Annotated in this window: 53 protein-coding genes (2 of these 53 cut by a window edge); 23 read left to right on the top strand and 30 right to left on the bottom strand. The window is 72.0% G+C overall.

Going from position 1 to position 55640, the window contains the following annotated elements; genetic code table 11:
* Positions 1-589: the 5' portion of a ThuA domain-containing protein gene (locus Cco03nite_RS13015; RefSeq protein WP_203692302.1), read on the bottom strand. It extends 2972 nt beyond the left edge of the window; the window shows 589 of its 3561 coding nt (coding positions 1-589); its start codon is at positions 587-589; its stop codon lies off the left edge, out of view.
* Positions 590-1020: 431 nt separating this feature from the next.
* Here Cco03nite_RS13015 and Cco03nite_RS13020 point away from each other — a divergent pair, with 431 nt between their 5' ends.
* The 5 genes from Cco03nite_RS13020 to Cco03nite_RS13040 all read left to right on the top strand — a co-directional run bounded on the left by Cco03nite_RS13020 (position 1021) and on the right by Cco03nite_RS13040 (position 6769).
* Entirely contained in the window at positions 1021-2538 is a 1518-nt protein-coding gene (locus Cco03nite_RS13020; protein ID WP_239167337.1) for a sugar ABC transporter ATP-binding protein, read from the top strand.
* A gap of 55 nt (positions 2539-2593) precedes the next feature.
* Positions 2594-3598 carry an ABC transporter permease gene (locus Cco03nite_RS13025; protein WP_203692304.1) on the top strand — a complete coding sequence of 335 codons (1005 nt, stop codon included), beginning with the start codon at positions 2594-2596 and terminating at the stop codon, positions 3596-3598.
* A gap of 92 nt (positions 3599-3690) precedes the next feature.
* A complete protein-coding gene (locus Cco03nite_RS13030) occupies positions 3691-4602 on the top strand; it encodes an ABC transporter permease (RefSeq protein ID WP_239167338.1) in 912 nt (303 codons plus the stop codon).
* A gap of 49 nt (positions 4603-4651) precedes the next feature.
* On the top strand, positions 4652-5836 hold the full coding sequence (locus Cco03nite_RS13035) for a substrate-binding domain-containing protein (protein WP_203692306.1): 1185 nt from the start codon (positions 4652-4654) through the stop codon (positions 5834-5836).
* 69 nt (positions 5837-5905) lie between these two features.
* Complete coding sequence (locus Cco03nite_RS13040) at positions 5906-6769, top strand: sugar phosphate isomerase/epimerase family protein (protein ID WP_203692307.1); 864 nt, start codon at positions 5906-5908, stop codon at positions 6767-6769.
* 23 nt (positions 6770-6792) lie between these two features.
* Here Cco03nite_RS13040 and Cco03nite_RS13045 read toward each other — a convergent pair whose 3' ends face one another.
* Positions 6793-7491, bottom strand: a complete 699-nt coding sequence (locus Cco03nite_RS13045) for a DUF6348 family protein (protein WP_203692308.1) — start codon at positions 7489-7491, stop codon at positions 6793-6795.
* 155 nt (positions 7492-7646) lie between these two features.
* Positions 7647-8108, bottom strand: coding sequence for a hypothetical protein (locus Cco03nite_RS13050; protein ID WP_203692309.1), 462 nt, complete (start codon positions 8106-8108; stop codon positions 7647-7649).
* 64 nt (positions 8109-8172) lie between these two features.
* On the opposite strand from Cco03nite_RS13050, the gene Cco03nite_RS13055 reads away from it, so the two are divergent.
* Genes Cco03nite_RS13055 through Cco03nite_RS13065 form a run of 3 tightly spaced genes read left to right on the top strand, consistent with a single transcriptional unit; the run spans position 8173 to position 10158 of the window.
* Positions 8173-9141: a helix-turn-helix transcriptional regulator gene (locus Cco03nite_RS13055; protein ID WP_203692310.1), complete on the top strand. Its 969-nt coding sequence runs from the start codon at positions 8173-8175 to the stop codon at positions 9139-9141.
* A gap of 31 nt (positions 9142-9172) precedes the next feature.
* Complete coding sequence (locus Cco03nite_RS13060; protein WP_203692311.1) at positions 9173-9538, top strand: VOC family protein; 366 nt, start codon at positions 9173-9175, stop codon at positions 9536-9538.
* Between the two features lie 2 nt (positions 9539-9540).
* Positions 9541-10158 carry an MBL fold metallo-hydrolase gene (locus Cco03nite_RS13065; RefSeq protein WP_203692312.1) on the top strand — a complete coding sequence of 206 codons (618 nt, stop codon included), beginning with the start codon at positions 9541-9543 and terminating at the stop codon, positions 10156-10158.
* A gap of 6 nt (positions 10159-10164) precedes the next feature.
* On the opposite strand, the gene dinB is transcribed toward Cco03nite_RS13065, so the two are convergent.
* The 4 genes from dinB to sigJ form a co-directional block, all read right to left on the bottom strand.
* A complete protein-coding gene (gene dinB / locus Cco03nite_RS13070) occupies positions 10165-11355 on the bottom strand; it encodes a DNA polymerase IV (protein WP_203692313.1) in 1191 nt (396 codons plus the stop codon).
* A 56-nt stretch (positions 11356-11411) separates the two neighbouring features.
* The gene (locus tag Cco03nite_RS13075) at positions 11412-11966 is read right to left on the bottom strand and encodes a TIGR03086 family metal-binding protein (RefSeq protein ID WP_203692371.1); all 555 of its coding nucleotides are present in this window, start codon (positions 11964-11966) and stop codon (positions 11412-11414) included.
* Between the two features lie 158 nt (positions 11967-12124).
* Positions 12125-12823, bottom strand: a complete 699-nt coding sequence (locus tag Cco03nite_RS13080; protein ID WP_203692314.1) for a DUF6193 family natural product biosynthesis protein — start codon at positions 12821-12823, stop codon at positions 12125-12127.
* Positions 12824-12842: 19 nt separating this feature from the next.
* Positions 12843-13781 (bottom strand): RNA polymerase sigma factor SigJ, encoded by a 939-nt coding sequence (sigJ, locus tag Cco03nite_RS13085; protein WP_239167339.1) that lies wholly within the window; start codon positions 13779-13781, stop codon positions 12843-12845.
* 193 nt (positions 13782-13974) lie between these two features.
* On the opposite strand from sigJ, the gene Cco03nite_RS13090 reads away from it, so the two are divergent.
* From Cco03nite_RS13090 to Cco03nite_RS13105, 4 genes are all read left to right on the top strand, one after another.
* On the top strand, positions 13975-14376 hold the full coding sequence (locus tag Cco03nite_RS13090; RefSeq protein ID WP_203692315.1) for a DUF6220 domain-containing protein: 402 nt from the start codon (positions 13975-13977) through the stop codon (positions 14374-14376).
* Between the two features lie 24 nt (positions 14377-14400).
* Positions 14401-15444, top strand: coding sequence for a serine hydrolase domain-containing protein (locus Cco03nite_RS13095; protein ID WP_203692316.1), 1044 nt, complete (start codon positions 14401-14403; stop codon positions 15442-15444).
* A 65-nt stretch (positions 15445-15509) separates the two neighbouring features.
* Positions 15510-16325 (top strand): ATP-grasp domain-containing protein, encoded by an 816-nt coding sequence (locus Cco03nite_RS13100; RefSeq protein ID WP_203692317.1) that lies wholly within the window; start codon positions 15510-15512, stop codon positions 16323-16325.
* A gap of 48 nt (positions 16326-16373) precedes the next feature.
* Positions 16374-17420, top strand: a complete 1047-nt coding sequence (locus Cco03nite_RS13105) for a hypothetical protein (protein ID WP_203692318.1) — start codon at positions 16374-16376, stop codon at positions 17418-17420.
* A gap of 6 nt (positions 17421-17426) precedes the next feature.
* Here the strand turns inward: Cco03nite_RS13105 and Cco03nite_RS13110 are convergent, their stop codons facing one another.
* From Cco03nite_RS13110 to Cco03nite_RS13120, 3 genes are all read right to left on the bottom strand, one after another.
* Positions 17427-18914, bottom strand: coding sequence for an apurinic/apyrimidinic endonuclease family protein (locus Cco03nite_RS13110; protein ID WP_203692319.1), 1488 nt, complete (start codon positions 18912-18914; stop codon positions 17427-17429).
* A 65-nt stretch (positions 18915-18979) separates the two neighbouring features.
* Positions 18980-19876 (bottom strand): TIR domain-containing protein, encoded by an 897-nt coding sequence (locus Cco03nite_RS13115; protein ID WP_203692320.1) that lies wholly within the window; start codon positions 19874-19876, stop codon positions 18980-18982.
* Positions 19873-21078, bottom strand: coding sequence for a helix-turn-helix domain-containing protein (locus tag Cco03nite_RS13120; RefSeq protein ID WP_203692321.1), 1206 nt, complete (start codon positions 21076-21078; stop codon positions 19873-19875). Before Cco03nite_RS13120 ends, Cco03nite_RS13115 begins: the two co-directional genes overlap by 4 nt.
* Positions 21079-21292: 214 nt before the next feature.
* Between Cco03nite_RS13120 and Cco03nite_RS13125 the strand changes: the two genes are divergently transcribed.
* Positions 21293-21499 (top strand): hypothetical protein, encoded by a 207-nt coding sequence (locus Cco03nite_RS13125; RefSeq protein WP_203692322.1) that lies wholly within the window; start codon positions 21293-21295, stop codon positions 21497-21499.
* Here Cco03nite_RS13125 and Cco03nite_RS13130 read toward each other — a convergent pair.
* The gene (locus tag Cco03nite_RS13130) at positions 21493-21762 is read right to left on the bottom strand and encodes a hypothetical protein (RefSeq protein WP_203692323.1); all 270 of its coding nucleotides are present in this window, start codon (positions 21760-21762) and stop codon (positions 21493-21495) included. The two genes, Cco03nite_RS13125 and Cco03nite_RS13130, sit on opposite strands and share 7 nt — an antisense overlap.
* Positions 21763-22039: 277 nt before the next feature.
* Between Cco03nite_RS13130 and Cco03nite_RS13135 the strand changes: the two genes are divergently transcribed.
* On the top strand, positions 22040-23338 hold the full coding sequence (locus tag Cco03nite_RS13135; RefSeq protein ID WP_203692324.1) for a serine hydrolase domain-containing protein: 1299 nt from the start codon (positions 22040-22042) through the stop codon (positions 23336-23338).
* 70 nt (positions 23339-23408) lie between these two features.
* On the opposite strand, the gene Cco03nite_RS13140 is transcribed toward Cco03nite_RS13135, so the two are convergent.
* From Cco03nite_RS13140 to Cco03nite_RS13160, 5 genes are all read right to left on the bottom strand, one after another.
* Positions 23409-26714, bottom strand: coding sequence for a discoidin domain-containing protein (locus Cco03nite_RS13140; protein ID WP_239167340.1), 3306 nt, complete (start codon positions 26712-26714; stop codon positions 23409-23411).
* Positions 26715-26840: 126 nt separating this feature from the next.
* Positions 26841-27650 carry a carbohydrate ABC transporter permease gene (locus Cco03nite_RS13145; RefSeq protein WP_203692325.1) on the bottom strand — a complete coding sequence of 270 codons (810 nt, stop codon included), beginning with the start codon at positions 27648-27650 and terminating at the stop codon, positions 26841-26843.
* Between the two features lie 11 nt (positions 27651-27661).
* Positions 27662-28621: a carbohydrate ABC transporter permease gene (locus Cco03nite_RS13150; protein WP_203692326.1), complete on the bottom strand. Its 960-nt coding sequence runs from the start codon at positions 28619-28621 to the stop codon at positions 27662-27664.
* Between the two features lie 71 nt (positions 28622-28692).
* Positions 28693-29982, bottom strand: a complete 1290-nt coding sequence (locus tag Cco03nite_RS13155; protein ID WP_239167341.1) for an ABC transporter substrate-binding protein — start codon at positions 29980-29982, stop codon at positions 28693-28695.
* 66 nt (positions 29983-30048) lie between these two features.
* The gene (locus tag Cco03nite_RS13160; RefSeq protein WP_239167342.1) at positions 30049-31944 is read right to left on the bottom strand and encodes a glycoside hydrolase family 127 protein; all 1896 of its coding nucleotides are present in this window, start codon (positions 31942-31944) and stop codon (positions 30049-30051) included.
* Positions 31945-32134: 190 nt separating this feature from the next.
* Here Cco03nite_RS13160 and Cco03nite_RS13165 point away from each other — a divergent pair, with 190 nt between their 5' ends.
* Complete coding sequence (locus tag Cco03nite_RS13165) at positions 32135-33163, top strand: LacI family DNA-binding transcriptional regulator (RefSeq protein ID WP_144119331.1); 1029 nt, start codon at positions 32135-32137, stop codon at positions 33161-33163.
* A gap of 14 nt (positions 33164-33177) precedes the next feature.
* Here Cco03nite_RS13165 and Cco03nite_RS13170 read toward each other — a convergent pair whose 3' ends face one another.
* Positions 33178-33468, bottom strand: coding sequence for a hypothetical protein (locus tag Cco03nite_RS13170; RefSeq protein WP_203692329.1), 291 nt, complete (start codon positions 33466-33468; stop codon positions 33178-33180).
* Between the two features lie 142 nt (positions 33469-33610).
* Between Cco03nite_RS13170 and Cco03nite_RS13175 the strand changes: the two genes are divergently transcribed.
* Positions 33611-33982, top strand: a complete 372-nt coding sequence (locus Cco03nite_RS13175) for a hypothetical protein (protein ID WP_203692330.1) — start codon at positions 33611-33613, stop codon at positions 33980-33982.
* 22 nt (positions 33983-34004) lie between these two features.
* Here Cco03nite_RS13175 and Cco03nite_RS13180 read toward each other — a convergent pair whose 3' ends face one another.
* The 3 genes from Cco03nite_RS13180 to Cco03nite_RS13190 form a co-directional block, all read right to left on the bottom strand.
* Complete coding sequence (locus Cco03nite_RS13180) at positions 34005-34991, bottom strand: SMI1/KNR4 family protein (protein WP_203692331.1); 987 nt, start codon at positions 34989-34991, stop codon at positions 34005-34007.
* 40 nt (positions 34992-35031) lie between these two features.
* On the bottom strand, positions 35032-35850 hold the full coding sequence (locus Cco03nite_RS13185; protein WP_239167343.1) for a DUF3152 domain-containing protein: 819 nt from the start codon (positions 35848-35850) through the stop codon (positions 35032-35034).
* Between the two features lie 97 nt (positions 35851-35947).
* Positions 35948-36730: a hypothetical protein gene (locus tag Cco03nite_RS13190; RefSeq protein ID WP_239167344.1), complete on the bottom strand. Its 783-nt coding sequence runs from the start codon at positions 36728-36730 to the stop codon at positions 35948-35950.
* Positions 36731-36831: 101 nt separating this feature from the next.
* Between Cco03nite_RS13190 and Cco03nite_RS13195 the strand changes: the two genes are divergently transcribed.
* Complete coding sequence (locus tag Cco03nite_RS13195) at positions 36832-37338, top strand: NUDIX domain-containing protein (RefSeq protein ID WP_203692333.1); 507 nt, start codon at positions 36832-36834, stop codon at positions 37336-37338.
* A gap of 4 nt (positions 37339-37342) precedes the next feature.
* Here Cco03nite_RS13195 and Cco03nite_RS13200 read toward each other — a convergent pair whose 3' ends face one another.
* Both Cco03nite_RS13200 and Cco03nite_RS13205 read right to left on the bottom strand, forming a co-directional pair.
* On the bottom strand, positions 37343-38983 hold the full coding sequence (locus Cco03nite_RS13200) for a sensor histidine kinase (RefSeq protein WP_203692334.1): 1641 nt from the start codon (positions 38981-38983) through the stop codon (positions 37343-37345).
* 55 nt (positions 38984-39038) lie between these two features.
* Positions 39039-39725, bottom strand: coding sequence for a response regulator transcription factor (locus Cco03nite_RS13205; protein WP_203692335.1), 687 nt, complete (start codon positions 39723-39725; stop codon positions 39039-39041).
* A 179-nt stretch (positions 39726-39904) separates the two neighbouring features.
* Between Cco03nite_RS13205 and Cco03nite_RS13210 the strand changes: the two genes are divergently transcribed.
* Positions 39905-41968, top strand: a complete 2064-nt coding sequence (locus Cco03nite_RS13210; RefSeq protein WP_203692336.1) for an NPCBM/NEW2 domain-containing protein — start codon at positions 39905-39907, stop codon at positions 41966-41968.
* Between the two features lie 74 nt (positions 41969-42042).
* On the opposite strand, the gene Cco03nite_RS13215 is transcribed toward Cco03nite_RS13210, so the two are convergent.
* Positions 42043-42618: a TIGR03086 family metal-binding protein gene (locus Cco03nite_RS13215; RefSeq protein WP_203692337.1), complete on the bottom strand. Its 576-nt coding sequence runs from the start codon at positions 42616-42618 to the stop codon at positions 42043-42045.
* 41 nt (positions 42619-42659) lie between these two features.
* Here Cco03nite_RS13215 and Cco03nite_RS13220 point away from each other — a divergent pair, with 41 nt between their 5' ends.
* The 3 genes from Cco03nite_RS13220 to Cco03nite_RS13230 all read left to right on the top strand — a co-directional run bounded on the left by Cco03nite_RS13220 (position 42660) and on the right by Cco03nite_RS13230 (position 44796).
* Complete coding sequence (locus tag Cco03nite_RS13220; protein ID WP_203692338.1) at positions 42660-43460, top strand: helix-turn-helix domain-containing protein; 801 nt, start codon at positions 42660-42662, stop codon at positions 43458-43460.
* Between the two features lie 95 nt (positions 43461-43555).
* Positions 43556-44119 carry an SRPBCC family protein gene (locus Cco03nite_RS13225; protein WP_203692339.1) on the top strand — a complete coding sequence of 188 codons (564 nt, stop codon included), beginning with the start codon at positions 43556-43558 and terminating at the stop codon, positions 44117-44119.
* Complete coding sequence (locus Cco03nite_RS13230) at positions 44116-44796, top strand: DUF4166 domain-containing protein (protein ID WP_203692340.1); 681 nt, start codon at positions 44116-44118, stop codon at positions 44794-44796. Before Cco03nite_RS13225 ends, Cco03nite_RS13230 begins: the two co-directional genes overlap by 4 nt.
* 224 nt (positions 44797-45020) lie before the next feature.
* Here the strand turns inward: Cco03nite_RS13230 and Cco03nite_RS13235 are convergent, their stop codons facing one another.
* Both Cco03nite_RS13235 and Cco03nite_RS13240 read right to left on the bottom strand, forming a co-directional pair.
* Positions 45021-46631 carry an ABC transporter permease gene (locus tag Cco03nite_RS13235; RefSeq protein WP_203692341.1) on the bottom strand — a complete coding sequence of 537 codons (1611 nt, stop codon included), beginning with the start codon at positions 46629-46631 and terminating at the stop codon, positions 45021-45023.
* Positions 46628-47521, bottom strand: coding sequence for an ABC transporter ATP-binding protein (locus Cco03nite_RS13240; RefSeq protein WP_203692342.1), 894 nt, complete (start codon positions 47519-47521; stop codon positions 46628-46630). The genes Cco03nite_RS13235 and Cco03nite_RS13240 overlap by 4 nt, the downstream gene beginning before the upstream one ends.
* A gap of 79 nt (positions 47522-47600) precedes the next feature.
* Here Cco03nite_RS13240 and Cco03nite_RS13245 point away from each other — a divergent pair, with 79 nt between their 5' ends.
* Complete coding sequence (locus Cco03nite_RS13245; protein ID WP_239167345.1) at positions 47601-48101, top strand: GbsR/MarR family transcriptional regulator; 501 nt, start codon at positions 47601-47603, stop codon at positions 48099-48101.
* A gap of 52 nt (positions 48102-48153) precedes the next feature.
* Positions 48154-48759 (top strand): class I SAM-dependent methyltransferase, encoded by a 606-nt coding sequence (locus Cco03nite_RS13250; RefSeq protein ID WP_203692343.1) that lies wholly within the window; start codon positions 48154-48156, stop codon positions 48757-48759.
* A gap of 84 nt (positions 48760-48843) precedes the next feature.
* Here Cco03nite_RS13250 and Cco03nite_RS13255 read toward each other — a convergent pair whose 3' ends face one another.
* The 5 genes from Cco03nite_RS13255 to kdpA form a co-directional block, all read right to left on the bottom strand.
* The gene (locus tag Cco03nite_RS13255) at positions 48844-51519 is read right to left on the bottom strand and encodes a DUF4118 domain-containing protein (RefSeq protein WP_203692376.1); all 2676 of its coding nucleotides are present in this window, start codon (positions 51517-51519) and stop codon (positions 48844-48846) included.
* 7 nt (positions 51520-51526) lie between these two features.
* On the bottom strand, positions 51527-52234 hold the full coding sequence (locus tag Cco03nite_RS13260) for a response regulator (RefSeq protein WP_203692344.1): 708 nt from the start codon (positions 52232-52234) through the stop codon (positions 51527-51529).
* 95 nt (positions 52235-52329) lie between these two features.
* A complete protein-coding gene (locus Cco03nite_RS13265) occupies positions 52330-53211 on the bottom strand; it encodes a potassium-transporting ATPase subunit C (RefSeq protein ID WP_203692345.1) in 882 nt (293 codons plus the stop codon).
* Positions 53211-55370, bottom strand: coding sequence for a potassium-transporting ATPase subunit KdpB (gene kdpB / locus Cco03nite_RS13270; RefSeq protein ID WP_203692346.1), 2160 nt, complete (start codon positions 55368-55370; stop codon positions 53211-53213). The genes Cco03nite_RS13265 and kdpB overlap by 1 nt, the downstream gene beginning before the upstream one ends.
* Positions 55371-55401: 31 nt before the next feature.
* Positions 55402-55640 carry the 3' end of a potassium-transporting ATPase subunit KdpA gene (kdpA, locus tag Cco03nite_RS13275; RefSeq protein WP_203692347.1) on the bottom strand. Its footprint extends 1432 nt past the window's final position, so only the last 239 of its 1671 coding nucleotides appear in the window; its start codon lies off the right edge, out of view; the stop codon is at positions 55402-55404.

The following is a 55640-nucleotide window of genomic DNA, read 5'->3' on the forward strand; positions in this document are numbered from 1 at the left end:
CCGTCACCAGCACGTGCACCTGGCCGCGCGCGTTGACGTCGAAGTTGTACCACTCCTCGGTGCGCTGCCAGTTGTCCGGCAGGCCCGTGGTGGACGGGTGCGCCTTGTCGGCGACCCGGGCCCAGCCCTGCAGCGAGCCGGGCGAGTGCTCCGGCATGTGCGCGCCGCCGTTGATGGTGGCGTCCCACCACGGGAAGGCCGACTCGATGCCCATGTCGGTGGCGTTGTGGATGGCCACGATGCCCTTGCCGCTGCGCAGGAAGTTCTGCGTCGCGGTGCGCTGGGCGTCGTTGTCGAAGACCATGCCGGAGGTCTGGAACATGACCAGCACGTCGAACGTGTTGAGGTTGGCGGTGTTCAGGACGGTCGAGTCCTCGCTGAACACGACCTCGAAGTTGTTGGCGGCGGCCAGCTGGCTGAACATGGTGGTGCCGGCGGCGATGGATCCGTGCCGGTAGCCGGCGGTCTCGCTGAAGACCAGCGCGCGGAACGCCGGTGCGGCCGAGGCGGTGCCCGTGGGCAGCACGCTGACGGCTATTGCGGTGGCCAGCGCGAGGAACGCGCCAAGGACAGGTCTGCGGCGGCTCATGCCGTCTCCTTCTCGTACCCCTCAAAGGACGGTCGGGTCCGTCATGCGTCCGCCGCGACGCACGACCGTGCAGCGCTCCGATGCCCGAACAGGGATTCGGCATCGACATGTGTCAGTTCCGTTAACGGAGAGCGCGATGCCGAGCATGGCCTGAGCCAACGCGGCCCGTCAATATTCTGCCGATGCCAGTTTTAACGGAATCACTGAAAGTTTGTTGTCTGCCAGGCAAAACTACGGTCCACTCCAGAGAAAGCACAAAATCGTTTTACATCACGCCTGCTAGATGCATCAATGCCGAACCGTGACCATTTCTGGCTCGTTACAGGCTTGCTAGATCGACCATCAGCGTTTAACGTCCGACGCCAAGACTTCCGATCAGGACAGCAAAAGTTTCCGCTATGCCAACGAAAGTAGCTGATCGAGGAGGTGCGGTGCAGCAAGCCAGCGAACCGCCGCTGCTGCGGATGCGCGGCGTCGGCAAGGCGTTCTTCGGGGTACGCGTGCTCGACGACGTCGACCTCGACCTCCACCCCGGACAGGTGCACGCGCTGGTCGGCGAGAACGGCGCCGGCAAGTCCACCCTGATGAAGATCGCCAGCGGGGTGTACCAGCCTGACGCCGGCACGCTGGAGCTGTCGGGGCGGGCGGTGACGCTGCCCGACCCCCGCGCCGCGCAGGCCGCCGGGATCGGCATCATCCATCAGGAGTTCAACCTGCTCCCGGAGCGCACCGTCGCGGAGAACGTCTTCCTCGGCCGCGAACCGATGCGCCGCGGCCTGGTCGACCGCCGCGCCATGCACGACCGCACCGCCGAGCTGCTCGCCGGCATCGGCGAGACCGCGATCGCGCCGCAGACCCGGGTCGGCCGGCTCGGCGTCGCCCAGCAGCAGGTCGTCGAGATCGTCAAGGCGCTCGCGCTGGACGCGCGGGTGCTCATCATGGACGAACCGACCGCCGCGCTGGCCGAACACGAGGTCGAGCTGCTCTACGCGCTGGTCCGGCGGCTGCAGCAGCGCGGCATCGGCATCCTGTACGTCTCGCACCGGCTCACCGAGGTCTTCGACCTGTCCGGCCGCATCACCGTGCTCAAGGACGGCCGCCGCGTGACCACCCTCGACACCGCCGAGGCCACCGCGGACACCCTGGTCCGGCACATGGTCGGCCGCGAGCTGTCGCACTACTACCCCGAGCGCGCCGCCCCCGGCGGCGCCGGCGCGGCCCGGTTGCGGCTGTCCGCCGCGGGCAACGGCCGGCTGCGCCCGGTCGACCTCGAACTGCGCTCCGGCGAGGTGCTCGGCGTCGGCGGGCTGCAGGGCTCCGGCCGCTCCGCGCTGGCCCGTGCCGTCTTCGGGGTGGACGGCTTCCGCACCGGGCAGCTGCTGCTCGACGGGGTGCCGGTGCGGGTGCGCTCGCCGCGCCAGGCGGTGCGGGCCGGGATCGCGTACGTCACCGAGGACCGCAAGGGCGAAGGGCTCGCGCTCAGCCAGTCGGTGCTCGACAACGCGCTGCTCGCCCAGCACGCCGTGCGGCCGCGCTGGTTCGCCCGCACCGCCCGCGCCACCACCGTGCGCGAGCTGCTCGACGCGGTCGAGGTGCACGCCGCCGGGACCGGCCAGGAGATCCGCTACCTGTCCGGCGGCAACCAGCAGAAGGTGATCCTGGCCCGCTGGCTGGCGATGAAACCGCGGGTGCTGCTGTTCGACGAGCCCACCCGCGGCATCGACGTCGGCGCGAAGGCCGCTATCCATGACCTGATCCGCAAGCTCGCCGACGACGGCGCGGCGGTGCTGATGATCTCGTCGGAGCTGCCCGAGCTGATCGGCATGAGCGACCGCATCGTCGTCATGCGCGACGGCGCGATCGCCGGCGAGCTGCCCGCCGGGTCGAGCGAGGAGGCCGTGATGGGCCTGGCCACAGGTGCCGCCACGAGCACGGAGGTGCCCGCATGAGCGAGCGGACCAGCAGCCCCGGTGCTGCCGACGATGACCGCGGCAAGGAGAAGGCATGAGCACGGGGACGGCACGCAGCCGCCTGCGGCTGCCGCAACTCGACGCGACCAACGGGGTATGGGCGGCCCTCGCCGTGGCGCTGATCGTCGGCGGCACGCTGGTCGCCCTCGACGGGGGTTCGCTGTTCAGCGAGTCGAGCACGATCAGCCTGCTGCAGCGGGCCGCCGGGCTGGGCATCGTCGCGGTCGGGCAGACCATCGCCATCCTCGCCGGCTCGCTCGACCTGTCCGTGGCGTACGTGATCAGCCTGACCTCGCTGGTCGCCGCCGAGACGATGGCCGGCTCGGACGGCATGGTGCTGCCCGCGATCCTCGCCGTGCTCGCCGTGTCGGCCGCGATCGGGCTGGTCAACGGGCTGCTGATCACCAAGCTGCGGATCAACGCGTTCATCGCGACACTCGGCGTCGGGCTGCTCATCAAGGGCTACCTGGAGCAGGGGTACGCCGGACCGGCCGGCAGCGTGCCGACCTCGTTCCAGCACCTGGGCTACGACCGGCTCGGCCCGGTGCCGCTGTCGTTCCTGCTGTTCGCCGCGGTCGCCGCCGCGGTCTGGTTCACCCTGCGCGGCACCCGCTACGGCCACCACCTCATCGCGACCGGCGGTGACCTGGACGTGGCCCGGCTGTCCGGGGTACGCACCGACCGGGTCCTGATCCGCACCCACGTCATCTGTTCGCTGTGCGCCGGGATCGCCGGGCTCTACCTGGCCAGCCGGCTGGGCGCGGGCGCGCCGCGGGTCGGCGCGGAGGGCGGCTACGACCTGGAGTCGATCGCCGCGGTCGTGCTCGGCGGCACCGTGCTCGCCGGGGGCAAGGGCGGGGTCACCGGCACCGTCGGCGGTGTGCTGCTGCTGGCCGTCATCGACGGCGTGTTCAACCAGCTCGAAGTCGACTCCTTCTTCAAGCAGATGGTGCGCGGCGTGGTCATCGTCGCCGCGGTCGCGGTGTACGCCCTGCGCCTGCGCCGCACCTCCGACCGGCGGAAGGCGGCTGTGGCATGAGTACTGAACTGGCAACATCCACGACCCCAGCCGTGAAGGCCGGGCTGGGCGGGGGCGGGCGTAGCGGTTGGGGGGCGGGCAGCATCCGGCCCGTGCTGATCATCCTGGTGCTGCTGCTGGTCGCGGTCGGCATCCGGCAGCCCGACTTCTACGACCCGCCCGTGCTGCTGGCGTTCCTCAAGCGCGCCGCACCGCTGATCATTCTGGCCGCCGGGCAGTACTTCGTCATCGTCGCCGGCGACTTCGACCTGTCCGTCGGCTCGCTGGTCACCGCCGAGGTGGTGATCGCCGCCCGGCTCATCGACGGCGATCCGGCCGCGACCTGGCCGGTCATCGCGCTGCTGCTCGGCTTCGGCCTGCTCATCGGCCTCGTCAACGGCGTGGTCACCACGCTGCTGCAGGTGCCGTCGTTCATCACCACGCTGGGCATGTACCTGGTGCTCGTCGGCGCGGTCTACACCTGGACCGGCGGCTCGCCCCGGGGCGCGCTGTCGGAGGAGTTCCGGATGTTCGGCCGCCGCGGCATCGACGGCGTGCCGGTGCTGGGCCAGCTGCCGTACGCGGTGCTGGTCCTGGCCGGGGTCGCGGTGCTGGCCGTGCTGGCGATGCGCTCGGACTTCGGCAAGGTGCTGCTCGCCGTCGGCGACAACCCGCGCGCGGCCCGGCTCGCCGGCGCCCGCACGGCCCGGATACGCACCATCGCGTTCCTGGCCAGCGGGCTGGCCGCGGCCGTCGCGGCGATCCTGCTCGGCGGCTTCGGCGGGGTGTCCTTCCAGGTAGGGCAGGGACTGGAGTTCACCGCGATCACCGCGGTCGTGCTCGGCGGGGTGGTGCTCGGCGGCGGGCGCGGCTCGGTCGCCGGAGCCATGCTCGGCGCGCTCACCCTGCAGACCCTGCTCACCCTGCTCAACCTGCTCGGCGTCTCGGGCGCGCTCAGCTCCGCCGTGCAGGGCCTGATCATCCTCGCCGCCGTCGCCGTCGGCACGCTGCGCCGCCGCACCTGAACCGCCCCACCGCACCGCCCCACCGAACCGCCGATCGAGAGGAACACCCATGAGGAGACGCACCCCCGTCCTGCTGGCCGTGTGCACCGCCGTGGCGGTGGGCGTGGTCGGCTGCACCAGCGACCTGCCCGGCGAGCCGCCCAAACCCACGGCCACCGGGGCCGGCACCGGCGAGACGTCGAAGTTCTTCGTCCAGGCCGACCACGACAACGAGCTGGCGCTGCGCACCAAGTCCGCCACCGGGCCCGCGGACAAGCCGTGGGAGCAGGCGCTGGACCCGAAGACCGTGGACACCGCCAAGTACAAGAAGGCCGGGCCGTACCACCTGTGCTTCTCCAACGCGGGCGTGGGCAACCCGTGGCGGCAGGTCGGCTTCAAGAACATGCAGGCCGAGGTGAAGCTGCACCCGGAGATCAAGACGTTCACCGTGGCCGACGCGGAGAGCAAGGACGACAAGCAGATCTCCGACATGACCGACCTGCTCGGCAAGGGCTGCGACGCGCTCATCGTCTCCCCGAACACCACCGCGACACTGACCCCGGCTGTCGAGCAGGCCTGCGCGAAGGTGCCGGTCATCGTGTTCGACCGCGGCGTCAACACCAAGTGCCCGGTCACCTTCATCAACCCCATCGGCGGGTACGCGTTCGGCGCGACCGGCGCGGAGTTCCTCGTCGAGAAGGTCAAGCCGAAGGGCAAGATCCTCGCGCTGCGCATCCTGCCCGGCGTCGACGTGCTCGAAGCCCGCTGGGGCGCGGCGAAGGTCGTCTTCGACAAGTCCGACCTGGACGTCGTCGGCGTCGAGTTCACCGACGGCGACGCGGCCAAGACCAAGACCATCGTGACGAACTACCTGCAGCGCTTCGGCGACATCGACGGCATCTGGATGGACGCCGGAGCCACCGCCGTCGCCGCGGCCGAGGCGTTCGAGGACGCGGGCAAGCCGTTCCCGGCCATCGTCGGCGAGGACCAGCAGGACTTCCTCAAGATGTGGCAGGACAAGAAGCTCACCGCGATCGCCCCGACCTACCCGACGTACCAGTGGCGCACGCCGGTCATCGCGGCCCTGAAGATCCTCAACGGCGAGGCCGTGGCCAGCCCCTGGAAGCTGCCCCAGCCGACCATCACCCAGGACAACCTGAGCCAGTACGTGCAGGCCGACATGCCGCCGCTGCACTACGCCATGTGCGGTTGCGCGACCCTGCCCGGCTACCCCAAGGACTGGGGCGGCAAGTAACTCCCCGCACCACCACGGCGGCCGCCCTCCTCCCGGGGCGGCCGCCTTCACCCGTGAAAGAGGTGTCTCGTGTTCGCCATCGGCGCCAACCCGTGGATCTGGACCTCCCCCGTGGACGACGACGCCCTGCGCGAACTCGTCCCCCGCATCGCCGCCTGGGGCTTCGACGCGGTCGAGATCCCCGTCGAGAACCCGGGCGACTGGTCCCCCGATCTGGTTCGTGACCTGCTCGCCGAACACGGCCTGGCCGCCGCGTCGGTGCTCGCGGTCACCCCGCCGGGACGGGACCTGGTCTGCACCGACGCGGCCACGGTACGCAGCTCGCAGGACTACCTGCGCGGGCTGGTCGACGCGGCTGCCGTCCTGGGCGCGCCGAGCGTCTGCGGCCCGGTGTACGCGGCCGTCGGGCGGCTGTGGCGGATGTCGGCCGGCGAGCGCCTCGACTGCTACCGGCAGCTCCGGTCCGCTTTGGAGCCGGTCGCGGAGTATGCGGGCGAGCGCGGTGTCGCGATCGGGATCGAGGCGCTGAACCGGTACGAGACCTCGGTCGTCAACACGATGGCGCAGACCCTGGACGCGATCGACGGGCTGCCCGGCAACGTCGGGATCATGCTCGACAGCTACCACATGAACATCGAGGAGTCCGACCCGTACGCCGCGGTCACCCTGGCCGGGCCGCGCATCGTGCACGTGCAGGTGTCCGGCAGCCATCGGGGCGCGCCCGGCGCCGACCATCTCGACTGGCCGCGCTGGCTCGGCGCGCTGGTCGGCACCGGATACCGCGGCCCGATCTGCATCGAGTCGTTCACCGGCGAGAACGAGGCCATCGCGGTTGCCGCCGCGATCTGGCGGCCACTCGCCCCGAGCCAGGACGAGCTGGCCATCAGCGGCCTGGCCTACCTGCGTGAGGTCACGGCCACGCTGCGGCCCTGACCCGTGGGGCGCACGGCCCGCGGCTAATCGCCGCAGGCCGTGGTCTCGCGGTGGACGAGCAGCAGGTAGGTTTTGGCGAACACGGGCGTCTGCGGGCGCGGCCAGGGCAGCGCCCGCAGCGCCGCGGAAGCCCGCTCATGCGCCTGGCCGTTGATGCGCACCTCGGCGATCTCCTGCCCCTCGGTCCCGCCGAAGATGATCTTAACGCCGTTGAGAAACACGCGGTCGACCGCCGCGTCGAGGACCTCGGCCAGCAACGGCGCGAGAGGTGCCTCGAACGCCCACTGGGCCAGCTGCGAGACATCACCGCGGCCGAAACCCAGAAACCCCGGGTGGATCACGTGCCAGCCCGGAACGCCCGTCGCGGCGTCGCCGTGGATGTGGTCGGCCCACTTGCCGGCGGGCTGCATCATCTCGATCGCCGTCGCCACCGTCAGCTGGGCCCAGGAGTCCACCGCCTGCCGCCACTGCGCCGGCAGGTCCGGGCCCATGCCGGTCGTGCAGTCGCTGAGGGTCGTCTCGGCCGGCCGGTCGACGTTGAGCATCAGATCGAGGTCGAGGTGGTTGTCGTGGCTGGTGTGGTTGTCCCGCAGCAGCACCCCGACGGTGCCCGGCCCCCGCAGTAGCGGCCCCTCGATGCGATCCGCCGACCACGCGGGGCCGAACTCGCTGAGCCGCTCGGCGACTATGGTCAGCACCTCACGGGTGCGGTCTGCGGACATGGCCTGGCTCCTCGGTGGGCGCGATGATCCGCGCACGCTACCAGCACGAGGCCGCACCGTGGGGCCGGTGGAGTGGTCGCCGTTTCCGGTCGGATGCTGAGGCCAGGCCCCGGATTCCCACTGAACACGGCGATCACCGCCCGGAACCGCCGAGCTCAGCCCCGACGGGTGAAGTCGGCTGTCCAGTTGACTTCCCAGGTCGTGCCGTTGTCGGTGGAGAAGGACTGCTCCCAGTGGGGGTGCGCGGCGTCGGCCTTCGACCAGTGGTAGCGGACCCGGATCGGGGTGCCCTCCCAGACGTCGTCGCACTCGAACGTGCCGACGGGGCCGTCGAAGCGGCCGACCACCGGCTCGTCGAGCAGGCCACCGCTGTTCCTCGACGCCCACCAGATGCGCCACACCTGCTCGTCGGGGTTGAACAGGCGCAGCGTGAGGCCCTCGAAGCCGCGTTCCGGGGCGCGCAGCACGTCGAAGACGCCGGTGCCGTCGAGCAGCACCTGGCAGTCGAGGGTCGCGTCGAACTCGTACCACTCGTCGCAGCCCGCCAGCACCTTGACCAGGCGGCGCTGGACGCTGTCCCAGGAGCCGGCGAGGAAGTCGAAATCAGTGTTCGTCATGCCGGGGACGCTATGCGCGTACCCCTGACATGTTCTGTCAGTGCCCGGCGGCAGAATTCCGGGCATGCGCGCCGACCGGCTGCTCTCCATCGTCCTGCTGCTGCAGAGCCGCGGCCGGCAGACCGCACACCAGCTCGCCGCCGAGCTGGAGGTGTCGGCCCGCACCATCTACCGCGACATGCAGGCGCTGGGCACGGCCGGCATCCCCGTCTACGGCGACGCGACCGGCTACGGTCTGGTCGACGGCTACCGCACCCAGCTGACCGGGCTCACCCCCGCCGAAGCCCGCGGCCTCGTGTTCGCCGAGCTGCCCGGGGTCGCCGCGGACCTGGGCCTGGCCGAGGCGGTCGCCGCCGCGCAGCTCAAGCTCGCCGCCGCGCTCCCCGACGCGCTGCGCGAGCGCACCGCCCGCATGCGGCAGCGCTTCCACCTCGACACCCCCGGCTGGTACTCCGACGGCGACAGCTCCGAACACCTCGCCGCGCTCGCCGACGCGGTATGGCACCAGCGCGTCCTGACCGTCCACTACGAGAACTGGACCGGCCCCGCCGAGCACCGGCTGGAGCCGTACGGCCTGGTCCTGAAGGCGGGCAAGTGGTATCTGGTGGCCCGCGCCGCGCGGGGCCTGCGCACCTTCCGGGTCAGCCAGATCCGCGAGCTGACCGTGCTGCCCGAGGAGTTCGCCTGGCCGGACGGGTTCGACCTGGTGGCGCACTGGCACGAGCACGTCACCGACTTCCGGGCCCGCCTGGTGCGGGGCGAGGCGCTGGTGCGCCTGTCCCCCGCGGCGGTGGAGCTGCTGCCGCACCTGATGGGCCGGGCCGTCGCCGACGCCGCCGCGGCCGGTGAGCGCCAACCCGACGGCTGGATCCTGGCCCGCGTGCCGATCGAGACCGACCGCCACGCCGAGATGCAGTTCCTGCGCCTGGGCGCGCAGGTCGAGGTGCTGGAACCGGTGTCGCTGCGCCGGCGCGTGGCCGCCACCGTCGAAGAACTGGCCCGCACGTACGCGGCCGCGACCGAACCGGTTTGACGGCGCCGACTTCGCACAACAGAGTTGGCGGATGACGACGATTATCCGCAACGTCACGTTCGACGCCGCCGACCCCGGCACCCTCGCCCGGTGGTGGGCGCGGGTCTTCGACGGCGAGGTCGGGTTCGACGACGGCGACGAGGCCGCGTTCGACCTGCCGTCGGGCCAGACCGTCTACTTCCAGCGCGTCCCCGAGCCCAAGGCGGTCAAGAACCGCCTGCACCTCTGCCTGCAGTCCGACACGCCCCGCGACGTCGAGGTCGAGCGGGTGCTCGGGCTCGGCGCGACGATGTTCGCCGACCACCGCAACGCCGACGGCACCGGCTGGGCGGTGCTCGCCGACCCGGAGGGCAACGAGTTCTGCGTACTGCGCTCGCTGAAGGAACGGGGGTTCTGACGATGCGCCTGACCAAGTACGGCCACGCCTGCGTACGCCTCGACGACGGCGACCGGGCGCTGGTCATCGACCCGGGCGTCTACTCGGCGCCGGTGTCGTTCGACGGCGTGGCGGCGGTGCTCGTCACGCACGAGCACGCCGACCACGTCGACCTCGACCTGCTCCGGGCGGCCCGCGAGCGTAACCCGGAGCTGACCGTGCACACCCATCCCCAGCTGGCGGCGGAGCTGGGAGAGGGCGTGCACGCGGTCTCCCCCGGCGAGGTCTTCACCGCGGCCGGGTTCACCGTACGAGCCGTCGGCGGCGAGCACGCCGAGATCATCGACGGCCTGCCCGGCTGCGCCAACGTCGGCTTCGTCGTCGACGGCGTCTACCACCCCGGGGACTCGCTGTTCGTGCCGTCCGAGCCGGTCGAGACGCTGCTCATCCCGGCGGCCGGGCCATGGCTGAAGATCGGCGACGCGATCCGGTTCGCCCGCGCGGTGCGGCCGCGCCGCGCGTTCCCGATCCACGACGGCGTGCTCAACGAGCTCGGGCTGCGGCAGTTCGACGCCTGGCTGGGCGGCGAGGAGGGCATCGGCTACACCCGCGTCCCGCTGGGCGAAACCGCCGTCGTGTAGGTCGGCTCAGTCGGGCAGCATCGGCATGACCAGGCCGGTGTCGGCGCCCAGCAGCGTGCCGCGCTGCAGGGAGGTCGTGCCGAACCGGCGGCGCACCGCGTCGACGGCGGCGTCCAGCGCGTCTCGCGGCAGGTCGTCGAAGGGCAGCTCCGGCTGGACGTCGCCGGTGCGGTCCAGGTTGCCCACCGACACGCCGATCAGCGTCAGGCCGCGCTCGGCCACCAGCGGCGACGCGGTCGCGAGCAGGGCCCGGGCGGTGTCCAGCACCGCCTGGGTCTGCGACGTCGCCTTGGGCATGGTCGACGACCGGGTCGCCCGCGTGTAATCGGCGAAGCGCAGCCGCAGCACCACGGTGCGGCCGGGACGTTGCGCGCCGCGCATGCGGCGGGTGACCCGCTCGACCAGCCCGGCGAGCGCGGCCTCCAGAAACTCGACGCTGTGCGGGCCGCGGCCCAGCGCGCGCTGGGCGCCCATCGACGCGCGGCGGCGGCCGGTGACGACCGGTCGCGGGTCGCGGTTGTGGGCCAGGGCGTGCAGGTGACGGCCCGCGCCCTGGCCGAGCATCGACACCAGCGCGGCCTCGCCGAGCCGGGCGACCTGCCCGACGGTGCGGATGCCGCGCCGGTGCAGCTTCTCGGAGGTCACCGCGCCGACGCCCCACAGCACCTCGACCGGCAGCCGGTGCAGGAAGGCCAGCTCGTCGGCGGGTTCGACGGCGAGCAGCCCGTCCGGCTTCGCGACCCGGCTGGCGACCTTGGCCAGGAACTTGGTGCGGGCCACGCCCACGGTGATCGGCAGGCCGACCCGGTCGAGCACGTCGCGGCGCAGCCGGGCCGCGATCGCCACGGGGGTGCCGGCGATCCGGTGCAGCCCGGCGACGTCGAGGAACGCCTCGTCGATGGAGAGCGGCTCGACGATGGGGGTGGTGTCGTCGAAGACCTCGAACACCGCCCGGCTGGCCTCGGTGTACGCGGCCATGCGGGGTGGGACCACGATCGCCTTGGGGCACCGGGCGAGGGCGGCCCGCACACTCATCGCGGTGCGCACGCCGTACGCCTTGGCCTCGTAACTGGCGGCCAACACCACACCCGCGCCGACGATCACGGCACGGCCCCGCAACCGCGGCTCGTCCCGCTGCTCCACCGAGGCGTAGAACGAGTCGAGATCCGCGTGCAGGATCGTCGCCGAGCTGGTCACACCGACATCTTAGTACACCCGTTCGAAGAACGTCGGGAACGCCGGGCGGACCGGGGTCAGGGGGTGCGGCCGATGAAGGCGAGCAGGCGGGTCTGCGGGTCGGCGTCGTCGGGGACCTCGATTTTCGGGCCGTAGTGCCCGCTGGAGCGCAGCGCCGCGTCCATCGGCAGCATCCCCTCCAGCAGCACGGCGCACCGCTCGGCGTCCAGGCGCTCGTCCTGCCCGGTGGCGCGGGCCAGGTCCCAGGTGTGCAGGAAGACGTCGGTGGTGTAGAACATGGCGACCGCCTGGTCCAGGGGCATCGTGCCGATGTTCGGATTGGCGAGGACCTTGTCCGCCGTGGCGGGGTCGTCGAGCAGGGCCTGCACGCCGTCGCTGTGGACCGTCCAGGCGGCGACCGGGTCCTGCGCGACCGGCGGGCCCTGCGGCAGCTCGACCCCCGCGCCCGCCCGCAGGAAGCCCGGGAACCACTCGACCAGGTGACCCACGACGTCACGGGCGACCCAGCCCGGGCACGGTGCCGGACGGTCCCAGTCGCCGGGGGCGACTCCGCGCACCCGCGCGGTGAAGACCTCTGCGGTGCGGCGGTGTTCCTCGGCGGGACCGGTCATCACGTCAGCTCCTTCGGTCAGGCCCGGAGTGGGGATCTCGCCCGCCCGTACGGCCAGGTGAGACAGCGAGCAGGTCAGACCGTCGGGATGTTACCCGCCGGGGGTGACATCCGCGGGCTGCTCGACCGGGTGAGCAGGGTGGACAGCGGTGGCCGCCGTCATTCCGGCACCTCGGCGAGCACGAGCCGCAGCGCCCCGGCCGCGTCGGTCTCCGCGTGGACCCGGCCGTCGGCGGTGAGCACCACGTACCGGTCGGGGGTCGCCACCGGATCGACCGCGGGCAGGTCCCGGCAGTAGGGCCACTTCTCCGTCCGGCTGAAACGCAGAGTCCAATGACTGGTGTACGGCCGCAGGACGCGCAGCCGCGGCTCGTGGAACGCCAGCGCGACGAAGGCGCGCAGCCGCACGCCGATCGGATCGCCACGGTGGTTCTCGTACAGCGAGAGCCAGGTCGCCTCGCGACGGTCGTCCCGTTCCCGGGCCTCGGCGAGGGCCACGGAACCCAGGAACGGCCACGCCGCCGCGACCTCGCCGGGCCGGGTCCCGGCCAGCCACAGCCGCGCCGCGCCCGCCGCCTCCGCGAGATCCGCGGCGTGCCCCGACAGCAGGACGTTCCGGCCGCTGCGCAGCATCAGCCAGAACCTCCGCTGCCACGGGCTCAGCAACAGGTCCGCACGCGACTCACCAGCTGAGACGGTCGCGGTGCGATGCGGGTCTCCACCCTCGCGCGGCTCCGCTCGCAGCGCCAGGCCCTGCCGGTCGAACTCGGCCTGCCACGCGCGGCACGTGTCGCCCACCGCGACGATGTCCGGATACCAGCCGGCCGCCTCGCCCCAGGACTCCCCCGTGTCAGTCACCGCACCATGATGCACGGCGTCATGGAGGCGGTGTCGCCGTCCACGAGCGGAGCTTGTCGGGGTTGCGCACTCCCCAGATCCGCGTGATCCGGCCGCCGGCGACGTGGAAGGCCATCACGGTCACCGTGACGCCGTCACTCTGGGCCACCAGGCCGGGCAGGCCGTTGACCGTACGCTCCAGGATCGTCAGGCCGGGGATCCAGCCCGCGATCTCGACCGCGTAGCGGGCGACCTGCTCGGCCCCCTCGACCGGCCGCACCACCGTGCTGACCCGGCCGCCGCCGTCGGCGATCGCCGTGACGGCGGGGTCGAGCAGGACGATCAGGGCCTGGATGTCCTTGGTCTCCCAGGCCCGCTTGAACTCTCGGACCAGGGCGGCGTGCTCGGTGGCCGGAGCCGCCGCGGCCCGCGCCGCGCGGACCCGGGCGCGGGCGGAGGACGCCAGCTTGCGGCAGGCGGCTGGGGTGCGGCCGACGATCTCGGCGACTTCGGCGAAGGAGTGGCAGAACACGTCGTGCAGGATGAACGCGACCCGCTCCGCCGGGGTCATCGCTTCGAGCACGACGAGGAAGGCCATGCTGACCGACTCGTCGAGGGTGACCCGGTCGGCCGGGTCGCCGCCGGCCGAGCGACCGTCGGCCCACTCGCCGCGGCCGGGCAGCGGCTCGGGGATCCACTCGCCGACGTAACGTTCCCGCCGGGCCCGCGCCGAACCGAGCACGTCCAGGCAGACGCGGCCGGCGACCCTGGTCAGCCACGCCCCGGGCGACTCGACGGCCTGCCGCTGCTCGGCGGGCAGGGCATACCAGCGGGCGTACGTCTCCTGCACCGCGTCCTCGGCTTCGGCCAGCGAGCCGAGCAGCCGGTACGCCAGGTTGATCAGCTGACGCCGCTCGGCCATGACCGCGTCCAGGCCCGCGTCGGTCCCGCCGCCTGCCGGCTCCGGCTGATCGCCCATGTCCCGCCGCCTCCCTTGATCACATCCACTCTGGCCGGTACGCCGCCCGCAGCGCATCCGATGGTGAGGTCCGACACGTCACCTCACATCTGCCGGGGCTGCGTCGTCGGGTCGGTGAGACGGCATCCAGCATCCGCGAGAGGCCCGGCAGCCGGGCCGCGTCGCGATGCGACCGAGTTCGAGGAGAGATCCCATGCGAAAGGCTTTCGCCGCACTGGCGGCCCTGCTCCTGCTGGTCGTCGTGGCGGAGTTCTACTTCGCCGCGAGCGGCGCGGCCGGCCCCGACGGCGCGGCCTACCGGCCCCACCACGTGCTGGGCTATGTGATCTTCCTGCTGCCGCTGGTGATGGCGGCCGCCGCCGCGCTGGGCCGGCTGCCGGGACGGCTCATCGGCCTGGCCGCCTCGGTCGCCGGGCTGACCGCGGTGCAGGTGGTGATCGCGAAGCTCGCCCGAGCGCTGGGCGACACGGCCGGTCCCCTGGTCTTCGGACTGCACGCCGTGAACGGCCTGGTCATGGTCGCCGTGGTCGGGACGGTCCTCCGGCAGGCGTGGCGGCTGTCGACGCCCACGGCACCCGCCGGGCCGACCACCTAGCGATCAGCGCCGTAGGGTCCTCCCATGTGGATCTCCCAGGCAATGCTGCAGGACGCCCTGGACGCGCTGGTGGCTGAAGGAGCGGTGGGCGCGCTCGCCGAGGTGCGCACCGGCACCGGCTCGTACGCGATGGCAAGCGGTGTTCGCGATCGGGGAACCGGCGCACCGGTCGACCCGTCCGGCCACTTCCGGATCGGCAGCGTCACGAAGACGTTCACGGCCACCGCGGTGCTCCAGCTGGTGGGAGACGGCCGGTTGCGCCTCGACGACACCGTCGAGCGGTGGCTGCCCGGCATGCTCGCCGACGGCGCGGCGATCACCGTCCGGCAGCTGCTCATGCACACGGCGGGGCTGTACAACTACACGGACGCCTGGGCCGTGGACGGCAGGCTGGACGTCGAGGTGGTCCTGTCGCGGCGGAGTCTGCGGGTCCGGCCCGAGGACACGGTCGCCCTCGCCGAGCAGCGCGGCGCGCGGTTCCCACCGGGCTCCGCCGTCGCGTACGACAACACCGGCTACGTGCTGGCGGGCATGGTCGTCGAGCGGGCCGGCGGCGGCACGTACGCCGAACACGTCGAGCGCCGCATCCTGAAGCCGCTGCGGCTGGCCGGCACGGTCGTCCGCGACGACGACCCGGGCCTGCCCCGGCCGCACGCGCACGGCTACCTGCCCGGCCCGGACGGGCCGGTCGACGTCAGCGTCTTCGACCGCTCCACCGCGTGGGCCTCCGGCGGCATCGTCTCGACGGCGCACGACGTCAACCGGTTCTTCGCCGCCCTGCTGCGCGGCGAGCTGCTCGGCCCCGCCGAGCTGGAGCAGATGCTCACACCGACACGGTGGGTGACGCCCGGAACGGACAGCGGCCTCGGTCTCGTCCGGGTCCACCTGCCGGGCGGCCCGACCGTCTGGGGCAAGCACGGCGGCTTCTTCGGCTTCGACACCTTCTCGTTCCACGCGCCGGACGCGTCACGGCAGCTGACGGTCTCGATCACGACAGACACCGGCCGGTCGCCGAGCACCGAGGACGTGCTGCGCCTTTTCGGGTTCGTCTTCGGCGGCCAAGGCTGACGGGCCGCGCGGACCGGCGGATAACGGGACGACGGCTGCCCGGCGAGTCGCCATAATCGTCGGTCATGACCACCACCGACTTCCTGGTGCTGCCCCCACGCCCCGACAGCACCGCCGAGCTGCTCGCCGCGGCGGCCCGGCGGCGTGGCCTGGCCGTCGAGCAGCTGCCCGGACCGGTGGTGCCGGACCGGCTGCGCCACACCGCAGGCGGGCGCGGGCACCTGTACGGCGGGCCCGTCCTCGCCGGCGCGGTCGCGGCCGACCTCGGCCTTGGCCTGCTCGAACCGGATGACGACTGGCTGACCCGGCTGCCCTACGCATACACCCGGCGCGACATCACGCTGACCACCCTCGGCGAGGCGCGCTGGTCGCGTACGCCGATGTTCGTCAAGCCGCCGCGGGAGAAGCACCTACCGGCGGCGGTGTACGCCGACGGCTCCCGCCTGCCCGGCGACGAGCGCCTGCCCGCCGACACCCCGGTGCTGGTCAGCGACATCGTGACGTTCCTGGCCGAGTACCGGCTGTTCGTCCTCGACGGCGTGGTGCACACCGCCAGCCGGTACGCGGTCGGCGGCCGGCTCGACCCGGCCCCGCTCGACGCCTGCCGGCATCGCGAGGCCGTGCTCGGCTTCGCGTCGGGCCTGCTCGACGCCTGTGCCGACGGCCTGCCCAGCGCCGTCGTCGTGGACGTCGGCCTGGCCGCTGACGCCGACCGCGGCGAGGAGCACTGGGCGGTGGTCGAGGCGAACATGGCCTGGTTCAGCACGAGCTACGCCGCCGACCCCGACCGTGTCCTGGACGTGGTGCTCCGCGCGGCCGGACCGGGTACCCGCGTCGCTGCACGCGACCGGCCCTTCCTCCGGCCGGCCGCCACCATGTGAACGAGGCGGCGGCCGGATGGCGTCAGGGCCGTCGGATACAGTCCGCGGATGCCGATCGAGACCAGCCGTGGCGGCGCTTCGTTCCCCGCCGGCACGGCCGCCGACGTCGCCGCCCTGGTCGAGCTGCTCGGCCCCGCGGCCGCCGACGGCCGCCTGCGCGAGGGCCTGGGCGAGGAACTCGCGTACGTGGCGGGCGTGTGCCCGCAGCTGTTCCGCCCGCACCAGGAAGAGGTCGTCACCCGGCTGTTCGACGGGTTCGAGGTCGGCTTCGACGACATGTGCGTCCTGCTCGACGGGGCACCCGACGCCTGCGTCGAGCACCTGGTGCGGCGGCTGCGGGAACGCTGGTCGTACCGGGAGGCGTGGGCGCTGGCCGCGATCGGCACCGACGCGGCGCACGCCGCGATCGCCGAGCTCGTCCGCGGCGGCGCGGACCCGCAGGAGTTCGAGGACTGTGGCGTCTGGACTCCGCCGACCGGTCCCGCTCAGCGCCGATTCTCCCCGCACCGGCGGGCCGTCCACCGACGCCCGGCGTCCGGCCCTGTGGAACTGCTCACCGCGGACCATCCGGTCGGGCTGCCGCTCGCGCAGGTCGTCCGCGATCCGGATGCGACCGCGGTGGCCTGGCACTACCTGTCCCTGCGCATCGCCGAGATCCCCGGGATGCCGCGCTGGCCGACCGAACGGGTTCATCTGGCGAGTCCGTGCGGCTCCATGGGCTGGACGCTGTCCGCGGCTGTCGGTGACGACGGCCGCTGGCACGACGAGGTCCTCACGTCCGACGAGGCGGGCGGCGAGGACGATGCCGTCGACAACGACGGCGGGGGCGGCCTCGGCACGGTCCTGCTCCGGCCGTACGACGCCGACCTGGTCTATGCCAACTGGCACATCCTGTCGACGCCGGGTGTCTTCGGCACGGCGGGCGGGCCCGCGATAGGCCTCTACCCGAACCCGCACTGCCGCTCGTGCGACCGCCTGATGTTCCATGTGGTCACGGTGCAGAACTACCTCCGCGAGTACGGGCACGGCTGGCGCACCCTGTACCTCTGCGAGGACTGCCGGATCACGACCTGCACCGCGACCAACTGGAACTGACCGTCCCTACTGGTACGAGACGAAGACCGGGGACGGCTCGACCGCGATGGTCTCCTTCGGCGAGAACGTCGGCTTGTCCTCGTCGTAGAAGTTCTTCCAGCCCCACCAGACCTGCTTCGGCGCCTCGGCGCGTACGTTGTCCCAGGTCGCCATCTTCTCGCTGGCCGAACCGAAGCCGTCGGCGTGGATCACCACGGCCAGCTCGTCGAGGCCGGTGTCGATGCCCGTCCGGCCGGTGATCATGTCGGTGCGGAACTGGTGCAGCATCAGGATCTTCTGCGGGAGCTGCCGGCTGCGGGTCAGCTCGGCGAGCCAGGACGCCGTCTTGTTGATCTCGCCGGCGCCGACCGAGCCGATCTGCACCATGTGCCGCTGGTGCGGGGCGAGCCGCCACTCGGGGTCGAGGGCGAGGCCGACGTGCGGCTGCACCAGCAGTTCCTCGTACCGCTTGGCCTGGGTGAGGAAGTCGGTCCGGCCAGGCTGCAGGTCGAGCAGCACGTAGATGCCGGCGGCACGGGCCGCCTCCACCCAGGGGCGCAGGTGCTCGACCGTGGACTCGTTGGAGAAGTCGCCATCGGGGCCGGGGTCGCTGGACGCGACCGTGGTGATGATCTCGAAGGCGGGTACGACCAGGCCCTTGTCGATGGCGGCGTACTGGTCGGCGACCTTGCGGGCGCGCTTGACGGCGGCCTCGACGCCCTGCTCGCCGAGCGAGCCGAGGCCGGAGTCACCGGGGTGGCCGTAGAGGGCGATCAGGCGGCGGTTCGGGAACACGACCTGGCGTCCGCCGGGCAGCAGCGTGCCGGTGGCGGCCGTGGCGATCCGGTTGCGCAGCCGCTCGGCGGACCCGAACGCGCTGCCCAGCGCCATCACGCGGGCGGTCGGCCGACCGGTGAGCGCCTTGATGACCTCGTCGTCGGCGCGCGGGTCGGGGTCCTTGAGCACCAGCACCTGGGCCCGGCTCGCCTTGGCGGTGGCCGTCGCGGCCGCGGCGTCGGCCCGGTCGAGGGTCAGCACCACGAGCTGGTCGAGCGGGGCCACCGCGCCCAGCCGGGGCAGGCCACCGCCCTGGTACGGCTTGACCTCCTGACCCTTGGCCGCGTTGTCCTTGGCCCAGCCGGTGGCCGCGTCGCCGATCGGGATCAGGGTCTCGGGCGCGAGCCGGCCCAGTTCCTCCCGCACCGCCGCCGCCGTGGTGTCGGCCGCGGCGGTGAGCAGCACCGGCACCCCGAGCTCGACCGCGACGGAGTCGGCCTGCGCCAGGCTCGGCGCGTCCTGCTCGCCGACCAGCACGACCGCCGGGGCCTTGCCGAACAGTGATCGGCTGGCATGGACCGCGAGTTCCGCGCCGGTCGCGCCCGCCACGACGGTGGTCAGCTCGCTCGGCATGACCGTGCGGGACGTGGCTCGCGAGTCGGCGTTGAAGGCCGCGGTGCACCCGCCGGCCAGCAGGACGCAGGTGAGCAGCAGGGGACGAAGCCGGGTTACGTGCATGGTGCGCCTCACAGAGAACAGCAACCGCCAAAGTGGGACATTATGCCCAAACGGTAACGGTCCGCTCACTCTCTGTCCGGCAGATAGTCATTTCGGCACGTGTCGTCCTGCCGCGCCTCCAGGGCCTGCACCCGCTCCCGCATCCGCTGCACACCCTCGCTCGTGACGAGGTAACCCGCCTCGTGCAACATCGCCCGGGTGGCCCCGCCAGGTTCCACCTCCTGCGAGGTGTTCGCCAGCACTGCCGTCACCACGTCGGCGCCGTTCAGGCACATCACGCGTCGCGACTCGACGCTGCCGGCGGGAGCCGCGACCGTCGCGTCGAGCACCCAGGAGGCCGCGCCGGAACCCGAGGTCCACCGCACGCGCGCCCCGAGCAGCCGCTCACCGCGCGGCGACAGGGCACTCCACCAGGTCTGGAACGCGGGCGTACGCCACACCAGCAGCGGCACGTCCCGGGTGCCCGCCTCCCGCCACGCCCCGCGCCCCACCAGCCCGAGCGTGGCGGCGACGGTCTGCGGCAGCGTGTCCGCCACCGGGGCCTCGTGCTGGTCGGCGAAGTGCCGCAGGTAGCGGACGCTGTGCGCGTGCGGTGGCATGCCCAGCGCCACCCGGCCGCTGCCCTCGTACCGGCCGAACTCGACGTTGGTGGTCAGGCCGGGCGTGCCGGGCATCTCGCGCGGGACCCAGAACAGGATCGCGTCGACTACCGACATCCACCGGTCCTCCCAGAGCTGGTGCACGTAGCCGGCCGGCGGGTCGTGGCGGTCGCGCGGCTCCGGCACGAACACCACCAGCGGACCGTCGGCCGACCACTGCCGCTCGATCAGCCGCAGGGCCTCCGGCCGCCAGGACGGCAGGTCGGGATCGCGGGGCATCGGGCCCGCGACGAACACCGACGCCGACCAGCCGGCGGGCGGCTGCTCGCTCGCGTACACGATGGTGATCTTCGGGGTTGTCACAGGCCGACGCCGACCCGCTCGCAGAAGCCCCGCAGCTCCACCCAGCCGGTGCCGCGGCGGGCCCGCTCCAGCATGCCGCGCGCGGTCTCCTGCACGATCGGCGACATGCGCACCCGCTGCGGCGCGATGCGTTCGGCGATCAGGAACTGGCGGATGGCGGCCTGGTCCTGCCCGATGTTGGCCAGTGCGCGGGCCACGTCGATGTGGAATCCGGCCTGCCGGGACACGACCGGCACGTCGTTCGGGTTCACGTTCCGAGCGATCTCCACGGCGCGGCCCGGGTCGGCGCCGTCGGCGTCCATGTTGACCTGCCAGAACCTGATGTTCGTCGGCCCGAAGTTCAGGCCCAGCGCCGCGCTCTGCCCGGTCAGCTCGGCGAGCCGCTCGGCCTCGGCGACGGCACTGACGGACCCGCCGACGTCGCCCTGCGCATACCGGGTGAACGCGGCGACCATCAGCAGCTGGCCGAGCATCTCCCGCGCGTCCGGCAGCCCGGCGGCCTGCTCCAGGTCGGCCACGGCCCGGTCGGCGATGCGCTGGGCGCGCGGGTAGAGGCCGCAGCCGGCGGCGGCGTGCGCCTGCGTCCACGCGGACAGGCCCATGATCACGGGATCGCCGAGCGCGGTCGCGGCCTGGCGGCTCCGGTCGGCGATCATGACCGCCCCGGCCGGGTCGCCGAGGTATCGCACCACGAACGACGCCGTCTCCTGCGCCAGCACCAGGCCGCGCAGCGCGCCCGGCCGGTCCGGCCCGAACGACGCGGCGTGCAGGCCCTTGAGCAGCTCGGGCAGGACGGACGAGGCCCCGGTGTAGTCGCACTTGAAGCGCAGGCTCTGCGCCAGTTCGAGCCGCTGGATGAGCAGGTCGAGCGGCACCGGCTCGGCCAGCGGCGGATCCTCGAGATCGGCCTCGATGACGGCCTGCATGGTCTGTGCCACGGCGGTGCGGGTGTGCGCGTAGTCCCCCGCCACCAGCCCGGCCGCGCCGGTCAGATCCGAGAGCGAGACCTTGAGCGCCTGCGCGATGTCCGCGAGCTGGAACCGGTTGTCGGCGCTGCGCTGCCCTTTCTCGATCCGCCCCCACTGGGTGTGCGAGATCCCGGCCAGCGCGGCCGCGTGCCGTACGGAGTAGCCGCGGATCTCGCGCAGCCGCCTGATCTTGTCGCCGATCGGTTCGGGGGACGGGCGTTCGGGTGACTTCATCGCGTGTCCTACGAGGTAGGCGAGGGGCCGCTGACTCCAGATTAGAGCCCGTGGTGCCAAATGGTGCCACCCACAACGGTGAACCTCAATACCGTCGAGGTAAGGGCCGGAGTAGCTGCCCGCGGGGCGCGCACCGGCACGAAGCCGGTGCCGGGACGCCCATGGTTCGCACCCCATCCGTCCCGGCACCACGACCGCGAACGGAGGCCGGATCATGTCGGCGCTGGACACGCTTGCCGGAGCGATCGCGGGCCTGGCCCTCGGCGTTCTCGCCGGCCTGTGGTCGGCGCGCCGGCGCCGCAGGGCCGCCCCGCCCGCCGACGAGGTGCCCCTCACCTGGTGCGGCAACTGCGGCCAGCCGACCGCCGCGCTGTGCCACGAGCACAAACGGCAGGCCGCGGGCCACCGCCCGGACTACTGAGCCTCGGACGCCGGTCGTACGGCGCGGGGACGCCGACCCGTCACCCGCCGGGGCCAGCCGACGAGCGGGTGATGGGTGATCCCGCCGTCGAGGCGCTCGACGACCACGCCGTACTCGTCGGTCCACATCGACTCGCCCTGCCACAGGAACAGCGGCTTCTCCAGCTGCTGCGGGCTGCAGCTGTTCACCTCGTACCCGAACTCGCTGATCATGAGATTTCGCGGTGCGACCACGCGCCCGCGCGCATCGAAGTCGATCTGCATCGGGTCATGGTCCCACCGGCCGGCGGCAGGCTCGACAGGGTTTTCGGGCCGGGTGCGGGTCACGAATGTCATGACCAGGCAAAACGAACCGACGTCCGGAATTACGATGGACGGGTTCGGGTGCCGTCGACGGTCAGGCGCAACGGGCGTTTCCGGCACGGAGTCCACGACGAGAGCCGTGATGGCGATGTTGAGGCGTACTCGGGCGGTCGGTCGCAGCGGCAGGCCGTGGTCACCGGCCCCGGGCGCGCGCCTGGCGTGCGCGGCGGCGCTGGTCGTGAGCTGGTCCGTGGCGGCCGTGTCGCCCGATGCGGCCCGGTCGGCCGGCCCGTCGGCCGTCGCCCCCGGCACGCAGGCCTGTGCCCCGCCGGTCGCGGGAGCCGCACCGTCACCGGGGGGATCCGTGCTGAAGCAGCTCGACCAGGCGTCCCTGCAGGCCGCCGTCGACACCGCCGCCAAGCAGATGCTGGTCCCCGGGGCCGTGGTGCTGGTATGCACGCCGCAGGGCGCCACCACGGTGCTGTCGGGCACCCTGCAGCGGGGCGCTCAGACGCCGCCTGCCACGGGCACGCACTTCCGGATCGGCTCGAACACAAAGACCATGACCGCGGCGACGGTGCTGCTGCTGGCCCAGGAGGGCAGACTCAAGCTCAGCGACCCGATCTCGAGGTACGTCCCGGACGTGCCCGACGGTGACGACATCACCATCGAGCAGCTGCTGAAGATGCGCAGCGGGCTGTACAACTACACGGACGCGCCGGAGTTCTCGGCGATGCTGGACGCGGACCTGGCGAAGGTGTGGACGCCGCAGGAGACGCTGGCCATCGCGTTCCGGCACCCGCCGAACTTCGCGCCGGGCGCGGAGTACGAATACTGCAACACCAACTACACCCTGCTCGGGCTGGTCGCGGAGAAGGTCGGCGGCGGCCCGCTGGGCGGGCAGTTCCAGCAGCGGCTGTACGGCCCGCTGGGGCTGGACCAGACCTCGCTGCCCGCGCCCGAGGACGCCGCCATCCCGGACCCCGGCTCGCGCGGTTACCTCTACGGCGGCTCGTCCCACGCGATGACCGACGAGCCGTACCCGGCGGACATGCAGGCCGCCATGCGGGACGGCACGCTCGCGCCGATCGACTACACGAACCAGAACCCGTCGTACGCGACCGCCGCGGGAGGGGCGATCTCCACGGCCGAGAACCTCGCCACCTGGATCAAGTCACTGGTCACCGGCAGGGTCTTCGACGCCGGTATGCAGCAGCGGTGGCTGGACAGCCTCCAGGCCCAGAACCCGGACGCGGGGCCCGACGGGCAGCAGTACGGGTACGGCATCGTGTACCAGCAGGTCGCGCCGAACGTCGGCCTGCACTTCCACGGCGGCGAGATGCCGGGCTTCAACTCGTTCATGGCCCATGACCTGGCCAACGACGTGACGATGGTGATCTGGACGAACCTGACGGTCGACCCGGACAGCCGCCCCACGGCGAACGCCCTGGTGCCGACGGTCCTCAACCAGGTCTATGCCGGCCTCGATCTGCCGACCACGCCCGCCCCGACCCCGGCACCCAGCCCGACCAGCTGAAACACAGCCCGGATGATGAGAAGGGCACCTTCTACAACGCGGAGCGTTGTAGAAGGTGCCCTTCCTTGCCCTAGGCGAAGGCCTTTACCTCGAGGAGGCCGAGGGAGGCCGTGCCGGTGGCGGTGAGGGAGACGCGGAGTCTCGTGGTGCTGACCGCGGTGAAGTTGACCGTGTTGTAGCCGTTCTTGGTGAGCGTGTACGAGCTCGCGCCCGGCACGTCCACATACGCGCTGCCGTTCCAGTACTGGAGTTTCCAGGACGACGGCATGTCGATGCCCTGCTCGTCGTCGAAGAAGTAGACCTGGGCCTGCTTCACCGACTGGGCGGAGGACCACTGGATCTCGGCGGTCTGGGTGCCCGTCTCGGGCCAGGTGCCCCAGCGGTTGCCCTGGTTGGTGCCGCCGTAGTTGGAGCTGGTCGGCTCGTCACCGTTGTTGATCGCCGCGCAGCTCTCCCACGAGGAGGTGTAGGAGCAGACCGCGCTGCCCGACAGGGCGAGGTTGGTCGACACCGGCGGGTCCGGCGGCTGGACACCGCCCCGGTTGAAGATCTTGATCTCGGTGAGACCGGTCTTCGCCCCGGAGGCGTTGGTCGCCAGCACGCGTACCCGCTGCGCGTTGACCGCCGTGAAGGTGGCCACGTTGTAGTTGGCACGCGGTGCGGACGGGCTCTTGACCTGGCTGGACACGTTCACCCAGGCGCTGCCGTTGTAGTACTGGATGTCGTACGCCGACGGAGCCCGGTAGGTGCTGGACGCCGGCCGGCTGTCCTTGAAGTACAGCCGGACCTCGTTGAAGGTCTGCGGCGAACCGAAGTTGACCTCGTACCAGTCCTGGCTGTTGGACGAGCCGCCCGCGCCCCAGTAGGGCTCGTTGATCGGGAAGCCGTCCCGGGCCCCGGCCAGGTTGGTGCCCGAGCCGGTGAAGGACGCGCTGGCCGTGCCCATGGCCGCCAGGTTGGTGAGGTTGGCGGTCAGGTCGACACCGGCCTTGGCCATGATGTCGGTCATCCGGGCCTCGGAGTGCACCACCTGGGTCGGGGCCTGCAGGCCCGAGACCGCGGTGTTGAAGGCGACGGTGCCGCTGGTGGTGACCGCGCCCGTGGCCGGGTCCCAGGTGAACGGGACCAGGCTGTTGACGGTGGCGACGCGGTTGCCGTTGATGAAGATGGAGTAGCCCTGCGGGATGCCGGTGTAGCGGACCACGCCGTCGGCCGGGTCGTCCCAGACGATCGACAGGTCGGCGTTGCGGTAGCGCAGGTTGTTGATCGCGAAGTGGGTCCAGCCGATGTTGATCGGCGACAGCTCCACCTTGTTGTCGTTGCGCGGCCGCAGGCCGGCCACGTCCTCGATCACGGTCCAGTTGCTGGACCCGAGGATGTTGTGGTGGATCCAGGACCGGTACGTGATCGAGCTGCCGTTCCAGTCGGCCCAGAACTCGTTGGCGTCCGGGTACTGGGTGTTGCCGTTGGGGTACTGCGCCCAGGCGTTCCAGTACAGCAGCTTCTTGTAGTCCTGCGCGGTCATCCACGAGTTCGGGTAGTTGCGCAGCACCGAGGAGTAGAGCCGGAACTGCACCGTGGAGTTGATGGTGGAGAAGTTGTTCGAGCCGGGCTGGCCCTGCGCGGCCGCGGCCGCCTTGTCCACCTGGTTGGCCGTGTAGAACGGGAAGATGGGGTACTGCTGCGGGCTGTCGTACAGCCGCAGCGCCTCACGGTAGGTGGCGGTGTTCGGGATGGCGCCGACCGCGAACGGGTAGTAGTTGTTGATCTCCTTCCACGGGTTGAAGGTCCCGTCCGGGTACCGGTGCTCGAACAGCTGCCGGCTGGAGTTCCACAGCACGCTGGTGATCGCGTTCTGGATCCGGGTGGCCAGCGTGCGCATCTCGGCGGCCTTGGTGGTGTTGCCGATCGCGTCGTACGCCTGCGCCGCCGCGAGCGCGCCCGAGTACTGGTAGGCCGACTCGGCCCGGTCCATCCGGCCCGAGCGGTAGTGGAACGACACCGCGTCGGCGTCGTTACCGGTCAGCGCGCCCCAGTCGTACTCGATGAGCCCGTTGTTGTTGGTGTCGTAGAAGGCCAGCTGGCCCTTGACGTCACCCTCGGAGTACTTGGCGATGTTGCCCGCGATCGCCGGCTGGCCGCCGTAGATCTGGTAGGCCTTCCACGCCGCCTCGCCGATGTACTGCGTGTAGCTGTTGGACCAGTTCTCCGGGTCGCCCGGGTTGTCCAGGAAGCGCCCGCCCTTGGAGACCTGCCCGGTCGACAGCACGTTGCCGAACGCGTAGATCGGGTTGCGCAGGTACTTCAGGTCGTCGATGTGCATCGGCTGGGTCAGCACGATGGCGTTGTTGTAGCCCAGCACACCCTCGGTCGACGTCGGGAACTGGAACGTCTGCCCCGGGATGTCGGCGTCGAGGTTGTTGAAGCGCATCAGCCACCAGCGGTAGTAGATGTTCTTCTTGATCGCCGGCTCGGCGACGTCGATGTAGGGCAGGTTCTGCGCCCACCACAGGTTGTACGCCCGCACGTGGGTCGCGAACGCGGTCGCGTTGCTGTAGCCCGCGTACGCGTTGTACTCCGTCAGCGACGCCGGGATCTCGTTGGTGACGAAGCCCATGACGACCTTGGCGGTCACGGTCGCGCCCGCGGCCACGGTCACCGAGCGGTTGAGCCCGCCGCTGGACACGCTGAAGCCGTCACCGGACAGTCTCGGGTACAGCGTGGTCAGGTTGTTGTACGCGTTGACCTGGCCGGTCAGCTCGCTGCCGCTGCCCGAGGTGGCGAACGGCGAGGTGGCCCGCAGCTGCAGCGTGCTGGAGCTGGTGCCGTTGTTGGTGATGGAGAAGTTCGCCACGGCGACGTTGTTGTCGGTGATGAACTTCGTCTGGTTGATGGTCAGCGAGCCGCTGGTGTGCACGCTCTTCCAGTGGCTTGGCGCCTGCCAGCGGGAGTTGACCTGCTCGGTCCAGGTGCCCGGCGTCACCGCGACGGTGAACGCGTTGCCGTTGTTGATGCTCTCCCAGTAGGCGGCCTGGCCGGCGAAGCCGAGCGTGCCCGGGGTGTGCGTCTTCATGTACAGCGCACGCCCGCGGGTCATCAGCCAGGTGCCGGCCGGGTCGTTGCCGGGACGGGCCAGCAGCCGGTCCATCCAGAAGTCGGTGCCGCCCGACTCCGCGTTGTAGATGGCCTGCATCATGTTGCCGCTGGTGTAGGCCACCGGCGGGGTGGGGATGCTCGGGCCGCTGAACGTGGGGAAGCCGATGGTCTGCGCCGCCATCGCCGGGTTGCTCGCCTGTACGGCGACCACTCCGGCGGCCAGTACTGCGGACAGGCCGAGTGCCAGGCTTCTGCGCCGGTGGCGCGAAAGCAGTGGCATGTTGTTCACCTCCACTTGGGGGACGGTTGGGGGGAACGCGGTGAGTGTTCGGCGGTGAGAGGTCTGGTGACCCGGCCGCGCCCGCCGGGTAGGCGGGGCGGGCACGGCCGGGGGCTGTCGGGCTGCTCAGCCCTTCAGCGCACCCGAGGTGAACCCCCGGACGTAGCTGCGCTGCATGAAGGCGAACAGCAGGAGGCAGGGCACGGCCATGAAGACCACCCCGGCCTCCAGCGCTGCGTAGTCGATGGAGCCGTGGCTGGCGGTGCGCATGTTGACCACGGCCAGGGTGGTCGTGAACCGGTCGGTCGAGTTCAGCAGGATCAGCGGGGCGAAGAACTCGCTCCACGAGGTCAGGAACGCGAACAGGCCGACGGTGATCAGGCCCGGCTTCACCGCGGGCAGCATGATCCGGATCAGCGTGGAGACGCTGTTGCAGCCGTCGACCTGGGCCGACTCCTCCAGCTCGCGGGGCACGGCCTCGAACGAGTTGCGCATCATGAAGATGGAGAACGGTAGCTGGAACATGATCAGCACCAGGCTCAGGCCGATCAGGCTGTCCTCCAGGCCGATCCAGCCGAGCAGGACGTAGAGCGCGATGAGGATGGTCGCGTACGGCACCATCAGGATCGCCAGGGTGAGCAGGAACAGCAGGTCCCGGCCGGGGAAGCGGAACCGGCCGAAGGCGTACCCGCCGAGGGTGGCGACCAGCAGCGTGCCGGCCACGGTCAGCGCGCTGACCGTGATGCTGTTGACGATGTGGTGCACCCGGATGCCGTTGTCCGAGGTGAACAGGCGGTCGTAGTTCTCCAGCCCGAAGCCGGTGCCGGTGCGCAGCGACGCCCAGCCGCTCCACAGCAGGGGCGACAGGAACAGGATCGCCAGCGCCGTGCCGGTGACGTAATAGCCCCACCGGCTCGTCAAGGATGACCTGGTCATGGATGCCTCTCCTAGGAGCGCCGGCGCAGCACGCCGAGCTGGATGACGTTGAAGACGACGAGCACGGCCAGCAGCGCGACCGAGATGCCGGCGGCGGAGCCGAGGTCGAGGCGGATGAACGCCTCCCGGTAGATCACCATGACCAGCGACGTGGTGCTGTTGTCCGGGCCGCCGCGGGTGAGGATCCAGAACTGGTCGAACGCCAGCAGCGAACCGGTGATCATCATGGTGAGCACCAGGGCGATGGTCGGGCGCATCAGCGGGATGGTGACCCGGCGGAAGGTCTGCCAGCGGCTCGCGCCGTCGATGCGGGCCGCCTCGTACACCTCCAGCGGGATCGCCTGCAGGCCGGTGAGCAGGATCAGCATGTTGAACCCGGCGAAGCGCCACAGCACCAGCACCATCGCCGAACCCAGCGCGGACTCCGAGCTGCCGCTGGTCCAGGAGACGTAGCCGTCGATCAGGCCGATCTTGCGGAGCAGGTCGCTGATCGGGCCGATCTCGTCCGACAGCAGGCCCAGGAACAGCAGCGAGGCGCTGGCGAAGCCGACGGCCATGGGCAGCAGGAACGCCGTACGCAGGAAGCCGACCCCGCGCCGGCGCTGCTGCACCAGCAGGGCCAGCCCGAACGCGACCACGAACAGCAGCACCGTCATCAGCACCGTGTACTTGACGGTGAACCAGACCGCCGAGGCGACCAGCTCGTTGTCGGCGATGCGGGTGTAGTTGTCGGGCACGTTCATCGTCGGCGCGCCGAGCAGCGGCCACTTGTGCAGCGACATCCAGCCGACCAGCAGCAGCGGCACGAGGAAGAACAGGCCGACCATGACCGCGGTGGGGGTCGCGTAGAGCGCCCCGAGCAGGGCGCGGCTGCGGGCGGCGCCGCGCCGGAACCGCCGCGGCGGCCGGGGCGCCTCCGGGGCGGGCAGCGGCCGTGCCGTGCCGCTGCGGGGCGGGGTGAGCGTGGACATCGCGTCTCCGGGTCGGTGGTCGAGGGTGGCCCGGCCGCCGAGTGGGGGGTCGGCGGCCGGGCCGGGTCGGGTCAGCCTTGCTGGAGTGACTTGGTGATCGCGGTGTTGCCGTCGGCCAGGGACTTGGCGGCGTCACCGAACAGCGCCCCGCGGACCGTCTGCAGCCAGGGGCTTTGCGGGTCGTTGAAGGAGGCGTTGAAGTTCTTCGCGTACGGCGTCTTGCCCTTGGCGACCAGGCTGTTGATGAGCACGATGCGCGGGTCGGCCGAGGAGTACTTGTTCGACGCCAGGTCGGTGCGGATCGGCACGCCCTTGTTCTTGGCGATGACCTCGACCTGGGCCTCGTCGGACATGGTCCAGAGCAGGAAGTCCCAGGCCTGGGCGGCCTTGGTGCTGGTGGCGCCGACGCCCATCGCGTCACCGCCGATGAAGGTGGAGTCGCCGCCGTCGGGCCCGCTGATCGGAGCGACGCCCATCTTCACGCCCTTCTCCTCGATGAGGCCCAGCCACACCGACGGCCCGGGGGCGATGCCGATCTTGCCACTCTGCAGCGCGCCGAGCCAGGTCGGACCGGCCTCGTCCTTGGACGCCGGAGCCGCCACGCCCTCGTCGTACAGCGCCCGGTAGAGCGCGAACACGTCGGCCATCTCCTTGGAGTCGACCTTGGCGTTCTCGCCCTTGGCGTCGAGCACGTCGCCGCCGGCTCCCCAGACCGAGGGCCAGAAGGTGAACTCGACGCAGCCGCCGCAGTTGCCGCCGAAGTAGGTGCCGTTCACGTCGCCGCCCAGCTTGTCGATCTTGCGGGCGTGCTCGGCGAACTCCTTCAGCGACGTCGGGCCCTTCTCCGGGTCCAGGCCGGCCTTGGTGTAGAGGTCCTTGTTGTACAACATCACCGACATGTCGACGGTGTGCGGCACGGCGAAGTTCTTGCCCTCCCAGGTGCCGGCGTTCAGGTGTCCGGGCGACACCTTGTCCTTCAGGCCGCTGGCCGCCAGGCGCTCGGTCAGGTCGGTCCACAGACCCTGCGAGGCGTACTGCGCCGCGAACACCACGTCCGCGCCGAACAGGTCGGGCAGCGCCTTCGCGCCGGCCGCGCTGGCCAGCTTCGCCGGGTACTCCTCGTTCGGGTACGAGGTGACGGTCACCTTGTTCTTGTGCGTGGCGTTGTACGCGTCGGCGTACGCCTTGGACACCGACTCGGTGGCCGCACGGGTCCACAGCGTGAGCTGCGCACCGTCGTCGACACCGGCGGTGCCCGACGCGCCGGGAGCCTCCGGGTCGTCGCCGCCGCACGCGGCGACAGCGGTCACCAGCAGGGCCGCCGCCGTGACGGCGAGCGCCCGAAGTCCTCTAGATCTCACAATCTCTCCTTCCATCGGTATGTAGTGGAGCAGTGGAGCGAGGTGCGGTGGTGCGTTCGCGGTGAATCAGGTGGTGGGCAGCCAGACCCGCATGGTGGAGGGTCCGCTGCGCGCCCAGCGGTGGTACGGGACCAGCGGCACGTCCAGCGCGGTACGCCGCCCGACCGGTCCCGCGTCGGCATACGGCCACGGCCGCTCGGGCAGCTCCTCGGCCACCCCGCGGACCGTCACCCCGCCGTCGGCAGCCGGATCGGTGCCCGCGTCGACCCGCAGGCTGTCCAGGTCGAGCTCGCCGCCGACCGACTCGGCGCACAGCACGACCGGCCCCTGCTCCACCGCCACGCAGCCTCGGACCGCGTCGATGCGCGGATCGGGGCGGGTGAACCGGGGCCGCATCGGCAGCGCGAGCACGATCCGGTCGCCGACGGCGAAGTCCCGCCGCAGCACGACCCGGTCACCCGTGGCCGGAGCCGGCTCGCCGTTGACCGTGACCGTCGCCCCGGCCGCCCACGCGGGCAGCCGCAGCGCCAGCGTCCACGGGCCGGGCTCGGCCGCGGTCACCTCGATGCCGACCGTGCCGTCGTCGGGGTAGCCGGTGCGCATCCGCAGCCCGACCCGCCGCCCGTCGGCCAGCGCCGTGTCGATGTCGGCGTCGGCGTACTGGTGCACCCGCAGCCCCTCGTCGTCGACCGACGCCACGTACGTGGACAGGCTGGCCAGCATCCGGGCCGTGTTGGCCAGGCAGCAGGACACCTCGAACCACGGCGCGCGCGGGCCGCCGCCGAAGCCGAGCTGCTCGACATCGCCGGGCAGCACCGCGGTCAGCGAACGCTGGTGCAGCGTGTGCGCGTAGAAGAAGGACCGGCCGTCGTCGCCGATCGCGGTGGCCACGACGTTGTACAGGATGCGCTCGATGACGTCGGCGTAGCGCTCGCGGCCGGTGGCCAGCATCAGCCGCCAGGCCACCATGATCGCCGCGATGCCCGCGCAGGTCTCCGAGTACGCCCGGTCGGCCGGCAGCACGAAGTCGTCGCTGAACGCCTCGTCGAGGTGCCGCGAGCCCATGCCGCCGGTCAGGTAGGTGCGCCGGGCCAGGGTCCGGTCGAACTGCGCCGCGACCGTCTCCAGCAGCTCGTCGTCTCCCGTCTCCACGGCCAGGTCGACGACGCCCGCGGCCAGGTACAGGGCCCGCACGGCGTGACCGCGCAGCACCTTCGCCTCGCGCACCGGGATGTCGTCGCTGAAGTAGCTCCAGCCGAACTCGTGCCGCGGCAGCGTACGCCGGCCGCGCCGGGCCACGAACAGCGCCGCCTGATCCAGGTAGCGCTGCTCCCCCGTCACCCGGAACAGCTCGACCAGCCCCGGCTCGATCTCCGGGTGCCCGCAGACCGCGTCGCGACCGGCCGGCCCGAACTCCTCGCACACGTGGTCGGCCACCCGCCGGGCCACGTTCAGCAGCGCGTCGTCGCCGCTGGTGCGGGCCCGCGCCACCGACGCCTGCAGCAGGTGCCCGGCGCAGTACAGCTCGTGCCCCCAGGCCAGATCGCCGTAGCGGGCCCGCTGGCCCGGCCGGCCGTACGCGGTGTGCAGGTAGCCGTCCTCGGCCTGCGCCCCGGCGATCATCGCGGTCAGCTCGGCGATCTCGTTGTCGCGGGTCGGATCGGCCAGCCGACCGGTCTCCCACGACATCGCCTCGACCAGCTTGTACACCTCGGAGTCGGAGAACTCGCGACCGCGCCGCTCCGCGCTGCCCTGGCCTACTTCAGCGGTGAAGTTGCCGGTCCAGCCGAGCTTGTCCATCCATTCGCGACCGTGGTCGAGCGTCGCCCGACTGTTGGTCGCCTGCCGCTGCGCCCAGAAGCCCCCCGTGATCCGAACCTCGCTCAGGCCCAGCGGTCGCAGGACTCCTCGCGACGGCACCACGGGCCGACCTCCGGTGAGGTCGGCGGTTCGCGCCGCCACCGTCATCTCCGCCTCCAACAGACTCTCGTGACCGCGGTCACTTCGACGTTGGAGCAACCATGGATGCCGAAAACCTTTTCGGCAAGATGGCCGTCGTGTCACATCTCGATAACGTGGATTGCTCTATGCACAGCAACGGTTTGATGCGTAAGCTCCGACACGTTGTCGAAAAACGAGCGAAAGGCTTTCCATGGGCAGGCGGCGATCGACGTCGGTGACCCTCACCGACGTGGCCCGGCTCGCGGGGGTGTCCGTGGCGACCGCCTCCAAGGCGCTCAACGCGCGCGGCGAGGTCGCGCCCGACACCCGGCTGCGCGTGCTGCAGGCGGCCAACCAGCTCAGCTTCCAGCCCAACGTGCTGGCCCGCGGGCTCATCTCCGGGCGCACCCGCACCATCGGCCTGCTCACCGACGAACTCGGCGGGCGCTTCTCCATCCCGATCCTGCTCGGCGCCGAAAACGCTCTCGGCAACGAGCAGATGTCGGTGCTGCTGTGCGACGCCCGCGGCGACGCCATCCGCCGCCAGCACTACATCCGCACCCTGCTCGCCCGGCAGGTCGACGGGTTCATCATCCTCGGCGACAGCAACGACCTGCGCCCCTCGCTCAGCCGCGACATCCCGGTCCCCGTCGTGTACGTGTACGGCCAGTCCACCGACCCCGCCGACCTGAGCGTGCTCGCCGACGACGAGGGCGGCGGCCGCCTCGCCATGGAACACCTGGTCAGCCTGCGCCGGCGCAACATCGCCCACATCACCGGCCCGCAGAGCTACCGCGCCGCCCGCGACCGCGTCACCGGCCTGCAGGCCGTGCTGGCCGAGTCCGGACTGGAACTGGTCGGCGGCGAGCCGCTGTACGGCGAATGGTCCCAGCGCTGGGGCCGGCACGCCGCCCGCATGCTGATCACCGCGCACCCGGAGATCGACGCGATCTTCTGCGGCAACGACCAGATCGCCGCCGGGGCCGCGCAGGCCCTGCAGGAGCACGGCTGCCGGGTCCCCGATGACGTCGCCATCATCGGCTACGACAACTGGGAGGAGATGGCCGCCGACTGCCGACCCCCGCTGACCACGGTCGACCTGAACCTGGAACAGCTCGGCGCCACGGCCGTCATGCACCTGTTCGCCGCCCTCGACGGCACCCCCTCATCGGGGGTCATCCGCCAGCCCTGCCGCCTCGTCGTACGCGAATCCACCGGCCCCCTCCCCCAGCAGGCCTGACGGCGTCAGCGCGGTCAACCTCCGCGCTTGCTCAGCAGCACGTCGGCGAGGCACGCCGCCATCGACAGGCAGCTGAAGGCCACATACTCGTCGGAAGGCTCGGGAGATGACACCTCGTCGCCGCAGAGCCAGTCCTCCAGCTCGTCGATCGAGGCGGTCACCGCGTCGGCGAGCTCACGCAGTTGTACGTCGGACGCCCGCTTCAACAGCTCCGAGCGCTCGCCGTCCTCCGGCACGCTCCACTTTTCCACCAGTGGGATCAGGTGCCGGACGTTCTCCGGCACCCGCGTCGGGTCGACTCTCATCCGTTCCGCTCCCGTCGAAGGCGGGCTCGACGCCACTGTACCGAACCTGGATCTAGAAGGGTTGTGGTCGCCATGGCGACCACAACCCTTCTAGATCCGGGCCGCGCCGAGTCATGGTCGTGGATGTCGTACGGTCGGGGGCATGGAGAGTGATCAGCCGACGGACATCCTGGGTGAGATCGGCGGGTTCGTGGCGCGGATTCACGCACTCGACCCGCACGCCCCGGCGCGCACCGAGCTGACCGTGCGGGTCGACGGGCGCGAGTCGAGCCTCATGCTGAGCGAGCCGGTCGCCCAGGCGCTCCGGCTGGCGTTGCAGGACTACCACGACCCGCGTGACCAGGGACGGTGTGACCACTGCGGCGGGCCCCGGCTGGACGAGAACTTCCAGTGCCGTGACTGCGGCAGCTTCAACGGCGTGTTCGGCCAGATGCTGGCCGAGCGGGCGTACGGCTACACCGAGCCGGAACCGCTCCCGGACCTCCCCGGCCGGCACTCGCGGCACGAGCCCTGACCCCGTCGTGAACCGCGCCCGGTCAGTCCGCCGGGTGCTGACGCCGGCCCCACGCCCGGTATGCCCCTGACAGGGTCACCACCAGGTAGTGAAGCAGCCCTATCTCCAGTTCCTCGTCCGGGTGTCCGGTGGCACAGCTGCGCAGGCCCCACTGGCCAGGCTGGTCCTCGGGATCGAGCACCCAGGAAACGAGCGCGCCGTCGGCGGTCGTGGCAATCGGCAGCGTTCGCGCTGTCATGTACCGGAGCGGGCCTTTCAGGGGTCCGAGCAGCGGTGGGGACAGCTCGTCCGGTGGCAGCACCGAGATGCGGCCGCCAACCATGCCGCCGCCGTATCGTTCGGCCAGCCAGCGGTAGTCGGCGGGAAGGGCCACACCCAGGCGGGACGACACGGCGTCCCAGTCGACCGGTGTGCCCGCCGACGGCGGCGGTGCGAGTTGCGCCAGGCGGCCGGGCAGGTCCGCGCCGTAGGTCACGTCCACTTCGAGCAGGATCGGCAGGTCGGTGTCCTCCTGCGCGGCCGCGACGGTCACCGCCCAGTGCCCGGCCCGCAGCCGGACCCGCGACCCGTGGTAGATCAGCGGGTCGACGGCGAGGTCGTCCGCAGCGGGCAGGCCGAGCCGGGCGGCCACGGTCGCCACCCCCGCCTCCGCGTCGAGGTACTGCTGGTCCACCGCCGCCGAATAGGCGTCGTCGTCTTCGAAGTCGTCGTAGTCGAGGTCGTCCGAGCAGCCGAATCCGGCCAGCTCGAAGCTCACTCGCGCGCCACCGGAGACGCTGCGGACCGCCGCGGTCATGTCGCCTGACGCGAAGCCGCGGCCGGACGGATCACGCGGGCTCCATCCCGCGTCGGTCAGGATCTGCGCGATGACGGTTTCGGCGGGCGGGTCGACCAGCTGGGCGAACCGCTCGATCACCGGTTGCAACCGGTCGGCCTTGGCCGCATGGTCGTCGCCGGCGGCGTCCGGCGATCGCCCGGACCCGTGCGTGATCTCGTTCAGCGGTTCCATCCGCGGAAGCCTGCCATGATCGGCGCGCGGCAGCAATGGATCACATGGGCGGGCCGGCGTAGCGCCTGCCGTCGAGGTAGGGCCAGGGGTTGGCGCGGCAGCCGCGCAGGCCGTACGTCTGCTGCTGCATCGTCGGGGCGGGCCGGCCCTTGCCGGGGCAGCGCTCGTGGTTGCGGCCGAACTCGTGGCCGACCTCGTGGTTGATGACGTAGCTGCGGTACACCGACAGCTCGATGCGCCCGTTCACGTAGTCGGGCACGGACAGCCGCCACCGGTTGAGGTTGATCACGACGCGGCCGGGCAGGCGGCACGACGTGTACGACACCCCGTCGAGCCGGGTGTCCATCCCGCCGAGGGCGCACAGCTTGCGGGTGGTCTCGCCGGTCGCGAGGTAGATCGTGAAGTCGTACGCCGCGCCCGCGGGCACCCGCTGCAGGCGGCGCTCCCGACCACCGATCCAGCTGCGGGGATCGCCGAGCGTCCGGTCGACGGTCCGGGTGAACTCGGCCAGCTCGGCCCCGGCGATGTTCGTCTCGGCCGCGACCCGGAACCGGCGCAGCCCGCCCGCACTGCCGAGCACATCACCCTTTCCCGGCGCGTACTTCCAGGTTCCGGGCCCGGACGCCGGGAAGTCCCCGGGCAGCTGGTAGACCGGTGGCGGCGACGGGCTCGGCGACACCGAAGCCGCAGAAGACGCCGGCGCCGATGGGACGGCGTCGCCGGCCACGGGACTCGGCTGAGCGGCCGGTTCACCTGCCCCGCGCAGCAGCGCCAGCCCGACCAGCACGGCCCCGGCAGGCAGGCACAGCAACGCGATCCGACCGTAGGGCCGCCGCGGTGTCGTCGTCTGGTTCGCCACGGCTGGACGGTAGGCAGCAGACGATCAAGAACCTTTGAAGAACCGGTGCGCGCACCGTCCGGTGACCGCGCTTCGCATACGGCGTGGCGCAGATGGGTCAGTCCTCGTCGAAGCCGGTGCAGTAGGCGATCGTCGCGTCGTCGGCCGCCACCGCGTCGCGCGCCTCCGCCTGCCGGACGCGGCGGACGACCTCGGCGGGCCCGCCCGACGCCAGGACGGCCAGGAGTCCGGCCCAGTCCTTGTCACCGAACCGGTCCACGAGCCGGCTGGCACCGTTGCTGAGCAGGACGGCACCGGCGAGCTCGGCGGCCGGGCGGTTGCCGGTGACGGCCTCGTCGGCCGCCCGCGGGTCGTCTTTGGCCAGCCAGAAGCCGCCCGGCCGGTTGCGGTGGGCGCGCAGCTCGCGCAGGACCTGCCGGCGTTCGTCGCTGCCCTCGGCGGTCGCCTCGTACGCGGGCTGGTACGACCGGCTGATGACCACCTCGCGGGGGTCGGTGACGACCAGCGGTGTTTCGTCCGATGTGTCCAGCACGACGACCGTGTCCCCGAGCACCAGGTATTCGACCAGCTCGCCGGACAGCCGCAGCATGGCCACGGCCGCCGACGGGCTGATCGGGTCGGCGACGTCGCAGGTGTCCCGGTGTTCGGCGGTCACCTGCTCGATGGCCTCGGCGAGCACGGCGGACAGGCTGCGATCGGGTCGCAGCGGCAGCAGGCCGAGCAGGCAGCCGCCCAGGCGGTGGGCGTACCAGGCGACGCCGTGCCCGCAGATCGCTTCCGCACCGGGGATGCCGGCCCCGTCGAGCAGCACCGCCGCCGTCGGTGTGGCACCCGTGAAGTCCTCGTTCACCCGGCCGGGCCGGGCCGGAACGCTCGTCATCCGTACCCGCATGGTCGGCCGCCCTCTCGCAGGTCGCGGCGTCGACTCTACCGAGGGAAATGCCGGGCGTGCGGACGGTTGATTCGGATAGGTTCATCGGCATGCTGCCGTCAGCGTTCCCCCGGCTCCGGGCCGGTGTACGCGCCATCGTGCTGGACGAACAGGACCGGATTCTGCTGTGCCGGTGGGCCTTCGACAAGCCCGAGGGCTCGATCGTCGTGTGGGGCACCCCCGGCGGCGGCATCGAGCCCGGCGAGACCCCGCTGGCCGCGCTGCGACGCGAGCTAACCGAGGAGATCGGGCTGGCGCTGATCGCCGACCCGCCGCACGTGTGGCATCAGGAGGTCGTCCGGGAGGGCCACATCACCGGCTTCGACGGGGTGGTCAACGACATCTTCCTGGTCCGCACGACGGCGTTCGACCCGCGTGGCGCGATGACCGACGAGGAGCTGGCCGCGGAGAACATCAGCGAGTTCCGCTGGTGGACCCAGCAGGAGCTGACGCAGTACCGCGGCACCGACCTGTTCGCGCCCCGGGCGCTGCCCGCGGCGCTGGCGGCGCTGCTGGTGGACGGCCTGCCGGGGCAGCCGATTCCCATGGGGCTCTGACGGCTCAGCAGGCGGGCAGGCCGATGGTGAAGGTGGTGCCCACGCCCAGCACGCTGACGACGTCGACGGTGCCGCCGTGGTCGGCGATTATCTGCCGGGCGATGGACAGGCCGAGGCCCGAGCCGGTGGTGTAGCGCTCGCCCCGGCCACGGGCGCGGTCGGCGCGCCAGAGCCGGTCGAACAGGTGGGGCAGGTCCTGCTCGGCGATGCCGCTGCCGGTGTCGGTGACGCGGACGAGGTGCCGGTCGCCGTCGGAGGTGACGCCGAGCGTGATCGTGCCGCCTGCCGCGGTGGCGGCCAAGGCGTTGCGGATCAGGTTGCCGATCACCTGGCGCAGCCGATCGGGGTCCGCGTGCACCCAGCGCGGGCCGTCGCCCTCGGCCGTCAGGACCACGCCCGCGACCGAGGCGAGCGCGGCGTGCGCCGTCCGGCAGGTCGCGACGAGTTCACCCAGGTCAAGGCGGGTCTTCTGGTATGTCAGCACGCCCGCCTCGGCCAGCGCCAGGTCCTGCAGGTCGTCGACGATGCGCTGCTGGAGCACGGCCTCGTCGTGCAGCGAGTCGAACAGCTCGGGCGTGGGCGGCAGCACCCCGTCCTTGAGCGCCTCCAGGTAGCCGCGCAGGTTCGCCAGGGGTGTGCGCAGCTCGTGCGCCACATCGGAGATCATGCGGCGTTGCAGCTCCTCGCTGTGCTGCAGGGAGTCGGCCATGCGGTTGAACGAGCGGGCCAGCCCGGCCAGCTCGTCGTGGCCGCGTACCGGAACACGTTCGGTGAACCTGCCCTCGCCCAGCCGGGCCGACGCCGCGGTCAGCGCGCCGATGGGGCGGAGCACCCGGCGGCTGAGCAGCCAGGACGCGCCGACGGCGGTGAGCGCGACGACGGCTGCGGTCAGCACGATCGACCTGACCGGCAGCTGTGGCGCGGGCTGCTCGGCCGCGCCGAGGTACACCCGCATCTGCGCGGGCGCGTACGCGCCGGCGGCCCGCGAGAACGCCTCCTGCAGGCACGGCACCATCACGCTCTCGGCCTGACGGTCACAGGCCAGCAGCTCGGCCTCGAACACCCGGTCGATGTCCGTGGAGATCTGCTCCCGCGACCGGACCTCGCACGCCTTCGACCGCGCGGTGTACTCGACGGGCTGCGGCACCGGGATGCCCAGCCTGGTGTCGGCCAGGCGTACGCCGATGCCCGCTTCGGTCAGGCAGGCCGCCAGGCGCAGTCCGATCCGGTATTCGAGCGAGGCCAGCAGCACGGTCTTCGCGCCGGCGGGCGCGCCGTTCTCGGGCAGCGGCCGCCAGGTCGGGCGCGGATCGACCAGCAGCGGCGGGCCGGTGACACCGCGGGCGACCCCGCCGGCGAGCACGTCGGAGTCGGCCACGACCGCGCCGGAGACGGTGGTCAGCTGGATGCGCTGCCCGGTCTGCAGGGACAGCTCGCGTACCCGGCCGGCGACGCCGTCCCAGCCGCCCCGGGTGCGGGCGTGGTCGGCCAGCTCGCCCGTGATCAGCGCCTGCTGCTCCGCGCTGGCGCTGACGGTGCGGTCGAACTCCCGCGACGCCTGCCGCAGGGTGAGCCAGGCGGTAGCCGCAGTGGCCGTGACCGCGATGAACATGACCAGCGCGATGACACGCAGCCGGAAGCTCATGCCTTCTCTCCGCCGCGCTCGTCGTCCGCACCGCCGAGCCCGCCGGTTTGCTCGCTCATGCCTGCTCAGCCAGCCGGTAGCCGCGGCCGTAGACGGTCTGCACGTAGCGGGACTCGGCCGGGTCGTCCTCGATCTTGCGGCGCAGGTTCATCACGTGCGCGTCGACGGTGCGCTCCTCGACGTGGTTGTCGAAGCCGAAGGCCCGGTCGATGATCTGCGCGCGGGAGAACACGCGGCCGGGTGAGGCGGCGAGGGTGGCGAGGATGCCGAACTCCTTGGCGGTGAGCGCGACGAGGCGGCCGGCGATTCGTACCTCGAACCTGCCTTCGTCGATCTCCAGGTCGCCGACCCGGACGACCTCCTCCTTCGCGCTGCCGGGGCGGGCGCGGCGCAGCAGGGCGCGCACCCGGGCGGCGAGCTGCCGCGGGCTGTACGGCTTGGTGACGTAGTCGTCCGCGCCGAGGTCGAGGCCGACAAGGATGTCGTCCTCGGTGCTGCGGGCGGTGAGCAGCAGGATCGCCACGTCGGACTCGGCCCGCAGGATGCGGCACACGTCGAGGCCGCCGAGGGTCGGCATCATCACGTCGAGCACGACCAGGTCCGGCCGATACGCGCGGCAGCGCTCCAGCGCGGCGAGGCCGTCGCCGACGACCTGGACGCTGTGGCCTTCGCGTTCGAGGTAGACCCGCAGCAGGTGGGCCTGCTTGGGGTCGTCCTCGGCGACCAGCACCCGCGCGCTCACTCCGGCCTCCCTGTTCGGCGAGGTACCGACCCTAGCCGCCGGTCGGCGGCACGGCACCGGTCCTTCATCGGTTCTTCACGGCCACTGCCGCTCAGTACATAAATTATGAATTATTCTTGACACGCTCGCATGACAGCCCACAAGATCGAGGAAACCCCTTTCGCAGCAAGGAATCCGATGTGAAACGACGCGTGCTCACCGGCGTGCTCTGCCTCGCCACCGGCCTGCTGACCGCCCCGGCGCCCGCCACCGCGGCCCCGGCCCCGGCCCGCCAGGAAGTGCTCAGCCCCACGCCCTACCAGGGCTGGAACACCTACTTCGGCCTCGGCGGCGACTTCTCCGAGCAGTCGGTGCGGGAGGTCGCCGACGCCATGGTCGAGCGCGGGCTCGCCGAAGCCGGCTACGACATCGTGTGGCTCGACGGCGGCTGGCAGGACCCGCAGCCGCGGACCGCCGCCGGCGACCTGCAGGCCGACCGGACCCGCTTCCCCGACGGGCTGCGGCCCCTGGTCGACTACATCCACGGCAAGGGCCTGAAGGCCGGCATCTACACCGACGCGGGGCCCTACATCCCGGGCAAGTGCGGTCTCGGCAGCGGCGGCGGGTACTACCAGCGCGACGCCGACCGGTTCGCGGCCTGGCAGTTCGACGCGGTCAAGGTGGACTTCCTCTGCGGCATCGCCGCCGACCTGGACCCGAAGGCGGCGTACACCGAGTTCGCCGAGGCGCTGCGAAACAACGCCGGCGGCCGGCCGATCATTTTCAACCTGTGCAACCCGGTGACCTCGCCCGACTGGGGCGACTACCCCGAGGAGCAGCAGTCGACGTACTCGTGGAGCTACGCGCCGGGCATCGCCCAGTCCTGGCGGACGTACACCGACGTGGGCTTCGTCGGTGACATCAAGTTCAAGGACGTGCTGCGCAACTACGACGCGAACGCCCGGCACCCCGAGGCGACCGGCCCCGGCCACTACAACGACCCCGACTACCTCGCCCCGCAGCTCGGCATGTCCGACGAGGAGTTCCGCACGCAGCTGACGCTGTGGGCGGCGGCGGCCGCGCCGCTGGTCATCGGCAGCGACATCCGCAAGCTCAGCCAGGCCTCGGTGGACGCGCTGACCAACCGGGACGTGCTGGCGATCAACCAGGACCGCGCCGCGGTGCAGGCCGTCCGGGTCGGCCCGGCGGGCACGACCGAGACGTGGGTGAAGCGCCTGGCCGACGGCGGCCGGGCCGTGGTGCTGCTCAACCGCGGCGACAGCCCGCGCACGCTGACCGCGCAGGTCGGCGCCACCGGCCTGACCGGCTCGCGGTTCACCGTCAAGAACGCCTGGACCGGGCAGGTCACCGAGACCGCGGGCACGCTCAGCGCGGCGGTGCCCGCGCACGGGGCCGCGCTGCTGCGGGTCGCCCCGGCCGGCGGCGTGCCCGGCGTGCCGCACGTGACCGCCGGCATCCCGCAGGTCACCGAGGTCGACGGCGCGACCCTGCCGGCCGGCGCCGCGCCGGTGCTCGCGGGCGGCGACCAGGCCCGGGTGGAGGTGGCCGTCCGCAACGACGGGCTCCTGCCGGTCATGCAGCCCAAGGCCGTGCTGACCGGTCCCGCCGGCTGGACGGCGCGTCCCGTGGGCCAGGCACCGGTGCTGCTGGCACCCGGCCACACCGCCACGTTCGCCTTCACGGTGGCCGTGCCGGCGGGCACCGCTCCCGGTGACGGCATGCTGACCGCCACCACCTCGTACGACGTGCTCGGGCACGGGCGGCTGCGGCAGACGGCCACCTCGCCGGTGGTGGTGGCCCCGGCTCCGCCGACCGGATCGGTGGTCCTGTCGCACCACGCCTGGATCAGCGCCACCAGCGGCTGGATGAGCCCGACCGTCGACCGGAGCGTCGGCGGCTGGTCGCCGATCAGCATGCTCGGCACGGTGTACCCGACCGGGATCGGCGTCGCCTCGCCGTCCACGATCCGCTACTACGTCGGCGGCCGGTGCGGCGGGCTGGCCGCGACCATCGGGCTGGACGACGCGGTGCGCAACGTCGGCCCCGAGGGCGCGACGTCGACGTTCCAGGTGGTCGGCGACGGCCGCACGCTGTTCGACAGCGGGCTGCTCACCCGGGACGACACCCGCCAGATCACGATCGACCTGACCGGCGTACGGGTGCTCGACCTGGTCGTCGGCGACGGCGGGGACGGCGGCTACAACGACCGCGCCAACTGGGCCGGCCTGACCGCCACCTGCTGAAGCAGCGCGGCCGCACCCGGGCCGGCCCGGGTGCGGCCGCTCCCCTCAGCGTTCGCGCGGACGGCCCGGCCGCCTCAGCGCACGGACGGGCGCTGCCAGCCGGGATCGCGGCCGGCCTGGCCGAGCAGGCGGGTGAACGGGTCCGCCCCGGGGGCCGTCGGCACGGGCTCGGCGAAGACCTTCCACTCCCGGGCCATCGGCCCCATCTCGCCGACCATCAGCAGCAGCTCCTCGACCGCCGCCGGGCTCGGTTCGTACGCCCGCCCGGTCGCCACCGCCAGGTCCCACGGGTGCAGCGTCAGATCCAGCAGCGCCATCCGCCCCACGGCCGGCTGCGGCAGCCCCATCCCGGGCGACACGCCCACCAGCGCCGACTCGTCCGACCAGGCGGCGATCAGCTGCTCGGTCTCGGTCGCGAAGCGGGCGCGCCAGTCCGTGCCGAGCACGTCCGGGGTGCCGGAGAAGTCCGCGGGCTCGCGGCGGGCCAGCGCCTGGAAGTTGACGACGACCTGGAACAGGTGGTTGACCAGGTCGCCGACCCGGAACTCGGCGCACGGGGTGGTGGCGGTGAGCTGCTCGTCGCCGATGCCCTGAAGCACGGGCAGGGCCACGTCGGCGGACTCACGCAGTAGTTTCGAGATCGTGGTCATCCGGCCACGCTAACCAGCGGCGTGCGGGAGGTCTTGAACAAATGCGACAGCCACGCCGGGACACCCGGGGCATCGTCGACCCGGCCGCGCTGCTGCGCCAGGTGCGGTTCCGGCGGCTCGCCCCCGCCGCGAAGCTGGCCGAGCTGGTGGAGCACTACTGGTTCATCGACTGGGACCTGGACCAGCCGTTCGAGCAGCACGTCGTCGGGCACCCGGCGGTGAACCTGGTCGTGCTGCGCCCGACCCCGGACGACCCGGTCACCGCCGAGGTGTCCGGCGCCGCCCGCGAGCTGTTCTCGATCAAGCTGGCGGAGCGGGGCTGGGTGCGCGGGGTGCAGTTCCGGCCGGGCGCGTTCCGGGCGTTCTCGGGCCGCTCCCCGGCGGAGCTGACCGGGCGGCGGGTGCCGCTGGCGCAGGCCCTGCCGGTGGCCGACCCCGGTGACCGGCTGGCCGCCGCGGCGACGGACGAGGTGGCGGCCGCGGTCTTCGACGAGCTGCTGCTCGGCCTGCGGCCGGATCTCGGCGATTCGGTACGGCTCGCGATCCGGCTGGTGGACCGGGTCCGCCACGACCGCGGCCTGCGCCGGGTCGAGGAACTCGCGCAGCAGGCGGGTCTGTCGGTGCGCTCGCTGCAACGCCTGTTCACCGAGTACGTGGGCATCGGCCCGAAGCAGGTGATCCTGCGCTACCGGGTGCACGGGGCGATCGAGCTCGCCGAGGGCGAGGTGGACTGGGCCGCCGTCGCCGCGGAGCTGGGCTACAGCGACCAGGCGCACCTGGTCCGCGAGGTCACGGCCGCGATCGGGGTGCCGCCCGCCGCGTACGCGGCCTCGCTGCGCTGACTTCCCCGAAAATCGTCTCTTGAGCGATTGCTCAAACAGTCGTACAGTCTGTTTGAGCAATCGCTCAACAGCGGTTCCGGGAGAGGTGAGGACTGATGGGACGGCAGCTGTACATCGAGGTCCACATCCGCGCCGACCTCGACAAGGTGTGGGCGTTCACGCAGGACCCGGCGATGCACCAGCGCTGGGACGCCCGGTTCACCACCATCGAATACCTGCCCGGGACCAGCCCGCAGCGCTTCCGCTACGCGACCCGGCTCGCGCCCGGCCTCGTGCTGGCAGGCGTCGGCGTCACCGCCGGCGAGCGGAGCCGCCCGGACGGCACGCGCACCTCGGCGCTGCGCTTCCACTCCTGGCTGATGACCGGAGCCGGTTACTGGCGCTACGTGCCGACCCCCACCGGCGTGCGCTTCCTCACCGGCTACGACTACACGCCGCGCTTCGCCCTGCTCGACCGACTCCTGCTGCGACCCCTGATGGGCTGGGCGACCGCCTGGTCCTTCGACCGGCTGCGCATCTGGCTGGAGGACGGCGTACCACCCCGGCGCTCCCCGCTGCGGCTGCTCCCCCGCTGGGGCGCGCCGTCCGCCCGCCGCTGCCTGCGTACCCCGCCCGACCGGACCGCCGGCCGCGCCCCGTCCCTCTTGGAGACCCTGTGAACTCGCTGTTCCACACCGCGCTCGGTGACGACTTCTTCCGCCTGCACCCCCGGCTGCAGGAGCGCTTCGGCTTCACCAGCACCGACGGGCGCGGCTGCGTCGGCCACGGCGTCATGGACCGCATCTGGCGCGGGCCGGCGTACACCCGGCCGTTCCTGGCGCTGGGGACCATGCGCAACATCATGTTCCCGGAGCAGGGCCGCAACGTGCCCTTCACCATCGAGAACTACGCTTATCCCGACTCCTACGGCCGGGAGACCCTCACCTTCGTACGCACCTTCGAGCTGCCCCGGCGACGCCGCCGCTTCGACGCCACCATGGTCTGGGACCCGCACCGCGAGGTGATCGTCGACTACCTCGGCACCCACCAGCACATCGCCGCCGACCTGCACCTGAGCGTCGACGACCAGGGCGGGCTGCGGCTGCGCAGCGGGCAGATGCGCTTCCGGGGCCCCGGGATCGACACCCCGCTGCCCCCGGCCGCCACCGCGGGCGCCGAGGTCCACGAACGATACGACGACACGGCCGAGGTCTTCCGCATCGACGTGCGGGTGGTCAACCCGTGGTTCGGGCCCGTCTTCGGCTACACCGGCGCGTTCACGGTGCGCTACGTCGACACCGACGCCGCTCCCGTCCCCGCTTCGGTCAAGCCCTACCGCGAGCAGGCCAGGTACTGAGCGACTCGCGACGAGCGAATCACCCGGCGAGCCGCTCGGCCGCCGCCCGCGCCCCCATGCTCCATCGACGGTGGCCTATCACATCGAATCCGAGGCGCGATTATTCGATGTGATAGGCCACCGTCTATTGCGGACGGGCGGACGGGCGGACGGGCGGACGGGCGGGCGGACGGGCGAGCCGAGGGGCCGACGGGTGGACGGATGGACGGGACGGTTGGAGGGGGTCAGGTGACGGGGATGTCGCGGTTGCGGAGGGCGGCGAGGCCGGCTGCGGTGAGGGCGGCGGCGAGCGCGGTCAGTACCAACAGCGGGGTCGCCGGGACGGCGGCGGGGCCGGGCAGGTGCGGGATGTGGGTGAACGGGGACACGTCCAGCACGAGCTGGTCCAGTTGCAGTGCCGCGCCGACCTGGCCGAGCAGGACGCACAGCGACAGCGCCACCCAGCCGACGGCGGGCGACAGCCGCGGCAGCAGCCCGTACGCGGCCACGGTCAGGCCGGTCAGCAGCCACACCGCGGGCATCTGCACCAGCGCGGCGCCGACGACCCGGGGCACCTGGCGGCCGATCTCCCCGGTGCTGGCTCCGTACACGAGTCCCGCGAACAGGCCGGTGGCCGCCATGACCACGGTCGGGCCGAGCAGCGCGAACGTCAGGTGCCCGGCCGCCCAGCGCAGCCGGGAGACCCCGGCGGTCAGCACGGGCTCGCTGCGCAGGGCCGCCTCCTCGGTGCGCATGCGCAGCGCGGCCGAGATGCCGTACGCGGCCACCGCGATCGCGCCGATGCCGAGCGAGCCGCCGACGAAGATGTCGGAGGCCACCGACTTGCCGCCGATGCGTTCCATGATCTCGGTGAGCTGGCCGTTGCCTTCGAGCAGGCTGCTCGCCGTCTTGGCGACGCCGCCGAACAGCACGCCGCCGACCACGCCGAGGCCGACCGTCCAGCCGAGCAGCGAGCCGCGGTGCAGCCGCCAGGCCAGGCCGAACGCGCTGCTCAGCGAGGCGGGGGCGGTCGCCGGGCCGAGGCGCGGCGGCAGCAGGCCCGCGCCGAGGTCGCGGCGGGCCGACAGGCGCAGCGCGGCGTACGCCAGCACCACCGTGACGGCCGCGCAGATCGCGAACAGCCACCAGCGGTCGTCGGTGTAGGCGTGCACCTTGTACACCCAGCTCAGCGGGGTGGCCCAGGCCAGCCAGGACAGGCCGCCACCCGCGACGTCGCCGACGCCGCGCAGCAGGAAGTCGAGGCCGAGCACCGCGCCCGCAATGCCCCGGGCGGTGCCCGCGCCGGTGGTGAGCTGGGCGGCGAGCGCGCCGACGCCGGCGTACAGGATGCCCGCGAACGCCCACGCGAAGCCCATGGCGAACGCGCCCGAGGCGGGGGTCTGCTGGCTGATCATGCCGAGCGCCACCAGCACGCCGACGACCAGGCTGGCCCCGGAGACGGTGAGCACCGCGGCGGTCAGGGCCGCGTGGCGGCCGACGACGGCGGAGCCGAGCAGCTCCCGGCGGCCGGCCTCCTCCTCGACCCGGGTGTGCCGGATGACGACGAGCAGGCCGATCAGGCCCATGATGACGATGCCGGTGGCGGACCGCCAGAAGATCAGCGCGCCGAGGCTGGGCTCCGCGGGCTTCTGGCCGTAGAACAGCAGCAGCATGGGGCTGGCGGCCAGGGAGTCGATGTAGCCCTGGCGGCCGGCGTCGGTCGGGTACAGGCTCGCCGTGCCGGAGGCCAGGCCCATCGGCAGCAGCGCCATGCACAGCATCCAGATCGGCATGAGCACCCGGTCGCGGCGCAGGATCAGCCGGACCAGGGTGCCGGTTCCGGTGAGGGAGGTCATCGCACCGGCTCCGTCTCGTAGTGGCGCAGGAACAGCTCCTCCAGCGTCGGCGGCTGGCTGACCAGGCCGCGTACGCCATGGGTGGTGAGCTGGCGCAGCACCGCGTCGAGCTCGGCCTGGTCGACCTGGAAGCGCACGGTGGCCCCGTCGGTCTTCAGGTCGTGCACCCCGGGCAGCTGGGCCAGGCCGTTCGGCGGGGTGGCCAGCTCGGCGGTGATGTGGGTGCGGGTGAGGTGGCGCAGCTCGGCCAGGGTGCCGGTCTCCACGGTGCGGCCCTGCCGGATGATGCTGACCCGGTCGCACAGCGCCTCGACCTCGGACAGGATGTGGCTGGACAGCAGGACGGTGCGGCCGTTGCGGGTCTCCTCGGCGACGACCTGCCGGAAGACCTCCTCCATCAGCGGGTCCAGGCCCGAGGTCGGCTCGTCGAGCAGCAGCAGCTCGACGTCGGAGGCGAGCGCGGCGATGAGCCCGACCTTCTGCCGGTTGCCCTTGGAGTAGGCGCGGCCCTTCTTCCTCGGGTCCAGGTCGAAGCGTTCGAGCAGGTCCTTGCGCTTGGCGGCGTTGAGGCCGCCGCGCAGCCGGCCGAGCAGGTCGATGACCTCGCCGCCGGAGAGGTTGGGCCAGAGGGTGACGTCGCCGGGCACGTAAGCCAGGCGGCGGTGCAGCGCGACGGCGTCGCGCCAGGGGTCGCCGCCGAGCAGCGTGGCGGTGCCTCCGTCGGCCCGGAGCAGGCCGAGCAGGATGCGGATCGTGGTGGTCTTGCCGGCGCCGTTGGGGCCGAGGAAGCCGTGCACCTCGCCGCGTGCGACCGTCAGATCCAGGCCGTCGAGGGCCTTGGCCTGGCCGAAACTCTTGGTCAGGCCGACCACTGAAATGGCGTTGTCCATGTTTTGGACGCTACACTCATTTCACAAGTTTGTGAAAGTACGAAAGCTACAGTCTTGACGAAATCTTGACGGAGGTCACGTGGCACACTCCCCGCCGCAGCGCGATGAGCAGGCGATGCGCAGCTTCGTCGAATACATGGCCCGGACGCTGGCCGACTGGGGCTTCCCGCGCATGGCCGGCCGCGTGGTCTTCACCCTGATGGCCGCCGACGAGCCGGCGATGACCGCCGCCGAGCTGGCCGAACGCCTCGGCGTGAGCCCGGCCGGCATCTCCGGGGCGATCCGCTACCTGGTCCACCTGAACATGGTCGCCAGGGAGCCGGTGCCGGGCTCGCGCCGCGACCGCTACCGCATGGTCGACGACTCCTGGTACGAGGTGACCGTCGCCAAGATGAGCCTGCTCAAGACGATCAGCGACGCCGCGGGGCAGGCCGTGGCCGCGGCGGGCGGCGAGCACACCCCGGCCGGGGCGAAGCTCGCCGGGATGCGCGACTTCTACCAGTGGGTGCAGGACAACCTGCCGTCGCTGCTGGACCAGTGGGCCGAGCACAAGGCCAGGCAGCGCGGACCCGCCTCCTGACCCGGCTCCGCGACCTGACAGGGTGGCGGTGACGGAGCGAGGAAGGGGTGCCATGGCACGGCAGACGCGGTGGGCGACCGACACCGAGCGCGGGCACGCCCAGCGGATGGCCGACCGGTTCCGGCAGCTGGCGGCCGAGGGCCACGATCTCGCGGGCGAGGCGCGCACGCTCGACGCGATCATCGCGCCCGGCTCGACCGTGCTCGACGCGGGCTGCGGCAGTGGCCGGGTCGGCGCGGCGCTGGCCGTACGCGGGCACACGGTGCTCGGCGTGGACGCCGACGAGACCCTGATCGCGGCGGCGCGCGAGGACTTCCCCGAGATCGAGTGGCTGGTGGGCGACCTCACCGAACTCGACCTGACGGCGGGTGGGCAGCGGCGGCTGTTCGACGCCGCGATCCTGGCCGGCAACGTCATGCTCTACCTCGCGCCGGACACCGAGGCCGAGGTGCTGCGCCGGGTCGGCGCGCACGTGCGGCCCGACGGGCCGGTGGTGGTCGGCTTCGGCACCGGGCGCGGATACGCCGTGGCCGGCTTCGACGCCCACGCGGCACAGGCCGGGTTGCTGGTCGAGCAGCGTTTCGCCACCTGGGACCTGCGGCCGTGGCACGCCGGCGCCGACTTCGCGGTCACCGTGCTGCGACGGCCGGCGGCCTGACCCGGCGAGCGCGCTCAGCGGCATGACAACAGGTGAAGGTGCTCGCCGGCCGCGCGGCGAGGGCGGCTCACCGATGCCGCCCGGTCATTGGTCCCGGCGCGTCGATTCCGCCACGTCACCGGCGCGCTCGCCGTCGGCCGGGCGGTGCGGGCCCTCGGCGGGGCGGTGCAGGCCCTCGGCGAAGGCGCGGTCCGCGGCGGCCGCCTCGGTCGCGGTCAGGCCCGCCGAGGTCGGCACGGCGGGCAGGTTGAGCACCATGGTCAGGCCGCCGCCGGGGGTCGTCTCGGGCAGCAGCGTGCCGCCCATCGCCTCGACCAGGCCCCGGGACAGGGCCAGGCCCAGGCCGACACCCGTGTCGTTGCTGCGGTCGCCGAGCCGCTGGAACGGCAGGAACACCCGGTCGCGCTGCTCCTCGGGGATGCCCGGCCCGTGGTCGACCACGCGCAGCTCGACCAGCTCGCCGTGCTCGCTCGCGGTGACCAGCGGCGGGCGGTCCGGCGGGCTGAAGCGCAGCGCGTTGCTGACGACGTTCACCAGCACCCGCTGCAGCAGGCCCGGATCGGCGCGTACGGCCGACAGGTCGTCCGGGATGCGCACCCGCACCTCCCGGCCCGGCGCACCCAGCTCGTCCAGCGCCGTGGGCACCGCCTCGTCGAGCCAGACGTCCACGGCGGCCACGCCCAGCGCCCCCGCCTGCAGCCGGCTCATGTCCAGCAGGTTCGCGACCAGCCGGGACAGCCGGTCCAGCGACTCGGCCGCGGTGGCCAGCAGCTCGCGCCGGTCCTCGTCGCTGAACGCCACGTCGTCGCTGCGCAGGCCCTCCACCGCGGCGACGGCCGAGGCCAGCGGTGTACGCAGGTCGTGGCTGACCGCGGCGAGCAGCGCCGTGCGCATCCGGTCGGCCTCGGCCAGCGGCTTGGCCCTGGCGGCCTCGGCGGCCAGCCGCTCCTGGCGCAGCGCGATCGCGGCCTGGGCGGCGAACGCCTCGATGATCCGCCGGTCCGCGGCCGGGGGCACCGGGCCGCGCAGCACCACGGTGACCTGGTCGTCGACGGCCACCGCGGTGTCACCCTCCCCCGGCGTGACGCAGGGCTGCCCGCCGACCGTGGCGGCCACCCGCCAGGCGGTGGGGTCGCCCTGGCAGTCGGGCGCGGGCGGCACGTCGTCGCGCCGCTCCAGCACGGTGACCGCGTCGAGCTGGAAGGTCTCGCGCAGGTTCTCCAGCAGCGCCTGCAGCGGGCTGGCCCCGCGCAGCACGCTGCCGGCGACGGTGGCCAGCGTGCCGGCGTCGGCCGAGGCGCGGGCGGCTTCGCGGGTACGCCGGGCCGCCAGGTCCACGACCGCGCTGACCGCGGCCCCGACCAGGATGAACACGGCCAGCGCGAGCACGTTCTCCCGGTTGGCGACGGTGAAGGTGCGCAGCGGCGGGGTGAAGAAGTAGTTCAGCAGCAGCGAACCGGCGACGGCGGCCAGCAGCGCGGGCCACAGGCCGCCGACCAGCGCGACCACGACCACCATGGCCAGGAACAGCAGGATGTCGCTGGCCAGCGACAGGCCCTCGCCCAGCGTGTGCAGCAGCAGGGTCAGCAGCGGCAGGCCGAGCACGGCCAGTGCGAACCCGGTCAGCCGGCGGGCCGGGGACAGCGCGGAGATGCCGCCCAGGGCGGGTCGCCTGCCCCGGCCGATCCGCTCGTGGGGCACGAGGTGCACGTCTATCGCCCCGGACAGGGCCGTGGTGGTGACGCCGACCCCGGGCGAGAGCAGCTGCGCCAGCCGGCCGCGGCGGCTCGCGCCGAGCACCAGCTGGGTGGCGTTGACGCCGCGGGCGAAGTCGAGCAGCGCCCGCGGCACGTCGGCGCCCGCGACGTGGTGGTAGGTGCCGCCGAGGCTCTCCACCAGCACCCGCTGCTTGGCCAGCAGCGCGGGGTCGGCCCCGGCGAGACCGTCGGAGCGGGCCACGTGCAGGGCCAGCAGGTCGGCGCCCTTGCTCCGGCCCGCGATCCGGGCCGCGCGGCGGATCAGGGTCTCGCCCTCGGGGCCGCCGGTGACCGCGACGACGACCCGCTCCCGGGTCTCCCACTGCTTGGCGATGCCGTGGTCGGCGCGATACCGGTCGAGCTGCTCGTCGACCTTGTCGGCCAGCCACAGCAGCGCCAGCTCGCGCAGCGCGGTGAGGTTGCCGACCCGGAAGTAGTTGCCGAGCGCGGCGTCGATCTTGTCGGGCTGGTACACGTTGCCGTGCGCCATCCGGCGGCGCAGCGCCTCGGGCGTCATGTCGATCAGCTCGACCTGGTCGGCCTGGCGCACCACCTGGTCGGGGACGGTCTCGCGCTGGACGATGCCGGTGATCTGCTCGACGACGTCGTTGAGGGACTCCAGGTGCTGGATGTTGACCGTCGACAGCACGGTGATGCCCGCGTCGAGCAGCTCCTGGATGTCCTGCCAGCGCTTGGCGTTGCGGCTGCCGGGCACGTTGGTGTGGGCGAGCTCGTCGACGACGGCGACCTGCGGCGCGCGGGCCAGCACCGCGTCGACGTCCATCTCGGTGAACGCCGCGCCCCGGTAGTCCATCGCGCGGCGGGGCACGACCTCCAGCCCGTCGAGCATCTCGGCGGTGTGCTGCCGGCCGTGGGTCTCGACGAAGCCGATCACGATGTCGGTGCCCCGGCCGCGGCGGCGCTGGGCCTCCTCCAGTACGGCGTAGGTCTTGCCCACGCCCGGCGCGGCGCCCAGGTAGATGCGCAGCTGTCCGCGCGCCATGACCGGGTCAGCCTCCATGGGCGGGGGCGTCGTGGGGGACGAAGCGGTAGCCCATGCCCGGCTCGGTGAGCAATTGGCGCGGGTGGGCCGCGTCGTCCTCCAGCTTGCGCCGCAGCTGGGCCATGTACTGGCGCAGGTAGTTGGTCTCCGTGGCGTACTGCGGCCCCCAGATCTCCTGCAGCAGCTGCCGCTGGCTGACCAGCTTGCCGGGGTTGCGCACCAGGGCGCTGAGCAGGTGCCACTCGGTGGGGGTCAGCCGCACGTCGCCGCCGCCGCTGACCGGGCGCACCTGGTGGTTGCCCACGTCCACGGTGTACCGGCCGACGCGTACCGTGCTCTGCGCCTCCGGCGCGGCGGTGTGCCGGCGGGTCACCGCCCGGATCCGGGCGAGCAGCTCCTCGACCCCGAACGGCTTGGTGACGTAGTCGTCGGCCCCGGCGTCGAGCGCGTCCACCTTGTCCTCGCTGCCGGTGCGCCCCGACAGCACGATGATCGGCGCGGCCGACCAGCCGCGCAGACCGCGGATCACGTCGACACCGTCCATGTCGGGCAGGCCCAGGTCCAGCACGACCACGTCGGGGTGTGCCGCCCCCGCCACCCGCAGCGCCCCCGCGCCGTCCGCGGCGAGTTCGATGTCGTACCCGCGGGCCTTCAGGTTGATCCGCAGCGCCCGCAGGATCTGCGGCTCGTCGTCCACGATCAAGATCTTCGTCATTCTTCCCTCACCCTACCGCCCAAGCCCTCCCCCTCCCGAAGGAAAGGAAGGGCACCTTCTACACGGACGTCCGTTAACAAGGTGCCCTTCCTTCGTTACAGGCGGTCGAGGGCCAGGTTCAGCTCGAGGACGTTGACGGCGGGGTCGCCCATGAAGCCCAGGGCGCGGCCGTCGGTGTGCTCGCCGATCAGGGCGTCGACCTTGCCGACGGGCAGGCCGCGGGCGGAGGCGACGCGTTTCGCCTGGAGCTGGGCGTACTCGACGCTGATGTGCGGGTCGAGGCTGCTGCCGCTGGCGGTGACCGCGTCGGCCGGGACCGGCGACGTCTCGGGCGCATCGCCCCGCACGGGGACGAGCACGCCCTTGCTGTAGTCCTCGCCGAACCGGCCGCATTCCACGGCCACGCCCTCGTAGACGGGCAGGAACGGAGTGGCGGGGCAGGCCTGGTTGACGCTGACCGCGCGGGTGACCTTGCCGGACAGGCCGCCGGTGTAGAAGACGCGCAGGACCGCGCCGACGCCGTCGGACGTGCAGTACGGCCGGGCGCCGCTGACGCCCTCCAGGTCGCCGACGGCCTTGCTGCGGGCGCAGACCTGGGTGAGCAGGGCCTGCTTGCTGCCGTCGCCGTCTTCGGAGTTCGGGTCGAGGGCCGGGTCGCCGAGGGTGTCCTCGATGCTCTCCGGGCCGAGGTTGGACGCGGCGGTGGCGTCGGGGTCGTACCCGGACGCCGAGGGGCGGCTCTGGAAGTACTTCGGCACCGGGTTGCCGTCGGCGTCGGTGAACGACTGGCCGATCAGCGAGCTGCCGACGGGCTTGCCGTTCACCTGGACGACCGAGCCGTCCGCCTTGTCCTTCAGGCCCGGGAGCTGGGCGAGGCCGGTGATGACGAGCGGGTAGGCCAGGCCGAGCAGCACCGTGAAGAAGACCAGCGCGCGTACGGCGGCCAGGTGCTGGGAGATCCAACTGGGAGTGCGCATCACGAGATCCCTGGAATGAGCGAGATGACCATGTCGATGATCTTGATACCGATGAAGGGTGCGACGATGCCGCCGAGACCGTAGATCCACAGGTTGCGGGTCAGCAGCTTGCTCGCGCTGGACGGCGTGTAGCGCACGCCGCGCAGCGACAGCGGGATCAGCGCGATGATGATCAGCGCGTTGAAGACGACCGCGGACAGGATCGCGGACTCCGGGCTGGACAGCCGCATGATGTTGAGCGTGTCCAGGCTCGGGTACACCACCGCGAACATCGCCGGGATGATCGCGAAGTACTTCGCGATGTCGTTGGCGATCGAGAACGTGGTCAGCGCGCCCCGGGTGATCAGCAACTGCTTGCCGATCTCGACGATCTCGATCAGCTTGGTCGGGTCGCTGTCGAGGTCGACCATGTTGCCGGCCTCCTTGGCGGCCGACGTGCCGGTGTTCATGGCCACGCCCACGTCGGCCTGGGCCAGGGCCGGGGCGTCGTTGGTGCCGTCGCCGGTCATCGCGACCAGGCGGCCGCCCTCCTGCTCCTTGCGGATCAGGGCGAGCTTGTCCTCCGGCGTCGCCTCGGCCAGGAAGTCGTCCACCCCGGCCTCGTCGGCGATCGCCTTGGCGGTCAGCGGGTTGTCACCCGTGATCATGATGGTGCGGATGCCCATCCGGCGCATCTCGTCGAAGCGCTCGCGCATCCCGGACTTCACGACGTCCTTGAGGTGGATCACGCCGAGCGCCCGGGCCGGCTGCCCGGCGGCCAGCTCGGCCACCACCAGCGGCGTGCCGCCCTGACCGGAGATCGCGTCCACCGCGGGGCCGACGTCGTCGGACGGGTGACCGCCGTTGTCGCGCACCCACTTCATGACCGCCGAGGCCGCGCCCTTGCGGATCTGCCGGACCTCGCCGTTCTCGGCGAGGTCGACCCCGGACATGCGGGTCTGGGCGGTGAACGGGATGAAGGTGGCGTGCGGCATGAGGCCCTCCTCGCGGGCGCGCAGGCCGTACTGCTCCTTGGCCAGCACCACGATCGAGCGGCCCTCGGGCGTCTCGTCGGCGAAGCTGGCCAGCTGCGCCGCGTCGGCCAGCTGCGCCGGCGTCACCCCGGCGGCCGGCAGGAACTCCCACGCCTGGCGGTTGCCCAGGGTGATCGTGCCGGTCTTGTCCAGCAGCAGGGTGTTGACGTCACCGGCCGCCTCGACGGCGCGGCCGCTCATCGCCAGGACGTTGCGCTGCACCAGGCGATCCATGCCGGCGATGCCGATCGCCGACAGCAGCGCCCCGATCGTCGTCGGGATCAGGCACACCAGCAGCGAGACCAGCACGATGCCGCTGATGCCGGCCGGGCCGAACGAGGCCGTGTCCGGGGCGGCGCCCTGCCAGGCCTTGGCGTAGATCGCCATCGGCTGCAGCGTGACCACCGCCAGCAGGAAGATGATCGTCAGCGCGGCCAGCAGGATGTTGAGCGCGATCTCGTTCGGGGTCTTCTGCCGGTTCGCGCCCTCGACCAGGCCGATCATCCGGTCGATGAAGCTCTCCCCCGGCTTCTGCGTGATGCGCACGACGATCCGGTCGGACAGCACCTTCGTGCCGCCGGTCACCGCGCTGCGGTCCCCGCCGGACTCGCGGATGACCGGGGCCGACTCGCCGGTGATCGCCGACTCGTCGACGCTGGCGATGCCCTCGACGACGTCGCCGTCACCGGGGATGACCTGACCGGCCTCGACGACCACGACGTCGCCCTGGGCCAGCGCGGACGCCGCGACGGACTCCTCGCGGTACTGCGTCGCCGCGGCTCCCTCGGACCAGCCGATCAGGCGGCGGGCCATGGTGTCCTTCTTGGCGTTGCGCAGCGTCGCGGCCTGGGCCTTGCCGCGGCCCTCGGCCACCGCCTCGGCCAGGTTGGCGAACAGCACCGTCAGCCACAGCCAGACCGTGATCGCCCAGGAGAACCAGGACGGCTGGGTGATCGCCAGCAGCGTGGTGAACACCGCGCCGACCTCGACGATCAGCATGACCGGGTTGCGCCACAGCGTCGCCGGGTTCAGCTTGCGCAGCGCGTCGGGCAGCGACTTCCACAGCTGCTTCGGGTCGAGCAGCCCGCCGCCGACCTTGCGCGCCTCGCGGCGCGGGTTCGGGGTTGCCACCGATGTGACAGTCATCTCTGTTCCTTGTCTGTTTCTGCGGCCGGGCTCACAGGCCCTCGGCCAGCGGGCCGAGCGCGAGTGCGGGCAGGAAGGTGAGGGCCACCAGGATCACCACGACGCCGACGACCATGCCGATGAACAGCGGCTTGTGCGTGGGCAGCGTGCCCGCCGAGGCCGGCACCGGGGCCTGCCTGGCCAGCGAGCCGGCCAGGCCGAGCACGAAGATCAGCGGCAGGAACCGGCCCAGCAGCATGGCCAGCCCGAGCGCGGTGTCCCACCACGGCG

Origin of the sequence: Catellatospora coxensis, assembly GCF_016862635.1 — a bacterium.
Taxonomy (GTDB): domain Bacteria; phylum Actinomycetota; class Actinomycetes; order Mycobacteriales; family Micromonosporaceae; genus Catellatospora; species Catellatospora coxensis.

Excerpts from the sequence above, each read along its gene's own strand:
- kdpB (WP_203692346.1), bottom strand. The coding sequence starts at position 55,370 with ATGACTGTCACATCGGTGGCAACCCCGAACCCGCGCCGCGAGGCGCGC.
- Cco03nite_RS13225 (WP_203692339.1), top strand. The coding sequence starts at position 43,556 with ATGGGACGGCAGCTGTACATCGAGGTCCACATCCGCGCCGACCTCGAC.
- Cco03nite_RS13120 (WP_203692321.1), bottom strand. The coding sequence starts at position 21,078 with ATGAAGTCACCCGAACGCCCGTCCCCCGAACCGATCGGCGACAAGATC.
- Cco03nite_RS13090 (WP_203692315.1), top strand. The coding sequence starts at position 13,975 with ATGCGAAAGGCTTTCGCCGCACTGGCGGCCCTGCTCCTGCTGGTCGTC.
- Cco03nite_RS13075 (WP_203692371.1), bottom strand. The coding sequence starts at position 11,966 with ATGACCGGTCCCGCCGAGGAACACCGCCGCACCGCAGAGGTCTTCACC.
- Cco03nite_RS13175 (WP_203692330.1), top strand. The coding sequence starts at position 33,611 with ATGGAGAGTGATCAGCCGACGGACATCCTGGGTGAGATCGGCGGGTTC.
- Cco03nite_RS13065 (WP_203692312.1), top strand. The coding sequence starts at position 9,541 with ATGCGCCTGACCAAGTACGGCCACGCCTGCGTACGCCTCGACGACGGC.
- Cco03nite_RS13150 (WP_203692326.1), bottom strand. The coding sequence starts at position 28,621 with ATGTCCACGCTCACCCCGCCCCGCAGCGGCACGGCACGGCCGCTGCCC.
- Cco03nite_RS13055 (WP_203692310.1), top strand. The coding sequence starts at position 8,173 with ATGCGCGCCGACCGGCTGCTCTCCATCGTCCTGCTGCTGCAGAGCCGC.
- Cco03nite_RS13050 (WP_203692309.1), bottom strand. The coding sequence starts at position 8,108 with ATGACGAACACTGATTTCGACTTCCTCGCCGGCTCCTGGGACAGCGTC.
- Cco03nite_RS13235 (WP_203692341.1), bottom strand. The coding sequence starts at position 46,631 with ATGACCTCCCTCACCGGAACCGGCACCCTGGTCCGGCTGATCCTGCGC.
- Cco03nite_RS13200 (WP_203692334.1), bottom strand. The coding sequence starts at position 38,983 with ATGAGCTTCCGGCTGCGTGTCATCGCGCTGGTCATGTTCATCGCGGTC.
- Cco03nite_RS13045 (WP_203692308.1), bottom strand. The coding sequence starts at position 7,491 with ATGTCCGCAGACCGCACCCGTGAGGTGCTGACCATAGTCGCCGAGCGG.
- Cco03nite_RS13095 (WP_203692316.1), top strand. The coding sequence starts at position 14,401 with ATGTGGATCTCCCAGGCAATGCTGCAGGACGCCCTGGACGCGCTGGTG.
- Cco03nite_RS13255 (WP_203692376.1), bottom strand. The coding sequence starts at position 51,519 with ATGGCGCGCGGACAGCTGCGCATCTACCTGGGCGCCGCGCCGGGCGTG.
- Cco03nite_RS13025 (WP_203692304.1), top strand. The coding sequence starts at position 2,594 with ATGAGCACGGGGACGGCACGCAGCCGCCTGCGGCTGCCGCAACTCGAC.
- Cco03nite_RS13220 (WP_203692338.1), top strand. The coding sequence starts at position 42,660 with ATGCGACAGCCACGCCGGGACACCCGGGGCATCGTCGACCCGGCCGCG.
- Cco03nite_RS13190 (WP_239167344.1), bottom strand. The coding sequence starts at position 36,730 with ATGACGAGCGTTCCGGCCCGGCCCGGCCGGGTGAACGAGGACTTCACG.
- Cco03nite_RS13100 (WP_203692317.1), top strand. The coding sequence starts at position 15,510 with ATGACCACCACCGACTTCCTGGTGCTGCCCCCACGCCCCGACAGCACC.
- Cco03nite_RS13140 (WP_239167340.1), bottom strand. The coding sequence starts at position 26,714 with ATGCCACTGCTTTCGCGCCACCGGCGCAGAAGCCTGGCACTCGGCCTG.
- Cco03nite_RS13110 (WP_203692319.1), bottom strand. The coding sequence starts at position 18,914 with ATGCACGTAACCCGGCTTCGTCCCCTGCTGCTCACCTGCGTCCTGCTG.
- Cco03nite_RS13165 (WP_144119331.1), top strand. The coding sequence starts at position 32,135 with ATGGGCAGGCGGCGATCGACGTCGGTGACCCTCACCGACGTGGCCCGG.
- Cco03nite_RS13125 (WP_203692322.1), top strand. The coding sequence starts at position 21,293 with ATGTCGGCGCTGGACACGCTTGCCGGAGCGATCGCGGGCCTGGCCCTC.
- Cco03nite_RS13130 (WP_203692323.1), bottom strand. The coding sequence starts at position 21,762 with ATGCAGATCGACTTCGATGCGCGCGGGCGCGTGGTCGCACCGCGAAAT.
- Cco03nite_RS13105 (WP_203692318.1), top strand. The coding sequence starts at position 16,374 with ATGCCGATCGAGACCAGCCGTGGCGGCGCTTCGTTCCCCGCCGGCACG.
- Cco03nite_RS13250 (WP_203692343.1), top strand. The coding sequence starts at position 48,154 with ATGGCACGGCAGACGCGGTGGGCGACCGACACCGAGCGCGGGCACGCC.
- Cco03nite_RS13145 (WP_203692325.1), bottom strand. The coding sequence starts at position 27,650 with ATGACCAGGTCATCCTTGACGAGCCGGTGGGGCTATTACGTCACCGGC.
- Cco03nite_RS13195 (WP_203692333.1), top strand. The coding sequence starts at position 36,832 with ATGCTGCCGTCAGCGTTCCCCCGGCTCCGGGCCGGTGTACGCGCCATC.
- sigJ (WP_239167339.1), bottom strand. The coding sequence starts at position 13,781 with ATGGGCGATCAGCCGGAGCCGGCAGGCGGCGGGACCGACGCGGGCCTG.
- Cco03nite_RS13035 (WP_203692306.1), top strand. The coding sequence starts at position 4,652 with ATGAGGAGACGCACCCCCGTCCTGCTGGCCGTGTGCACCGCCGTGGCG.
- Cco03nite_RS13180 (WP_203692331.1), bottom strand. The coding sequence starts at position 34,991 with ATGGAACCGCTGAACGAGATCACGCACGGGTCCGGGCGATCGCCGGAC.
- Cco03nite_RS13170 (WP_203692329.1), bottom strand. The coding sequence starts at position 33,468 with ATGAGAGTCGACCCGACGCGGGTGCCGGAGAACGTCCGGCACCTGATC.
- Cco03nite_RS13240 (WP_203692342.1), bottom strand. The coding sequence starts at position 47,521 with ATGGACAACGCCATTTCAGTGGTCGGCCTGACCAAGAGTTTCGGCCAG.
- Cco03nite_RS13260 (WP_203692344.1), bottom strand. The coding sequence starts at position 52,234 with ATGACGAAGATCTTGATCGTGGACGACGAGCCGCAGATCCTGCGGGCG.
- Cco03nite_RS13265 (WP_203692345.1), bottom strand. The coding sequence starts at position 53,211 with ATGCGCACTCCCAGTTGGATCTCCCAGCACCTGGCCGCCGTACGCGCG.
- Cco03nite_RS13060 (WP_203692311.1), top strand. The coding sequence starts at position 9,173 with ATGACGACGATTATCCGCAACGTCACGTTCGACGCCGCCGACCCCGGC.
- Cco03nite_RS13215 (WP_203692337.1), bottom strand. The coding sequence starts at position 42,618 with ATGACCACGATCTCGAAACTACTGCGTGAGTCCGCCGACGTGGCCCTG.